General features: G+C 73.3%; 58 protein-coding genes, 1 tRNA gene and 1 pseudogene (2 of these 60 cut by a window edge). 28 read left to right on the top strand and 32 right to left on the bottom strand.

Features of this window, described 5'->3' with window-relative positions:
• From AFB00_RS13305 to AFB00_RS13290, 5 genes and pseudogenes are all read left to right on the top strand, one after another.
• Window positions 1–1407, top strand: partial view of a choline/carnitine O-acyltransferase gene (locus AFB00_RS13305; RefSeq protein ID WP_068797494.1) — the 3' portion only. The gene continues 408 nt to the left of window position 1, outside the view; 1407 of the gene's 1815 nt are visible here — the last part of the coding sequence; its start codon lies beyond the left edge, outside the window; the stop codon is at window positions 1405–1407.
• A gap of 5 nt (window positions 1408–1412) precedes the next feature.
• A pseudogene (locus AFB00_RS34840) lies at window positions 1413–1820 on the top strand (NAD-dependent epimerase/dehydratase family protein); the annotation flags it as partial.
• 79 nt (window positions 1821–1899) lie between these two features.
• Window positions 1900–2142 (top strand): hypothetical protein, encoded by a 243-nt coding sequence (locus AFB00_RS34835; protein ID WP_231974529.1) that lies wholly within the window; start codon window positions 1900–1902, stop codon window positions 2140–2142.
• A 132-nt stretch (window positions 2143–2274) separates the two neighbouring features.
• Window positions 2275–3423, top strand: a complete 1149-nt coding sequence (locus AFB00_RS13295) for a hypothetical protein (RefSeq protein WP_068797493.1) — start codon at window positions 2275–2277, stop codon at window positions 3421–3423.
• A 127-nt stretch (window positions 3424–3550) separates the two neighbouring features.
• A complete protein-coding gene (locus AFB00_RS13290) occupies window positions 3551–4135 on the top strand; it encodes a hypothetical protein (RefSeq protein WP_068797492.1) in 585 nt (194 codons plus the stop codon).
• Here the strand turns inward: AFB00_RS13290 and AFB00_RS13285 are convergent.
• Window positions 4132–4638, bottom strand: a complete 507-nt coding sequence (locus tag AFB00_RS13285) for a VOC family protein (protein WP_068797491.1) — start codon at window positions 4636–4638, stop codon at window positions 4132–4134. The two genes, AFB00_RS13290 and AFB00_RS13285, sit on opposite strands and share 4 nt — an antisense overlap.
• 158 nt (window positions 4639–4796) lie before the next feature.
• Window positions 4797–5885, bottom strand: a complete 1089-nt coding sequence (locus tag AFB00_RS13280) for an LLM class flavin-dependent oxidoreductase (RefSeq protein WP_068797490.1) — start codon at window positions 5883–5885, stop codon at window positions 4797–4799.
• An 83-nt stretch (window positions 5886–5968) separates the two neighbouring features.
• Between AFB00_RS13280 and AFB00_RS13275 the strand changes: the two genes are divergently transcribed.
• Window positions 5969–6469, top strand: coding sequence for a MarR family winged helix-turn-helix transcriptional regulator (locus AFB00_RS13275; protein ID WP_068797489.1), 501 nt, complete (start codon window positions 5969–5971; stop codon window positions 6467–6469).
• A gap of 73 nt (window positions 6470–6542) precedes the next feature.
• On the opposite strand, the gene AFB00_RS13270 is transcribed toward AFB00_RS13275, so the two are convergent.
• From AFB00_RS13270 to AFB00_RS13260, 3 genes are read right to left on the bottom strand one after another with little or no spacing between them, the layout of a single operon-like run.
• Complete coding sequence (locus AFB00_RS13270) at window positions 6543–7568, bottom strand: NAD(P)-dependent alcohol dehydrogenase (protein ID WP_068797488.1); 1026 nt, start codon at window positions 7566–7568, stop codon at window positions 6543–6545.
• Window positions 7565–8293, bottom strand: a complete 729-nt coding sequence (locus tag AFB00_RS13265; protein ID WP_068797487.1) for an iron-sulfur cluster assembly protein — start codon at window positions 8291–8293, stop codon at window positions 7565–7567. The genes AFB00_RS13270 and AFB00_RS13265 overlap by 4 nt, the downstream gene beginning before the upstream one ends.
• Window positions 8293–9306, bottom strand: coding sequence for an amidohydrolase family protein (locus tag AFB00_RS13260; protein WP_068797486.1), 1014 nt, complete (start codon window positions 9304–9306; stop codon window positions 8293–8295). The genes AFB00_RS13265 and AFB00_RS13260 overlap by 1 nt, the downstream gene beginning before the upstream one ends.
• A 174-nt stretch (window positions 9307–9480) precedes the next feature.
• On the opposite strand from AFB00_RS13260, the gene AFB00_RS13255 reads away from it, so the two are divergent.
• Entirely contained in the window at window positions 9481–10875 is a 1395-nt protein-coding gene (locus AFB00_RS13255) for a helix-turn-helix domain-containing protein (RefSeq protein ID WP_068797485.1), read from the top strand.
• A 19-nt stretch (window positions 10876–10894) separates the two neighbouring features.
• Here the strand turns inward: AFB00_RS13255 and AFB00_RS33205 are convergent, their stop codons facing one another.
• Window positions 10895–11047: a hypothetical protein gene (locus tag AFB00_RS33205; RefSeq protein WP_156819518.1), complete on the bottom strand. Its 153-nt coding sequence runs from the start codon at window positions 11045–11047 to the stop codon at window positions 10895–10897.
• A gap of 193 nt (window positions 11048–11240) precedes the next feature.
• Here AFB00_RS33205 and AFB00_RS13250 point away from each other — a divergent pair, with 193 nt between their 5' ends.
• Together AFB00_RS13250 and AFB00_RS13245 are read left to right on the top strand one after the other, a co-directional pair.
• On the top strand, window positions 11241–11861 hold the full coding sequence (locus tag AFB00_RS13250; RefSeq protein ID WP_068797484.1) for a DedA family protein: 621 nt from the start codon (window positions 11241–11243) through the stop codon (window positions 11859–11861).
• Between the two features lie 20 nt (window positions 11862–11881).
• The gene (locus AFB00_RS13245) at window positions 11882–13282 is read left to right on the top strand and encodes an amidase (protein ID WP_068800277.1); all 1401 of its coding nucleotides are present in this window, start codon (window positions 11882–11884) and stop codon (window positions 13280–13282) included.
• A gap of 15 nt (window positions 13283–13297) precedes the next feature.
• Here AFB00_RS13245 and hppD read toward each other — a convergent pair whose 3' ends face one another.
• Both hppD and AFB00_RS13235 read right to left on the bottom strand, forming a co-directional pair.
• The gene (gene hppD / locus AFB00_RS13240) at window positions 13298–14485 is read right to left on the bottom strand and encodes a 4-hydroxyphenylpyruvate dioxygenase (RefSeq protein WP_068797483.1); all 1188 of its coding nucleotides are present in this window, start codon (window positions 14483–14485) and stop codon (window positions 13298–13300) included.
• Window positions 14482–15534, bottom strand: a complete 1053-nt coding sequence (locus AFB00_RS13235; RefSeq protein WP_068797482.1) for a Glu/Leu/Phe/Val dehydrogenase dimerization domain-containing protein — start codon at window positions 15532–15534, stop codon at window positions 14482–14484. Before AFB00_RS13235 ends, hppD begins: the two co-directional genes overlap by 4 nt.
• Window positions 15535–15768: 234 nt before the next feature.
• Here AFB00_RS13235 and AFB00_RS13230 point away from each other — a divergent pair, with 234 nt between their 5' ends.
• On the top strand, window positions 15769–16209 hold the full coding sequence (locus AFB00_RS13230) for a CBS domain-containing protein (protein ID WP_068797481.1): 441 nt from the start codon (window positions 15769–15771) through the stop codon (window positions 16207–16209).
• A gap of 21 nt (window positions 16210–16230) precedes the next feature.
• Here AFB00_RS13230 and AFB00_RS13225 read toward each other — a convergent pair whose 3' ends face one another.
• The 3 genes from AFB00_RS13225 to AFB00_RS13215 form a co-directional block, all read right to left on the bottom strand.
• A complete protein-coding gene (locus AFB00_RS13225; protein WP_068797480.1) occupies window positions 16231–16890 on the bottom strand; it encodes a GOLPH3/VPS74 family protein in 660 nt (219 codons plus the stop codon).
• Window positions 16887–17630, bottom strand: coding sequence for a MerR family transcriptional regulator (locus AFB00_RS13220; protein WP_068797479.1), 744 nt, complete (start codon window positions 17628–17630; stop codon window positions 16887–16889). Before AFB00_RS13220 ends, AFB00_RS13225 begins: the two co-directional genes overlap by 4 nt.
• An 88-nt stretch (window positions 17631–17718) precedes the next feature.
• Entirely contained in the window at window positions 17719–18237 is a 519-nt protein-coding gene (locus tag AFB00_RS13215; protein ID WP_231974367.1) for a nitroreductase family protein, read from the bottom strand.
• A 1159-nt stretch (window positions 18238–19396) separates the two neighbouring features.
• On the opposite strand from AFB00_RS13215, the gene AFB00_RS13210 reads away from it, so the two are divergent.
• Complete coding sequence (locus AFB00_RS13210; protein ID WP_068797478.1) at window positions 19397–20860, top strand: amino acid permease; 1464 nt, start codon at window positions 19397–19399, stop codon at window positions 20858–20860.
• Window positions 20861–20877: 17 nt separating this feature from the next.
• Here AFB00_RS13210 and AFB00_RS13205 read toward each other — a convergent pair.
• Window positions 20878–20952, bottom strand: a tRNA-Thr gene (locus AFB00_RS13205).
• A 166-nt stretch (window positions 20953–21118) separates the two neighbouring features.
• Here AFB00_RS13205 and AFB00_RS13200 point away from each other — a divergent pair.
• The 3 genes from AFB00_RS13200 to otsB are packed head-to-tail and all read left to right on the top strand — an operon-like array spanning window position 21119 to window position 24912.
• Entirely contained in the window at window positions 21119–22624 is a 1506-nt protein-coding gene (locus AFB00_RS13200; RefSeq protein WP_083276029.1) for a threonine/serine ThrE exporter family protein, read from the top strand.
• A gap of 51 nt (window positions 22625–22675) precedes the next feature.
• The gene (locus AFB00_RS13195) at window positions 22676–24094 is read left to right on the top strand and encodes an alpha,alpha-trehalose-phosphate synthase (UDP-forming) (protein WP_068797477.1); all 1419 of its coding nucleotides are present in this window, start codon (window positions 22676–22678) and stop codon (window positions 24092–24094) included.
• Window positions 24091–24912 (top strand): trehalose-phosphatase, encoded by an 822-nt coding sequence (otsB, locus tag AFB00_RS13190; RefSeq protein WP_231974365.1) that lies wholly within the window; start codon window positions 24091–24093, stop codon window positions 24910–24912. The genes AFB00_RS13195 and otsB overlap by 4 nt, the downstream gene beginning before the upstream one ends.
• 7 nt (window positions 24913–24919) lie before the next feature.
• On the opposite strand, the gene AFB00_RS13185 is transcribed toward otsB, so the two are convergent.
• Window positions 24920–25771, bottom strand: a complete 852-nt coding sequence (locus AFB00_RS13185; protein ID WP_068797476.1) for an MOSC domain-containing protein — start codon at window positions 25769–25771, stop codon at window positions 24920–24922.
• A 7-nt stretch (window positions 25772–25778) separates the two neighbouring features.
• Window positions 25779–26879, bottom strand: coding sequence for a LacI family DNA-binding transcriptional regulator (locus tag AFB00_RS13180; RefSeq protein WP_068797475.1), 1101 nt, complete (start codon window positions 26877–26879; stop codon window positions 25779–25781).
• Between the two features lie 162 nt (window positions 26880–27041).
• On the opposite strand from AFB00_RS13180, the gene AFB00_RS13175 reads away from it, so the two are divergent.
• Genes AFB00_RS13175 through AFB00_RS13165 form a run of 3 tightly spaced genes read left to right on the top strand, consistent with a single transcriptional unit; the run spans window position 27042 to window position 29773 of the window.
• Complete coding sequence (locus tag AFB00_RS13175; protein WP_197519841.1) at window positions 27042–28109, top strand: metal ABC transporter solute-binding protein, Zn/Mn family; 1068 nt, start codon at window positions 27042–27044, stop codon at window positions 28107–28109.
• A gap of 27 nt (window positions 28110–28136) precedes the next feature.
• Window positions 28137–28928, top strand: a complete 792-nt coding sequence (locus AFB00_RS13170) for a metal ABC transporter ATP-binding protein (protein ID WP_068797474.1) — start codon at window positions 28137–28139, stop codon at window positions 28926–28928.
• Entirely contained in the window at window positions 28928–29773 is an 846-nt protein-coding gene (locus AFB00_RS13165; protein WP_068797473.1) for a metal ABC transporter permease, read from the top strand. The genes AFB00_RS13170 and AFB00_RS13165 overlap by 1 nt, the downstream gene beginning before the upstream one ends.
• Window positions 29774–29913: 140 nt before the next feature.
• Here the strand turns inward: AFB00_RS13165 and AFB00_RS13160 are convergent, their stop codons facing one another.
• The 3 genes from AFB00_RS13160 to AFB00_RS13150 form a co-directional block, all read right to left on the bottom strand.
• Window positions 29914–30177 carry a DUF2283 domain-containing protein gene (locus tag AFB00_RS13160; RefSeq protein ID WP_068800273.1) on the bottom strand — a complete coding sequence of 88 codons (264 nt, stop codon included), beginning with the start codon at window positions 30175–30177 and terminating at the stop codon, window positions 29914–29916.
• Window positions 30178–30179: 2 nt separating this feature from the next.
• Complete coding sequence (locus tag AFB00_RS13155; RefSeq protein WP_068797472.1) at window positions 30180–30668, bottom strand: DUF4258 domain-containing protein; 489 nt, start codon at window positions 30666–30668, stop codon at window positions 30180–30182.
• 157 nt (window positions 30669–30825) lie between these two features.
• Window positions 30826–31623 carry a transposase family protein gene (locus AFB00_RS13150; RefSeq protein ID WP_068796246.1) on the bottom strand — a complete coding sequence of 266 codons (798 nt, stop codon included), beginning with the start codon at window positions 31621–31623 and terminating at the stop codon, window positions 30826–30828.
• 252 nt (window positions 31624–31875) lie between these two features.
• Between AFB00_RS13150 and AFB00_RS13145 the strand changes: the two genes are divergently transcribed.
• Window positions 31876–32670, top strand: a complete 795-nt coding sequence (locus AFB00_RS13145; protein ID WP_068797471.1) for a transposase family protein — start codon at window positions 31876–31878, stop codon at window positions 32668–32670.
• A gap of 100 nt (window positions 32671–32770) precedes the next feature.
• Here the strand turns inward: AFB00_RS13145 and AFB00_RS13140 are convergent, their stop codons facing one another.
• The 4 genes from AFB00_RS13140 to AFB00_RS13125 form a co-directional block, all read right to left on the bottom strand.
• A complete protein-coding gene (locus AFB00_RS13140; RefSeq protein ID WP_068797470.1) occupies window positions 32771–33922 on the bottom strand; it encodes a DUF418 domain-containing protein in 1152 nt (383 codons plus the stop codon).
• Window positions 33923–33993: 71 nt separating this feature from the next.
• On the bottom strand, window positions 33994–35253 hold the full coding sequence (locus tag AFB00_RS13135; protein ID WP_231974363.1) for a S1C family serine protease: 1260 nt from the start codon (window positions 35251–35253) through the stop codon (window positions 33994–33996).
• 343 nt (window positions 35254–35596) lie between these two features.
• The gene (locus AFB00_RS13130) at window positions 35597–35776 is read right to left on the bottom strand and encodes a hypothetical protein (RefSeq protein ID WP_083275492.1); all 180 of its coding nucleotides are present in this window, start codon (window positions 35774–35776) and stop codon (window positions 35597–35599) included.
• Between the two features lie 36 nt (window positions 35777–35812).
• A complete protein-coding gene (locus tag AFB00_RS13125) occupies window positions 35813–36043 on the bottom strand; it encodes a DDE transposase family protein (RefSeq protein WP_068797468.1) in 231 nt (76 codons plus the stop codon).
• Between the two features lie 478 nt (window positions 36044–36521).
• On the opposite strand from AFB00_RS13125, the gene AFB00_RS13120 reads away from it, so the two are divergent.
• Complete coding sequence (locus AFB00_RS13120; RefSeq protein ID WP_068800130.1) at window positions 36522–37295, top strand: HARBI1 family protein; 774 nt, start codon at window positions 36522–36524, stop codon at window positions 37293–37295.
• A 507-nt stretch (window positions 37296–37802) separates the two neighbouring features.
• On the opposite strand, the gene rlmB is transcribed toward AFB00_RS13120, so the two are convergent.
• Together rlmB and cysS are read right to left on the bottom strand one after the other, a co-directional pair.
• Window positions 37803–38780 (bottom strand): 23S rRNA (guanosine(2251)-2'-O)-methyltransferase RlmB, encoded by a 978-nt coding sequence (gene rlmB / locus AFB00_RS13115; protein WP_068797467.1) that lies wholly within the window; start codon window positions 38778–38780, stop codon window positions 37803–37805.
• Window positions 38781–38785: 5 nt separating this feature from the next.
• A complete protein-coding gene (cysS, locus tag AFB00_RS13110) occupies window positions 38786–40177 on the bottom strand; it encodes a cysteine--tRNA ligase (RefSeq protein WP_068797466.1) in 1392 nt (463 codons plus the stop codon).
• Window positions 40178–40244: 67 nt separating this feature from the next.
• Here cysS and AFB00_RS13105 point away from each other — a divergent pair, with 67 nt between their 5' ends.
• Complete coding sequence (locus tag AFB00_RS13105; RefSeq protein WP_068800271.1) at window positions 40245–40670, top strand: VOC family protein; 426 nt, start codon at window positions 40245–40247, stop codon at window positions 40668–40670.
• Here AFB00_RS13105 and ispF read toward each other — a convergent pair.
• The 3 genes from ispF to AFB00_RS13090 are packed head-to-tail and all read right to left on the bottom strand — an operon-like array spanning window position 40661 to window position 42338.
• Window positions 40661–41131 carry a 2-C-methyl-D-erythritol 2,4-cyclodiphosphate synthase gene (ispF, locus tag AFB00_RS13100; RefSeq protein WP_068797465.1) on the bottom strand — a complete coding sequence of 157 codons (471 nt, stop codon included), beginning with the start codon at window positions 41129–41131 and terminating at the stop codon, window positions 40661–40663. The genes AFB00_RS13105 and ispF overlap by 10 nt on opposite strands.
• Window positions 41128–41808 (bottom strand): 2-C-methyl-D-erythritol 4-phosphate cytidylyltransferase, encoded by a 681-nt coding sequence (gene ispD, locus AFB00_RS13095; RefSeq protein ID WP_197519930.1) that lies wholly within the window; start codon window positions 41806–41808, stop codon window positions 41128–41130. Before ispD ends, ispF begins: the two co-directional genes overlap by 4 nt.
• A 38-nt stretch (window positions 41809–41846) precedes the next feature.
• Window positions 41847–42338, bottom strand: coding sequence for a CarD family transcriptional regulator (locus AFB00_RS13090; protein ID WP_068797463.1), 492 nt, complete (start codon window positions 42336–42338; stop codon window positions 41847–41849).
• A gap of 382 nt (window positions 42339–42720) precedes the next feature.
• Here AFB00_RS13090 and AFB00_RS13085 point away from each other — a divergent pair, with 382 nt between their 5' ends.
• Window positions 42721–43458 (top strand): copper chaperone PCu(A)C, encoded by a 738-nt coding sequence (locus AFB00_RS13085; RefSeq protein ID WP_156819516.1) that lies wholly within the window; start codon window positions 42721–42723, stop codon window positions 43456–43458.
• Entirely contained in the window at window positions 43455–44831 is a 1377-nt protein-coding gene (radA, locus tag AFB00_RS13080) for a DNA repair protein RadA (protein ID WP_068797461.1), read from the top strand. Before AFB00_RS13085 ends, radA begins: the two co-directional genes overlap by 4 nt.
• Before the next feature lie 9 nt (window positions 44832–44840).
• Here the strand turns inward: radA and AFB00_RS13075 are convergent, their stop codons facing one another.
• On the bottom strand, window positions 44841–45698 hold the full coding sequence (locus tag AFB00_RS13075; protein ID WP_156819515.1) for a hypothetical protein: 858 nt from the start codon (window positions 45696–45698) through the stop codon (window positions 44841–44843).
• Window positions 45699–46080: 382 nt separating this feature from the next.
• On the opposite strand from AFB00_RS13075, the gene AFB00_RS13070 reads away from it, so the two are divergent.
• Both AFB00_RS13070 and AFB00_RS13065 read left to right on the top strand, forming a co-directional pair.
• Complete coding sequence (locus AFB00_RS13070) at window positions 46081–46944, top strand: A/G-specific adenine glycosylase (RefSeq protein WP_068800270.1); 864 nt, start codon at window positions 46081–46083, stop codon at window positions 46942–46944.
• Between the two features lie 7 nt (window positions 46945–46951).
• Window positions 46952–47446: a 2'-5' RNA ligase family protein gene (locus AFB00_RS13065; RefSeq protein WP_068797459.1), complete on the top strand. Its 495-nt coding sequence runs from the start codon at window positions 46952–46954 to the stop codon at window positions 47444–47446.
• A gap of 1 nt (window position 47447) precedes the next feature.
• Here AFB00_RS13065 and AFB00_RS13060 read toward each other — a convergent pair whose 3' ends face one another.
• Window positions 47448–48278, bottom strand: a complete 831-nt coding sequence (locus AFB00_RS13060; RefSeq protein ID WP_083275490.1) for an alpha/beta fold hydrolase — start codon at window positions 48276–48278, stop codon at window positions 47448–47450.
• Window positions 48279–48302: 24 nt separating this feature from the next.
• Between AFB00_RS13060 and AFB00_RS13055 the strand changes: the two genes are divergently transcribed.
• Entirely contained in the window at window positions 48303–48647 is a 345-nt protein-coding gene (locus AFB00_RS13055; protein ID WP_068797458.1) for a hypothetical protein, read from the top strand.
• The gene (locus tag AFB00_RS13050) at window positions 48644–49489 is read left to right on the top strand and encodes an SIR2 family NAD-dependent protein deacylase (RefSeq protein ID WP_068797457.1); all 846 of its coding nucleotides are present in this window, start codon (window positions 48644–48646) and stop codon (window positions 49487–49489) included. Before AFB00_RS13055 ends, AFB00_RS13050 begins: the two co-directional genes overlap by 4 nt.
• A gap of 10 nt (window positions 49490–49499) precedes the next feature.
• Here AFB00_RS13050 and AFB00_RS13045 read toward each other — a convergent pair whose 3' ends face one another.
• From AFB00_RS13045 to exaC, 3 genes are all read right to left on the bottom strand, one after another.
• A complete protein-coding gene (locus AFB00_RS13045) occupies window positions 49500–50084 on the bottom strand; it encodes a cysteine hydrolase family protein (RefSeq protein ID WP_068797456.1) in 585 nt (194 codons plus the stop codon).
• Between the two features lie 70 nt (window positions 50085–50154).
• Window positions 50155–50553 (bottom strand): DUF779 domain-containing protein, encoded by a 399-nt coding sequence (locus AFB00_RS13040; protein WP_068797455.1) that lies wholly within the window; start codon window positions 50551–50553, stop codon window positions 50155–50157.
• Window positions 50553–52076, bottom strand: coding sequence for an acetaldehyde dehydrogenase ExaC (exaC, locus tag AFB00_RS13035; protein WP_068797454.1), 1524 nt, complete (start codon window positions 52074–52076; stop codon window positions 50553–50555). The genes AFB00_RS13040 and exaC overlap by 1 nt, the downstream gene beginning before the upstream one ends.
• Window positions 52077–52239: 163 nt before the next feature.
• On the opposite strand from exaC, the gene AFB00_RS13030 reads away from it, so the two are divergent.
• Together AFB00_RS13030 and AFB00_RS13025 are read left to right on the top strand one after the other, a co-directional pair.
• A complete protein-coding gene (locus AFB00_RS13030; protein ID WP_068797453.1) occupies window positions 52240–53649 on the top strand; it encodes a helix-turn-helix domain-containing protein in 1410 nt (469 codons plus the stop codon).
• Between the two features lie 90 nt (window positions 53650–53739).
• Window positions 53740–54429 (top strand): nucleoside/nucleotide kinase family protein, encoded by a 690-nt coding sequence (locus AFB00_RS13025; RefSeq protein ID WP_068797452.1) that lies wholly within the window; start codon window positions 53740–53742, stop codon window positions 54427–54429.
• Window positions 54430–54518: 89 nt separating this feature from the next.
• Here AFB00_RS13025 and AFB00_RS13020 read toward each other — a convergent pair whose 3' ends face one another.
• Window positions 54519–54737: the 3' end of an ATP-dependent Clp protease ATP-binding subunit gene (locus tag AFB00_RS13020; protein ID WP_068797451.1), read on the bottom strand. 2325 nt of this gene lie beyond the right edge of the window; the window shows 219 of its 2544 coding nt (coding positions 2326–2544); the start codon falls outside the window, past its right edge; it ends in the stop codon at window positions 54519–54521.

Below are 54737 nucleotides of genomic sequence, written 5' to 3'. Positions count from 1 at the left end.
CGCGGCGGGGCGCAGTCGATGGACCAGAGCAGGCACGTCTTCTCGACCACCCGGATCCCGGGCGCGGAGCAGGACACCGTCCGGACCCCGTACAGCGACGCCTGGCCGGGCCCGTCCGCCGAGCGGCACGTCGTCGTGCTGTCCCGCGGCCGGATCCACCGGCTCGACGTCGTCGGCCCCGACGGCGCGCTGCACACCGTCGACGAGATCGCGCAGGCGCTGCGGGAGATCCGCGACGCGCACCGCGACCGGACCCCGCTCACGGAGTCGGTCGGCTCGCTCACCACGATGGCCCGCGCCGGGTGGGCCGCTACCCGGGACCGGCTGACCGGGCTCGACCCGGCCAACGCCGCGGGCGTCGACGTCGTCGAACGGGCGTTGTTCGCGATCTGCCTGGACGACGAGCCGCCGGCCGGGCCCGGCGGCCCGGACGTCACCGACGCCGAGACCCGGGCGGCCCGCACCCTGCTGGCCGGTGACTCCGGCAACCGCTGGTTCGACAAGGCGCTGTCGATCGTCGTGCTCCCCGACGGCACCGCCGGGGTCAACATCGAGCACTGCGAGCTGGACGGCACGACCGTGCTGACCCTGGTGGACGCCATGTTCGCCGAGCCGGTCACCGTGCACGCCGGGCGGGCGAACGCACGGGCGCAGGGCACCCCCGGGCACGCCGAGCTGGCCTGGGTGCTCGACGACGACCTGCGCGCCACCGTCCACCGGGCGCACGACGAGTTCGCCGCGTTCCTCGGTGCGACGGCCACCGCGCTGGTCGGGTTCGACGACTTCGGCGCCTCCGACGCGAAGGCGCTCGGGTGCTCCCCGGACGCGTTCGTGCAGGCCTGCTACCAGGTCGCGCACCGCAGGGCGAAGGGCGTCACCGGCGCGACGTACGAGTCGATCGCCACCCGCCAGTTCCGCCGGGGCCGCACCGAGGCGATGCGGGTGATCACGCCGGAGATGGTCGCCTTCGTCGACACGATGCAGGACCCGCAGGCGTCCGACGACGACCGGGTCGCCACGTTCCGGGCCGCCGCCGATGCGCACGTGGCCAGGGCCCGGCAGTGCCAGCAGGGCGACGCCCCGGAGCAGCACCTGTGGGAGCTGGAGTGGGTCCAGCGCCGCCGCGGGGCCGGGCTGGGGGCGACCGAGCCGCTGGCGGTCTTCGACTCCCCCGGCTGGACGATCATGCGCGACGACCGGCTGTCCACCAGCTCGGCGCCGTCGGTCAACATCCGGTGGTTCGGGTTCGGCTCCACCGGCTCGCGCTGCATCGGGGTCGCCTACGTGCTGCTGCCCGACCGCCTCGCGGTGCACCTGTCCACCCCGGCCGAGGCGGCCGAGGGGATGCACGCGTTCGCGCGCGAGCTGCGGGCGGCGGTAACGGAGTTGCGCGGTCTGCTGTCCTGAGGGGCGTGGAGCACTTCCTGGTCACCGGCAGCTCGGGGCACCTCGGCGAGGCGCTGGTGCGCACCCTGCGGGAGCAGCGGGTCCCGGTCACCGGGCTGGACCTGGTGGCGTCGCCGTGGACCGACGTCACCGGGTCGCTGACCGACCGGGCCGCCCTGCGACGGGCGCTGGCCGGCGTCACGCACGTCCTGCACACCGCGACGCGGCACAAGCCGCACGTCGGCTCGCACGGCAGGCAGGACTTCGTGGACACCAACGTGTCCGGGACGCTCGCCGTGCTCGAGGAGTCCGCGGCCGCGGGGGTGCACGGCGTGGTGTTCACGTCCTCGACCAGCGCGTTCGGCCGGGCACTCACCCCGAGCCCCGGTGGCCCGGCGACCTGGATCGACGAGACGGTCCTGCCACGGGTACGCAACGTCTACGGCGCCACCAAGATCGCGGCCGAGGAGCTGTGCGAGCGACCTGCCCGGGCTGGGCCACGACCCGGCCGGGGTGCTGGCCCGTCGCGTGCCGGAGCTGCACGACCTGCTGCGCGCGCGTGGCTGGGCCGTCCCCGCCGTGGACCGGGTGTACTCCGCCGCGCGGGCGGTCACGGAGCTGGGCTGGGCCCCCGTGTGGGACGCCGCCGCGATGACCGATCGGGTCCGCGGCGGCGGTCCGCCGCGCAGCCCGCTGGCCGTGACGGTCGGCGCGAAGGGCTACCACGCGCGCCCCACCGGCGTGTACACCCGGTGATTTCACCTCACCGGACCAGGTGACGTCGGGTCGTCAGGTCTAACGCAGTGGGTACGTACGGCGGTAAGGGTGGCGACAGCACGTGGGAGCCACCTCCCGCCGAACGCCGTACGTCGAGCCCGGAGGTCCGCCATGACCGGCCCGCAGCAGCCCCGGCCCACACCCGCACCCCGCGGCGACGACCCCGGCGTGCCGCGACCGTCGCCGCGGCCGCGGCACGGGCTCGGCGAGGACGCCCCGGAGCCCGCCCCGGACACCGGGCAGCAGGGCGGCTATCCCGACCTGCGGTCGTCCCGGCCGCTGGAGCGCGCGGAGCGCACCGATCCGGGTGGCTACCCGGACCTGTTCGGCGACAGCGGCCCGCTGCCGGTCGTCGACGGCTCGGCGCCCGATCACGACGCCGGCGAGTACGCCTCCCCCGTGACGTCCCACGGCCACGACGCGAACGGGTACGCGGATCCCCCCGGCACCACCACCCCGGCGGAACCGCGCCGGGCGTACGGGGAGTACGGCGATCCCGTCTCCCGCGGCGGCACCGCGATCGACGGCGGCCCGCCCTACGTCGGCCAGGCCCCGGACGGGACCGGTGGCCCGTACGGCGGCACCCCGGCCCCCGGAACCGCGGCCGCCGGACACGGCGACCGGGTCACCGGAGCACAGGGGTACGGCAACGGGCCCACCGGACCCTCCGGATACGACGACCGGCCCGTCGGAACCGCCGGGTACGACGACCGGCCCGGCGGCGCAGTCGGATACGGCGACCGGCCCGTCGGCGCGACCGGATACGGCGAGGGGTTCGCCGGGGAGACCGGACAGGGCGCCGGCCCCACCGGAGCAGCCGGGCACCGTGCCGGAGCTGCCGGTGCGGCCGGAGTCGCCGGTGCGGCCGTGGTCGATCGGTCCGAGGAGCCGACCGGCCCCACCGTCACCGTGCCGCCGCAGCGGGTGCCCACTGACCCCGGCCGCCGTCCGGCGACCGTCGCGGAGGCGGCGGCCGAGCGCTTCGGCTCCACGCCCGGATCCGGCGCCGCCGCTGCGGACCCGGCACGGCCGGAGGGCCCGTCGTCCGGCCCGGCGCGGGTGCGGGGCTCCTCCACGGTGCGCGTCGCGAAGGACTCGGCGGCGCTGACCGCCCTGCGGGTCGTCACCTACCTGCTGGTGTCGCTGTCCTGCCTGGTCTTCCTGGCCGCCGTGGTCTACGGCGTGGTCGTCTACCTGCAGCTGCGCGAGCTGCCCGGCATCGCGCCGCTGTTCGGCGGCGGACCGTTCTCCGGCGGCTGACCCGGCTGTCCCCGGCCGGTCGGCCCGGCGACCGCGGGGCCACACGGGGCACGGGGCGGACGGCGGCGCGGGTGCGGTGCGCCGCCGTACGCTGGGGATCGACCCCGACGGAAGAGACGAATCACCCGTGAAGACCCGCGCCGTCCCCGTGCTGGGTGTGTTCCTCGTGCTCGCGCTGCTCGGCGGGGCCCTGGTGTGGTTCGCGGCCGGACGCGGCCTCACCACCGACGACGTGTGGGAGATGCTCGACCCGCCCCCGCCGGAGCAGTGCGTCGCCGACGACCCGACGACCACCGGCTGCCTCACCCCGAGCGCCCTGCGCGTGCACGACGCCGTCGTCGACCGGTTCGGCGAGCCCGGCGGGGACGGCCCGGTGCGCTCGGCCACCTGCTGGTCCGAGCACGCCTGGAACCCCACCAGCGACCATCCGGCCGGCCGGGCCTGCGACTTCTTCCCCGCCGGGTACGGCGAGTTCCCCGCCGGGCAGGATCTCGACGACGGCTGGGCCGTCGCGGACTGGCTCCGGGAGAACGCCTCCGAGCTGCGGGTGCGCTACGTGATCTGGCAGGGCCGGATCTGGTACCGCGGCACCGGCGACTCCGGGGAGGGCCGGGCGAACTGGGGCCGGCCCTACGACGGTGGCGGCGTCTACGACCCGGACGACGCCACCGGCGGGCACTACGACCACATCCACGTCAGCGTGCGCCGTTAGAGCACGTGCTGGCCGTACATCTCGCCCAGCGGGTCGGCGATGAGCTCGACCCGCGCGCCGTCGGGATCGCGGAAGTAGACCGACACCCCGGAGTGCACCTCGTGCTCCACGCCGGCCGCGGCCAGCCGGGCGACGATCGTGTCCCAGGTCCCCTGCTCCACGCTGATCGCGATGTGGTGCAGCCCGCCCAGCACCTCGGCGTACGGACCGACGTCGAGGCCGGGGAAGTCGAAGAACGCGAGCAGGTTCCCGTTGCCGATGTCGAAGAAGAAGTGCGACGAGCCGGGGTAGTCCCGGTTCTCGATCAGCTCGGTGAGCGGGAACCCGAGTACGTCCTGGTAGAAGCGCACGGTCCGCTCCACGTCGCTCGCCAGGAGCGCGGTGTGGTGCAGGCCGCGGGCGGTGGACGCCGGACGCTGCCCGGCCGGGACGAGATGGCGGTCCCGGATGCGGTCGCGGGCGGCGTCGAGTGCGGTGGTGTCGGTCGCGGGGGTGTCGGTCATCGGGCGGGTCCTTTCGACAGGGCGTGGGCCGCGGTGCGGCCGCCGGCGGCGGAGGTAGGGGTGGTGACCGGGCGGGCCGGACGGACGGCGCCGGGCTGACCGGCACCGGCTCTCCGGCACCGGCTCTCCGGCACCGCCCGGCACGGGCCTGCGGTGTATCAGGCGGCTGGCACCGCGGCGCGTGCCGCGACCCGGGCCGTGTGGGTCGGTGCGTCCGGCACCCCGGCCGGGCGCAGTGCGGCGAACTCCTTGCGCAGCACCGGCACGATCTCCTCGCCGAGCAGGTCCAGCTGCTCCAGCACGGTCTTCAGCGGCAGCCCGGCGTGGTCGACGAGGAACAGCTGGCGCTGGTAGTCGCCCACGTACTCGCGGAAGCCCAGGGTCCGCTCGATGACCTGCTGCGGGCTGCCGACGGTCAGCGGCGTCGCCCGGCTGAAGTCCTCCAGCGACGGGCTGTGCCCGTAGGCCGGGGCGTTGTCGAAGTAGGGCCGGAACTCCCGCACCGCGTCCTGCGAGTTGTGCCGCACGAACACCTGGCCGCCGAGGCCGACGATCGCCCGCTCCCCCGGCCCGTGGCCGTGGTGCTCCCAGCGCCTGCGGTAGAGCTCGACCATCCGCCGGGTGTGCGACGCCGGCCAGAAGATGTGGTTGTGGAAGAAGCCGTCGCCGTAGTAGGCGGCCTGCTCCGCGATCTCCGGGCTGCGGATCGACCCGTGCCAGACGAACGGCGCGACGCCGTCGAGCGGGCGCGGGGTCGAGGTGAAGCCCTGCAGCGGGGCCCGGAAGCGCCCCTCCCAGTCGACGACGTCCTCGTCCCACAACCTGCGCAGCAGCGCGTAGTTCTCCACCGCGAGGTTCAGGCCGTGGCGGATGTCCTGGCCGAACCACGGGTAGACCGGGCCGGTGTTGCCCCGGCCCAGCATGAGGTCCACCCGGCCACCGGCCAGGTGCTGCAGCATCGCGAAGTCCTCGGCGATCTTCACCGGGTCGTTCGTGGTGATCAGCGTGGTGGCGGTGGACAGCTGCAGGGTGTCGGTGACGCCCGCGAGGTAGCCCAGCGTGGTCGTCGGCGACGAGGAGAAGAACGGCGGGTTGTGGTGCTCGCCGAGCGCGAAGACGTCGAGTCCGACCGCCTCCGCGTGCCGGGCGATGGTCAGGACGTCGGTGATGCGGCGGGCCTCGGTCGGCGTGCGGCCGGTCGTCGGGTCCGGCGTGATGTCACTGACCGAGAAGACTCCGAACTGCACGGCTGCCTCCGATTGGTTGATCCGTCATCTACATCCTGCGCCAACATAGATGATGCGTCAACTATTCCGGTAGGCTGGGTGCCGTGACCCGCTGGCTGGACGACCACGAGCAGGCCGCATGGCGCAGCTTCCTGCGCATGCGGTCCCGGCTGCACGCCGAGCTGCACCGGCGGCTGCAGGCCGAGTCGGGCCTGTCCATCTCGGACTTCGACGTGCTCGTCGCGCTCACCGACCGTCCGGACGGCCGGGTCCGTGTCCTGGAGCTGGCGGCGGCGCTGGACTGGGAGAAGAGCAGGCTGTCCCACCATCTCGCCCGGATGCGCACGCGGGGCCTCCTCACCCGCGAGGAGTGCGGCGACGACGGCCGCGGCCACGTCGTGGTGCTCACGGCCGAGGGCCGGGCCGCGATCGAGCGGGCGGCCCCCGGGCACGTCGAGACGGTGCGCGAGCTGGTGTTCGACGCGCTGCCTGCCGGCGACGTCGAGGCGCTCGCCCGGATCTCGGCCGCCGTGCTGGACCGTCTCGACGACCCTGTCGACCCCGGCGACCCTGTTGACCGTGGTGGCCCCGGCGGCGCCCGGTGATCGGATCCCGGGCTGCGTCCGGTGCCACGAACGGCACCGGACGCAGCCACGAAGACGATCACCCGGTTCGGGCTCACGGCACGAGGATCGCCCGGCCCCGCACCCGTCCCGCGTCGAGGTCGTCGATCGCCGACTGGAAGTCGTCGAGGGCGTAGCGCGTGGTGTGCAGCGCGACGCGGCCACGGGCGGCCAGCGCCATCAGGTCCTGCAGGTCGTTGTAGGACCCGACCAGGTTCCCGATCACGTTCACCTCGGCCGAGACCAGGTCGATCGTCGGGACGTCGACGTTCTCGCCGTACCCGACGACGTGGTAGTCCCCGGCCCGCCTGGTCATCCGCAGTCCCTCGGCGGTCGAGCCGCCCTCACCCACGAAGTCGATCACCGACTCGGCTCCGGCGCCGCCGGTCAGCGCCAGTACCTCGTCGACGTGCGAGCCGTCGGCGACGATCCCGTCGTCCGCCCCGAGCGAGAGGGCGAGCTTCACCGCGTCCGGGTTGCGGTCGAGCACGACCAGCCGGGCCGGGGTGAGCGCGGTGAGCACCTGGATCCCGATGTGCCCGAGCCCGCCCGCCCCGATCACGACGCAGGTGTCGCGCGGGCCGAGCCGCCGCGACGCCTTGGCCGCCGCGTGGTAGGCCGTGAGCCCGGCGTCGGCCAGCGCGGCGACGTCGGCCGGCTGCAGCGACGGGTCCAGCTTCACCACCGAGCGGGCCGAGGTCCGCAGGTACTCGGCGTACCCGCCGTGGGTGTCGATGCCCGGGAAGTCCGAGGCCGTGCAGTGCACGTCGTCGCCGGAGCGGCAGGCCCGGCACAGCCCGCAGGTGGCGAGCGGGTGCACGATCACCGGGTCGCCCTCGGCCACGTTCGTCACCGCCGGGCCGACCGCCGACACCCAGCCCGCGTTCTCGTGGCCGATCGTGTACGGCAGCGTGACCTGCGACTTCTCCGCCCACTGCCCCTCGAGGACGTGCAGGTCGGTGCGGCAGACCCCGGCGCCGCCGATCCTGACGATCACGTCGTGCGGCCCGGCGACCTCCGGTGCCGGGACCTCCGTCATCTCCAGCGGCCGGTGGTACCCGACGACCTGGACCGCCTTCACGTCTCGTTCTCCTTCGGTGCGGTGGACTCCGGGTAGCGAGTGCGCAGCAGGCCCCGGCAGAAGTGCGCGTTGCCCTCGATCGAGATGCGCTGCGAGCGGGCCATCCGCAGCCTCAGCGGTACCTGCTCGGCGGGGTACACGGCGCCGTCGTGCCCGACGAGCACCGGCAGCGCCGGGTCCGTCCCCAGCCCGAGGACGGCCCGCCGCCGCAGCAACGCCTCGGTGACGGGGCCGTCCGGCAGGTCGCCGATCCGCACGCCGGACAGCGACTCGGGCGTACGGTCCGGGTCCGCGCGCAGCAGCCCGGTCAGCGACCGTTCCATCGCGGCGGCGTGCGCCTTGCGCCGGAACGTGGCCCGCAGCTCGTCGAGGTCGGAGTCCGCCTCGTGCCGGAACGTGCCGCGGTACCCGGCGTCGGCGGCGAGCCCGGCGTTGATCAGGTCGGAGTCGTGGTGGTCGTCGAGCTCGACGGTCACCGCACCGGTCCAGTCCAGATCCGTGAGCACGTCCTTGGCGTCCGAGCACATCAGGTAGGCGAAGTTCGGCGCACAGAACGCGGTCGGCAGCCGCAGGTGCACCACGACCCGGTCGCCGTCGACCTCCAGCGACCGGACGAACTCCAGGTCGGTGATCGGCTCGTCCAGCTCCGGGTCGACGACGGCGCCGAGCGCGTCCCAGGCCGCGTCGCGGCGGGTCCCGGGCCGGGTGGGGGCGGGTGCGCTCATCAGGCCACCGCCACGGCCTGCGGCTCGTCGATCGGGAGCTGCAGCTCGGCCGGGACCTCGATGTCGTACATCGCGGCCGCGTTCAGCCCGAGGATCTTCTTCTTCTGCCCGGTGGTCAGCGGCGCGTACTCACCGAGCTCCTCGGGGATCTGGAAGTCGACGAAGCGCTCGATCAGCCAGCGCGGCGTCCAGATCGCGTAGTCGCTGGAGAACTGGATGCGGTTCTCGTCCAGCCAGTACAGCAGCTCGCCGATGATCTGCCCGAAGTACTTGGGCCGGGTGTGGATGAACGGGAGCGCGACGGCCAGGCCGGCGTGCACGTTCGGCTCCTGGGTGGCGATCCAGCAGAAGTCCTCGAGCCGCGGCAGGCCGCAGTGCTCGATCACGAAGTTCATCTCGGTGAAGTCGGTGGCGACCTTGTCCACGTCGGCGACGTCGAACGCGTCGCGGTCCAGCGGGCGGATCGTCGGGCCCTTGTGGATGTGGATGTTGCGGACGCCCAGCTCCTGGGCGGCCTCGAGGTACCTGTAGGACCAGTAGTCGTCGAGCTTCCAGCCGCGGGACTCGCCGCGCCACTCCGCGGTGTAGAGCTTCGCGCCCTTGAGGCCGAAGCGCTTCGCGTCCTCGCGCAGCTGCCGCAGGCCCTGCTCGCCGCCCCGCGGGTCCCAGTGGTGGTTGTAGGTGAGCTTGTCCGGGTGCGCCTGCGCGAGTGCGAAGGCCTCCTCGGTCTGGCCGAACCCGTTGGCGTAGAACTCGCCGAGGTGGGCGGGCTGGAAGATCGCGTGGTCGACGTGGCCCTCGTCGAACAGGTCGCGCATCAGCCGCTCGCCGCCCTGGTAGAGGAACTCCTCGTAGGTCCAGGTCTCGGACTCCGGTCCGAGGTTGCGGTGGTAGTCGTAGAAGCAGTCGATGAACTGCCTGCCGTGGACGTTGCGCTGGTTCTCCGGCCGCGCGTCCCACAGGGCCACGTGGGCGTCCACGATGAAGTAGGACTCACCGTTCTTCGAGTACATCGTCGTCCTCCCGGGTCGCGGCGAGGTGGTGGGCACCCCGCGACGACGCCGACGGTAGGAACGACGACCGCCCGTCCGGCGTGATCACCGTCTCAACCTGAGACGAGACGGTGCCCCGCCGGGGAGCGGATCGTGACACCGTGACCGGCAGCAGGTCGTACGAGGAGGTACGCGATGGCGCAGGCACCGGCCCCCGCACGCATCTCGGCGTCCTGGGCGCGCAGCGAGACCTACGGCGCCCCGACCGAGGCCGTGCGTCCCGCCTTCACCGGCGGGACCGACGACGACTCGCTGTTCGCCCGGTGCGGCAGCGAGGTCCTCGCCGGGCTGCACGAGGGGCTGCCCGGAGAGCCGATCAGCCTGATGCTGACCGACGCCGACGGCATCGTCGTCTCCCGGCGGTGCGACGAGCAGGCGCTCGTCCACGCACTCGACCGGACCTACTTGGCCCCCGGCTTCGCGTTCGGCGAGCGGGAGGCCGGGACCACCGGGCTCGGGCTCGCGCTGGCCGACCGGGTGCCGTCGCTGGTGCGCGGGGACGAGCACTACTGCACCGGGCTGTGGGGCTACACCTGCGCCGCGGCCCCCGTCCTCGACCCGGTCGACGGCGACCTGCTCGGCAGCATCAACCTCACCACCTGGTCCCGGCGCTCGGACCGGCTGCTGCTGGCACTGGCCCGTTCCGCGGCCGGGCAGACGCAGGCGCTGATGCTGGCCCACGGCCGCGGCGCCAGCGCGCGGCCCGCCCCGCGCGGCGAGGTGTTCCGGATCGCCCCGCAGGCGTCGGCGGGGCTGGCCGACGGCCTGTCGGAGAGCTGGCGGTGCGCGCTGGCCGAGGCCACGGCCGCCCTGCGCGACGGAGCCCGGGTCGGCGTCGTCGGCGAGCCCGGCACCGGGAAGGCCGCGCTGCTGGCGACCGCGCTGCGCTCGGTGCGGCCGCGCAGCCGGGTGCTGCACGCCCGCCCGCCGGCCGCTGCGGACGCCGTCTCGTGGCTGTCGCTGTGGTCCCCCGAGCTGGGGAAACCGGACACCGCGGTGATCGCGGGCCGGGTGCACGAGCTGCCGGCACCGGTCGCCACCCGGCTCGCGGCGCTCGTCCGGTCGCTGCCGCACGCGGCGCTGAGCCTCACCGCGGGCACCGTCGACGGCGTACCCGAACCGCTGGCCCGGATGCTCGACGTCGTCGTCGAGGTCCCGCCGTTGCGGCACCGCGCCCAGGACGTCGTGCCGCTCGCCCACCATCTCGTCCGCGACGGCGTGACGTTCACCGACGCGGCCGCCCGGGCCCTGCGCACCTACCCCTGGCCGGGCAACGTCGAGCAGCTGCGGCGCACGGTCCGCGACGCCGCGGCGCGCAGCAGCCTCGTCGACGTCCGGAACCTGCCGCCGGAGCTGCTGGCCACCCGGTCCGGGTCGCTCACCCGGATCGAGGCCCTGGAACGCGACGAGCTGGTCCGCTGCCTGAGCGAGCACGGCATGAGCGTCACCCAGGCCGCGGGATCGCTCGGGATCAGCCGGGCGACGGCGTACCGGCGGGTGCAGCGGTACGGGATCACCCTGCCCGGCTGAGCGGTCTCCGCGGGCGGGGCTACAGCCGGCGCACGCAGAACACCACCCAGACCACACCGGCGAGCGCGACGACGCCGCCCGACACCAGTGCCCCGACCGTCAGCAGGGCCACCCCGCCGGCGAGGACGAGCGCGGCGAGCAGCAGCTGGACCCAGACCACGCCCCCCAGCATGCCCGGATCCGGGCCGTCGGCGGCGGGGCCGGATCCGGGGGTGACGAGATCGGCACGGCGCGCCGGGAACCCCGACGGCGGCCGCGCGTAACACGGTGTGACGGCTGTGCTGCGCCGGCAACCCGATCCCGGCGCGCGGACATCCGGCCGGACAGGGCACCATGGACGCAGCGCACCTGATCGGAGGTACCCCGTGAACGGGCTGTCGGACGCCGTGGCCGCACTGCTGGCCGCTGTCCCGACGGCCCCGATCCGGTCACTCCTCGTGATCGGGATCGGTGCGTTCCTCGAGGGACCGATCGTCACCGTCGCCGCCGCGGCGCTCGCCGGGGCCGGGCAGTTGCCCTGGTGGGGGGTGTGGTTCGCGGCGCTGGTCGCGGACGTGCTGGGTGACAGCCTGCTCTACGCGGTCGGCCGCAACGGTGACCGTCCGGCCGTCGCCCGGTTGCTGACCCGGCTCGGGCTGACCGACGCCCGGCGCACGGTGCTGGTCCGCGAGGTGCACACCCACCTGCCGCGGATCGTGATCGGAGCCAAGCTCGTCGACATCGGGGCGATCCCCGCGTACCTCTCGGCCGGGCTGGCCGACGTCGGGTACCGGCGGTTCCTCGCCTGGATCGTGCCGACCTCGGCGGTCCGGACCGCGGTGCTCGTCGGCATCGGGTACGCCGCGGGCGACCGGCTCGCCGACGACCTGCAGGCCCATCCCTGGATGCTGCTCGTCGGCGGCATCGTGGTGGGGATCGTGCTCGTCGGCGGGCGGACGGTGATCACTCGGGCGACGTCGGCGCGGCGCCGCGTGCACACCCGCTGACGCCGGGAGGATCCGTGGACATGAGCCGACGGGTGCACGCGTTCACCGACGACGCACTGGGCGACGACGACGCGGTCGGGCTGGCCGCGCGGATGCGGCGCGGCGAGGTCTCCGCGGCCGAGCTGCGGGCCGCGGTGGCCGAGCGCGCCGCCCGGGTGGACCCGCAGCTGCGCGGGCTCGTGCTGGACCGGACCGCCGAGCCGGTGACGGGTTCGGCCGGCGGGCCGCTGGCCGGCGTCCCGACGCTGGTGAAGGACAACACCGAGGTCCGCGGCTGGGCGAACACCAACGGCACCACCGCCTACACCCCGGTTCCGGCCAAGGAGCACTCCGAGGTCGCCCGGCAGCTGCTCGCGACCGGCCTCGACCTCGTCGGGTCGAGCCGGATGCCGGAGTACGGCTTCAACGCCTCCACCGAGTTCGCCGAGGCCGAGCCGACGCGCAACCCGTGGGACCCGCGGTACTCGGCGGGGGCGTCCTCCGGCGGGGCGGCCGCACTCGTCGCGGCCGGGGTGCTGCCGCTCGCGCACGCCAACGACGGCGGCGGCTCCATCCGGATCCCGGCGGCGGCCTGCGGGCTGGTCGGGCTGAAACCGACCCGCGGACGGCTCGTCCCGAACGCCACCGGCAGCCGGATGCCGATCGACCTGGTCGCCGACGGCGTGCTGTCCCGCTCGGTGCGCGACACCGCCGTCTTCCTCGCCGCCGCCGACCGGTACCGCCGCAACCCGGCGCTGCCGCCGGTCGGCCTGGTCGAGGGCCCGGCGCGGCGCCGGCTGCGGATCGGGCTGGTGCTCGAGTCACCCACCGGGGCGACCGTGGACGACGACACCCGCACCCGGCTCGCGGAGGTCGCCGAGCTGCTGGGCAAGCAGGGCCACGAGGTGTCCGGGACCGCGACCGGGGTCGGGCAGCACTTCGTGGACGACTTCCTCGACTACTGGGGCATGCTCGCGTTCTCCGTGGTGACCGGCGGCCGGTGGCTGCACGGCCGGACGTTCGACCCCGAGCGCCTGGACGGCCTCACCACCGGCCTCGCCGACCACTACCGGCGGGTCGTGGCCCGGACCCCGATGGTGCTGCACCGGCTGCGCCGGGTCGAGCGGACCTACGCCGAGCTGTTCACCCGGCACGACGTCCTGCTCTCCCCGGTGCTGGCGCACACCCCGCCGGAGATCGGCTGGCTCAGCCCGCGGGTGCCGTTCACCGACCTGCAGGCGCGGCTGCTCGACTACGTCGCGTTCACCCCGCTGTGCAACGTCTCCGGCGCCCCGGCGGTCTCGCTGCCCGCCGGGGCCGCCGGCAACGGGCTGCCGGTCGGGGTGCACCTGTCCGCCCCGGCGGGCGACGAGCGGACCCTGCTGGAGCTGGCCTACGCGCTGGAGGCGGACCGGCCGTGGCGCCGGATCGACGACGAGTGACCCCGGCCGGGCCGCTCAGACGTTGCCGCGCCGCTCCTGCTCGCGCTCGATTGCCTCGAACAACGCCTTGAAGTTGCCCTTGCCGAACCCGAGCGACCCGTGCCGCTCGATGAGCTCGAAGAACACCGTCGGCCGGTCACCGACCGGCTTGGTGAAGATCTGCAGCAGGTAGCCGTCCTCGTCGCGGTCGACGAGGATCCCGCGCGACTGCAGCTCCGAGATCGGCACCCGGACCTCCCCGATCCGGGCCCGCAGCTCCGGGTCGGAGTAGTACGCGTCCGGGGTGTCGAGGAACTCCACACCCCGGGCCCGCAGCACGTCGACGGTGCCGAGGATGTCGTTCGTGGCCAGCGCGAGGTGCTGGGCGCCGGGGCCGCCGTAGAACTCCAGGTACTCGTCGATCTGCGACTTGCGCCGGCCGGGGGACGGCTCGTTGAGCGGGAACTTCACCCGGTGGTTCCCGCTGGCCACGACCTTGCTCATCAGCGCCGAGTACTCGGTCGCGATGTCGTCGCCGATGAACTCCGCCATGTTGGTGAAGCCCATGATCCGCCGGTAGAAGTCGACCCAGTCGTCCATCCGGCCCAGCTCGACGTTCCCGACGACGTGGTCGAGGGCCTGGAACAGCCGCGCCGGGGCCCCGTCCGGGCGCACCACGGTGGAACTGCGGGCGACGTAGCCGGGCAGGTACGGGCCGCGGTAGCCCGACCGGTCGACCAGGGTGTGCCGGGTCTCGCCGTAGGTGGCGATCGCCGCGGTCCGGACGGTGCCGTGCTCGTCGGTGCGGTCGTGCGGCTCGAGGAGCACCGTGGCCCCCTCGGCGCGCGCGTGCGCGATGCACCGGTCGACGTCGGGGACCTCGAGCGCGATGTCGACGATCCCGTCACCGTGCCGGCGGTGGTGGTCGGCGATCGGGCTCGCCGGGTCGACCGCGCCGCGCAGCTCGAACCGGATCGCGCCGGAGCGCAGCACGTAGGCGTGGTGGTCCCGGTTGCCGGTCTCCGGACCGGAGTAGGCGACCAGCTCCATCCCGTAGACGGCCTGGTAGACCAGCGCGGCCTGGGCGGCGTTGCCGACCGCCCAGACGACGGCGTCCCACCCGGTGACCGGGAACGGGTCGCGCGAGTCGTCGTGCTCCACCAGGCCGACCAGGCGCTGCAGCTGCTCGGCGGCGAGCTTCTCGGAGTCGGTGAGGACGTTCATCGCGGTGCTCCTCCGGTGAGTGTGCGGACGGCGACCCGTTCGGCCGCCTCGACCGTCGTCGTCGCGTGCTCGCGGGCGTCGGCGAAGACCGCGGCGAGGGTGTCGCCGATCGCCAGGGTGCGCTCGGTGACCCGGCCGGCGTCCCAGCCGAGCACCTCCCGCCCGACCAGGTGGATCGCGCCGCCGGCGTTCGCGACGAAGTCCGGGGCGTAGGTGATGCCGCGGCGGCGCAGCACGTCCGCGGCGACCGGGTCGGCGAGCAGGTTGTTCGCCGCGCCGGCGATCACCGCGCAGGGCACCTCCCGCGCCGTCGCGCCGTCGAGCAGGCCCCCGGTGGCACACGGGACGAGGACGTCGCACTCCCGGGTCAGGACGTCCGCCGGACCGACGACCTCGGCTCCGAACGTCTCGGCCGCGGTGGCGCAGCGGGCCGGGTCGACGTCGGTCACGATCAGCTTCGCGCCGGCCTCCGCGGCGTGCCGGGCGACGCCGGAGCCGACGGCGCCCAGCCCCTGGACCAGCACCCGCAGGCCGTCGACGCCGTCCAGGCCCGCCTCGGCGGCACCCGCGCGGATCGCGGCGAAGACGCCGAGCGCGGTCGCCGGGGCGCTGGTCCCGGGGCCGCCGGCCGCCGTGGACCGGCCGAACGCGTGCGGGGTCAGGGTGCGCAGCGTGTCCATGTCGGCGGAGTTCGTCCCGACGTCCGGCCCGGTGGTGTAGTTCCCGCCGAGCAGGTTCAGGTTCGCGGCGTGCAGGGCGAGGATCCGCTGCCAGGTGGCGTCGTCCAGGGCCGCCCGGGGCGCGGGCAGCGCGATCACCGACTTCCCGCCGCCCATCGGCAGCCCGGCGACCGCCATCTTCAGCGTCATCGCCCCGGCGAGGCGGCGGGCGTCGGCGACGGCGTCCGCCGGGTCCGGGTAGACCATGGCGCGGGTCCCGCCGGAGGCCGGGCCGAGCCGGGTGGAGTGCACGCCGATCACGAACCACGCCCCGGTGTCCGGGTCGTGCCGGACCGAGGTCAGTTCGCCGTCCCACTCGGGTAGTGCCATGCCGCGCCTCCGTTGCCGCCCGCCGGTGTGCAACGAGGACACTCCGGCCGCCCGGAGCTGCGCAAGTGGTCCATCTGCAGCTGGCCGGATCCGCCAGATCGACCCGGCACGTCCGGGCACCGGCTGTGCTCCGGGGACAGCAGGACGGTCCCGGCGAACGTGAGCAGACCGATGGTGCGTCGATCCCGCACGGCGGGTACACCTGGGACCTGCACGTACGGAAGGAGGCCGCCGATGGACACGCTCACCGGCGCCGTCGGCAACGCCTGCGTGAGCACGGCGATGCACACCTTCCCAAAGACCTGCGGCCCGGCCACCACCGTCGCGCAGGCTCACGGCTTCTTCGCCAACCCCAAGGTGCACGCCCTGCTGGTCGTCGACGACGGCGAGCTGGTCGCGGTGGTCGAGCGCGCCGACCTGGCGGACGACGACCGCCCCGGTGCACCGGTGGCCCCGGCCGGGACGCTGGCCGGCCGGGTCGTCGCGCCGGGCGACGACCTGCAGCGGGCCCGGGACGCGATGTCGGTCACCGGCCGCAGGCGGCTCGCGGTGGTCGCGGACGGGCTGCTGGTGGGCCTGCTCTGCCTCAAGCGCTCCGGGCGCGGGTTCTGCTCCGACGCGGGTGTGCAGGCCCGGATCGACGAGCGCGCGGCGCTCGCCGCGCGCGGGGGCTGAGCGGCCCGGTCCCCCGGTGGATCAGGTGCTGGCCGGCGTCCGGCGGGCGGCGATCGAGTAGGACAGCGCCTTGCGCAGGCCGGGCAGCTCGGCGTCGACCCGCTCGGTCAGCGCGCGGGCGGCCTGCTTGTGGGCCCGCAGCTCCCGGCGCCAGAACACCGTGCTCACGTGACCCTCGATCGCGATGACGGCGAGCGCCGCGTCCCCCAGGTCGGCGGTCGCCGGATCGCGGTCCTCCAGCACCGGCGCCCGGACCCGGTCGCGCAGTGACCGCAGCGCGCCGGGGTCGGCGATCCCGATCCGATGGGTCGGGAACACCAGCAGCATCCGGCGGCGCTCGGCCGTGATCACCCCGTCGGCGGCCAGCTGCTCGCGCAGCCCGCCCTCGGCCCGGTGCCAGTTCCGGTCCACGACACCGAACCAGCGACGCGGACGGTCGGCGGGGACGGCGTCGAGGACGTCGGCCAGGAACGGGTCGAGCGACCCGGCCGACGACGTCGCGGCGGCCGCCGTCCGGACGGCCTTCCCGTCCCGGTCCTCGACCAGGCCGGCGATCCGCAGCTCGGCGACGGCGGCGGCACGCAGCAGCGGGCCGCGCACCAGCGCGCTGTTGGTGTCGAGCTTCGCCTTGCCGGCGTCGTGGCTGAGCAGGAACAGGCGGTGCGGCAGCGGCAGGGTCACGTCGGGTCCTCCTCGGTCGTCTCCGGTCCGATGATCTTCGCGGCCCGGACGAGCGCATCGAGCTGGGCGGAGTTGTAGACGTCCTTCATCGCCCGCAGCGCCGTCGTCGTCGCGAAGCGCTCCCCGCGCGGTGCGTCGGAGTGCAGGTCACGCAGCCCCGGGTGCGCCTTCAGGACCGCCTGCAGCTGCGGCGCCATCTCCTCGGCGACGGACTGACGCTCGTCGTCCGGCGCGTCCTCGGTCAGCCGGTCGAACCGGTCGTCGACGGGGTTGCGCGGGGAGTCCTGAAGCATGTCGAGGTAGACCTGCAGGCTCTGCTCCCCGAGCACCCGGGTCATCACGACCGCCATCGACCGGTCGGCCTCCGACATCCCCTGCGGGTCGAGCGATCCCAGCTCCGCGGGCAGGTCGGTCGACACCGACTGGCGCAGGATGAGCCCGAGTTCCACCCGGGCCCGCTGGAGCCGGTCGATGGTCTCGGCCAGCTCGGCGTCGAGGGTCCGCAGCGCCTCCTCGGGATGCTGGTCCTCGTCACCCATGGCCTCGATCTGGGCCAGCGAGAATCCCAGGTCGGTGAGCCGCTTGATGCGCAGCAGCCGGACCAGGTGCGACACCCCGTACTGCTTGTAGCCGTTCGTGCGCCGCTCCGGCTCGGGGAGCAGCCCCACCTCGTGATAGTGCCGCACCGCCCGCAGGCTCGTCCCGGCGAGCTCGGCGACCTCCCTGGTGCTCCAGGCCACGACTGTCCTCCCCCTGTCTCGGTACGGACAGTCGACACCGTGCCGCTACGGCATGGTCAAGACGGGACCCGGACGTGTCGGACCGGTCTCAGATCAGCAGCTCGTCGACCCCGAGCCGGCCGGTCGGTACCGCGGACCGGCCGGTGCCCCGGCGCCCCGGGAAACCGAGCGCGAAACACCAGCGGACGTGCCACCCCGGCCCGATCCCCAGCAGCCGCCCGGCCCGCTCGACGTTCCGTTCCGGGTAGACGGTGGCCGGGCAGCACCCGAGCCCGGCCGCCGCCGCGGCGAGGACGACGCTCTGCGCCACCCGTCCGAGGTCGAAGTCGGTGTCGCGGCCGCTGTCGTCGGGCGCGAGGAGGACGAGCACGCAGGGGGCCGCCGCCAGGTGCGCGGCGAACGCCCCGAGCCGCGCCAGCCCGGACCGCGTCGGCCCGTCGGCGACGATCCGGAACCGCCACGGCTGGCGGTTGCGGGCCGACCCGGTCCGGCGCGCGACGTCGACGAGCCCGCGCACTGTCTCCTCGGGCACCGGCCGGTCGGTGAACGTACGCACCGCCGGCGCCGCCACCAGACGACACAGGTCCGCGGGATCGATGCCGGGCACGGCCGGACGCTACCGCGCCGCAGCCACACCACCGCCACACCACCGCCACACCACGGCCACGCCGCCGCGCCTCAGCCGCAGCCCAGCACACTCGATCGCCGGACGACAGCCGCGCCGTCGCATCATCACAGCCACGCCGCCACGCCACCGGCACATCGCCACCGGCACATCACAGCCACTCAATGCCCACGCCACGCCACGCCACGCCACAGCCGCCACACCCCGACCCCGATGCCACTGACGGGCCGGAGCCGGACGCAGCCACGTCGGGGCCGGATGCGCACCCGGCACCCGCCGGCGCCCCGCAGCGCGGTCCGGCCCCTTCCCGGCCCGGCCCGGCCCGCGCCAGGCCACCGTCGCCACATCGACGTCGCGTTCCGCGGAACGCGACGGCTGCCCGTGGGTGGACGGCCCCGACGCGGATCCGCACGACCCGCGCCACCGCGGTAGGACACGGCCCGGCGACACGGCCCGGCGCGGTTCGACGGCCGGGCCGACGCGCCCAGGACCGACCGGTGTCCCGGTGGACGACCCCGTGAGCGTTCCGCGGAACGCTCACGAACCGCACGTTCCGCCGCGCCGTCCCCGGCGACCGCGTTCCACCGCGGCCTGCGTTCCGCGTTCCGCGGAACGCACCGCGCCGTCCCGGCGGACACACCCGCGACCTACGCGTCCCGCCGAACGCACCGCGGCCATCGCGTTCCGCCGGACACACCGCGAGTCACGGTTCCGCGGAACGCGCCACGCCCGTCACCTCCCACCCGCCGGACGGACACACCCGCGCCCACCGCGTTCCGCGGAACGCACCGCGGCCATCGCGTTCCGCCGGACACACCGCGAGTCACGGTTCCGCGGAACGCGCCACACGCGTCACGTCCCACCCCGCCGGACACACCGCGGCCCGCGAGTTCCGCGGAACCGTGCGTTCCGCGGAACGCGCCCGGCGTCGTTCCGGCGTCGTTCCGGCTCCCGGAAGCGGTGGCGGTGGGCACCGCCCGGGCGGCTCGGGCCAGGGGCCGTCCGGAGCGGTCCGTCGCCACCTCGGGCAGCAGATCGGGCCGTTCCGGCACCAACGTTTCCACCCGAAATCCCGTGATCTAGCGTTGCGCCCCACGGCTCGTGCGAGGTGGGACGAGCCGGTGGCGGAGCAGGGGAGCGCATGACCACGACGAACCAGCAGCCCGACTTCTCGCACGAGGAGGAGGGCTACCACAAGTCGCTCGGCAAACGGCAGCTACAGATGATCGCCATCGGCGGCGCGATCGGGACCGGGCTGTTCCTCGGTGCCGGCGGCCGGCTGGCGTCGGCGGGACCGGCCCTCGTCCTCGTCTACGCGGTGTGCGGGTTCATGGTCTTCCTGATCCTGCGGGCGCTGGGCGAGCTGGTGCTGCACCGCCCGTCGTCCGGGTCGTTCGTCTCCTACGCCCGCGAGTTCTACGGCGAGAAGGCCGCCTACGTGGCGGGCTGGCTGTACTTCGTGAACTGGGCGTTCACCTCGATCGTCGACACGACCGCGGTGGCGCTCTACATGAAGTACTGGGCGAGCTTCTCCGCGGTGCCGCAGTGGCTGATCGCGCTGGTGGCGCTCGTCGTGGTGCTCGGCGCGAACCTCGTGTCGGTGAAGCTGTTCGGCGAGATGGAGTTCTGGTTCGCCATGGTGAAGGTGATCGCGCTGATCGCCTTCCTCGTCATCGGCACCGTGTTCCTGGCCGGCCGGTTCCCGATCCAGGGCCAGGAGACCGGCTTCTCGGTGATCACCGACAACGGCGGGCTGATCCCGAACAGGGTGCTGGCCGCGGTCGTGCTCACCCAGGGAGTCGTGTTCGCCTACGCGGCGACCGAGCTCGTCGGCACCGCGGCCGGGGAGACCGCCGAGCCGGCCAAGGTGATGCCCCGCGCGGTGAACTCGGTGATCCTGCGGATCGCGGTGTTCTACGTCGGGTCCCTGGTGCTGCTGTCGCTGCTGCTGCCCTACACCGCCTACAAGTCGGGTGAGAGCCCGTTCGTGACGTTCTTCGCCTCGATCGGCATCCCCGGCGCGGGCACCCTGATGAACCTGGTCGTGCTCACCGCGGCCCTGTCGAGCCTCAACGCCGGGCTGTACTCCACCGGCCGCATCCTGCGGTCGATGTCGATGAACGGGTCCGCACCCGAGTTCACCGGCCGGATGAACCGGCAGGGCGTGCCCTACGGCGGCATCGCGCTCACCGCGGTGATCACCCTGCTCGGCGTGGTGCTGAACGGCATCGTGCCCGAGCAGGCGTTCGAGATCGTCCTGAACATCGCCTCGATCGGCATCCTCGCCAGCTGGGCGACGATCGTGCTCTGCCACGTCCGGTTCGTGCGCTGGACCCGGGAGGGCTTCCTGGAACGCCCCTCGTTCCAGCTCCCGTTCTCGCCGTGGAGCGGCTACGTGGTGCTGGTGTTCCTGGCCGCGGTGGTCGTCCTCATGGCGTTCGACTACCCGGTCGGCACGTTCACCGTCGCCTCCATCCCGGTGCTGGCGATCCTGCTCGTCATCGGCTGGTTCGCGGTGCGCGGACGGGTGCTGGCCGCGGCCCGGGAACGGTCCGGGAACACCGGCCACTTCCCGGTGCGGGCGGACCGGCGGCGCCGGGACTGAGCCGATCGACGCAGGAGTGGAGCCGGTGGTCGGGATCGAACCGACGACCTACTGTTTACAAGACAGTTGCTCTACCACTGAGCTACACCGGCAGGTGATCCCAGCCTAACGCCGTCCCTCCGGCGCAACCCCCCGGCCCGCCCGTCCGTCGAACGGTGTGAGCTCCACCGAGCCCCCGGCGCCCCGTCCCGGGGCGCCCCTAGCCTGGTGGGGCACGCACGGTACTGACAGGGCTGCTTCACGGAGGTGACGGGGACCGTGGCCGAGGACAGGCCGACGGCCGACCGGTTCGCACGCCGGTTGCGCGGTGCGCTGCGCCGCGACGCCAAACGGCTGCTCACCCCGGGGCCGTCGACGGTGCCGATGCTGATGCTCGGCCCGCAGGTCCCCGACGACGCGCAGGTCCAGCAGGTGCTCGACCTGTGCATGCGGATCGGCGAGATCGAGCTGTCCTCGGGCGAGTCGGTGGACGAGGTCACCGCGACCATGCTGCGGCTGGCGAACGCGGCCGGGTTGCCCGCCGTCGACGTCGACATCACGTTCACCTCGATCACGATGTGCTGCCACCGCGGCAACGCGGCGCACCCGGTCACCACGATGCGCCTGGTGCGCTACCGCACCCTGGACCTCTCCCGGCTCGCCGAGACCGAGCAGGTGGTGCGCGAGCTGGAGGCCGGGAAGCTCGACGTCCGGGCGGCGTCGGCCCGGGTGTCGGAGGTCGTGCGCACCCCGCACCCGTACCCCCGCTGGATCGCGACGGCGGGCTGGGCCGGCCTGGCCGCCTCGATCGCCCTGCTGCTCGGTGGCGGCCCGATCACCGCGGTCGCCGCGTTCGTCACCACGGCGATCATCGACCGGGTCGGGCGGCTGCTGTCGCGGTGGGGCATCGCCGCGTTCTTCCAGCAGGTGCTCGGCGGCTTCCTGGCGACGGGGTCAACGATCCTGCTGATCTCGGTGGGCCTGTTCCCGGCCGGGACCCGGCCGTCGTTCATCGTGGCCGCGGGGATCACCGTGCTGCTGTCCGGGCTGAGCGTGGTCAGCACCGTGCAGGACGCGCTGACCGGCTACTACCTCACCGCGGCGGCCCGGATCGTGGAGATCTCGCTGCTGTCCGCCGGGTTGCTTACCGGCGTCGTCCTCGGCCTGCAGCTGGGGTTCCAGTTCGACGTGCGGCTGGAGGTTTCCGGGGACCTCCCGTCCAGTGTCGGCCAGTTCGGGCTGTCGGTCCTCTCCGGTGCACTGGCCGCGGCGTTCTACGCGCTCGCCGGGTACGCGCCGCTGAAGTCGCTGCCGATCGCGGGCGTGGTCGGCGGGGCGAGCTGGACCGTCTACGGCCTGCTGACCCAGGTGTTCGCGGTCGGGCCGGTGCCGGCGACCGGGGCCGCGGCGCTCGTCGTCGGTCTCGCGGCCGGCCTGCTGCGCCGGGGCACGGACACCCCGCCGATGGTCGTCACGCTCGCCGGTGTCACCCCGCTGCTGCCCGGCCTGGCCGCCTACCGGGGCTTCTACCAGCTCGCCGTCGTCCAGGGCGTGTCCGAGGGGCTGGTGACGATCACGGTCGCGCTCGCCACCGGGCTCGCGCTGGCCGCGGGGGTGGCGCTCGGCCAGTTCGTCACCCGGCCGCAGCGGCGGCCGGAGGAGCTGCCGTCCAGCGAGAGCGTCCCGCCCGGCGCGACCCTCGTGCCGGCAGCGCCCAGCACCCCGTCCGTCACCCAGCCCACCGAGCTGCCCGACGACACGGCCCCGGCCGCCGATCCGAAGTAGGGTCGGGCGCGGGCCCGGGACGAGCCCTGGCCCGGGTGTCGAGGAGGGCATGTGACCAGCGGCGAACCGGTGACCGGGGCGGATCTCGTGGTGGTGGCCAACCGGCTGCCGGTGGACTACGAGGAGCGTCCCGACGGCAGCAGCGGCTGGAAGCGCAGCCCCGGCGGCCTGGTCACGGCGCTGGAACCGACGCTGCGGGCCCGGGAGGGCGCCTGGGTCGGCTGGCCCGGCGTGCCCGACGTCGACGTCGACCCCCTGGTCGAGGACGGGCTGTCCCTGCACCCGGTCCGGCTGTCGGCCAAGGAGGTCGAGGACTACTACGAGGGCTTCTCCAACGGGACGCTGTGGCCGCTCTACCACGACGTCGTCGCCCAGCCGCAGTTCCACCGGCACTGGTGGCGCGCCTACACCGACGTCAACCAGCGCTTCGCCGAGGAGGTCGCGAAGGTCGCCGCGCACGGCGCGACGGTCTGGGTGCAGGACTACCAGCTCCAGCTGGTGCCGGGGCGGCTCCGGGAGCTGCGGCCGGACCTGCGGATCGGCTTCTTCCTGCACATCCCGTTCCCGCCGGTCGAGCTGTTCCGCCAGCTCCCGTGGCGGACCAGGATCATGGAGGGCCTGCTCGGCGCGGACCTGGTCGGGTTCCACACCGACGGCGGCGTGCGCAACTTCCACTGGCTCGCCCAGGAGCTGGCCGGTGCGGTGCCGGACCGCGATCCCGAGGTGGTCCGGGTCGGTGACCGCCGGGTGCGCCTGGGCGCGTTCCCGATCTCGATCGACTCGCAGCGGCTCGACGAGCTGTCCCGGGAACCGGAGGTCGTCGAGCGGGCCGCCGGGATCCGCGCGGAACTGGGCAACCCGGCGCGGATCGTGCTCGGCGTGGACCGGCTGGACTACACCAAGGGCATCGACGTCCGGCTGCGGGCGCTGCACGAGCTGCTCCAGGAGGAGCGGGTCACCGTGGACGACGTCGTCATGATCCAGCTGGCCACGCCGTCACGGGAGCGGGTCGAGCACTACCGGCAGATGCGCGACGAGATCGAGCTGTCGGTCGGCCGGATCAACGGCGAGTACTCCCGGGTCGGTCACCCCGCGGTGCACTACATGCACCGCTCGCTGCCCCGCGAGGAGCTGTCGGCGTTCTTCCTCGCCGCCGACGTCATGCTCGTGACCCCGCTGCGGGACGGGATGAACCTGGTCGCGAAGGAGTACGTGGCGAGCCGGCACGACGAGGGCGGCGTGCTCGTCCTGTCCGAGTTCACCGGCGCCGCGATCGAGCTGACCAGCGCGTTGCTGGTGAACCCGCACGACACCGACGGGGTGAAGGAGGCGCTCTACGCGGCGCTGACGATGAACCCCGAGGAGGGCGCCAAGCGGATGCGGACGCTGCGCCGCCAGGTCCTCGACCACGACGTCGACCGCTGGGCCCGCTCGTTCCTGGAGGCACTGGGCGTGAAGGTCGCGCAGTGAGCACCGGGGACCTGCACGCCCAGCTGGACCGGCTCGGCCCGGCGGGCTCGCTGCTCGTCGCCCTCGACTACGACGGCGTGCTCGCGCCGCTGGTGGACGACCCGTCGGCGGCCCGGCCGCTGCCCGCGGCGGCCGACGCGGTGCGCCGGCTCGCCGGGGCGGACCGGACCCGGGTCGTCATGGTGTCCGGCCGCGGCCGGGACGACCTCGCCGCCGTCTCCGGCTTCGGGCCGCCGGTCGGCCTCGTCGGCAGCCACGGCGCCGAGTTCGACGACGATCTCGCCGCGCTGCTCGGCCGGACCGGGCTGCTGACCGAGGCCCAGCAGCGTCGTCGCTCGGCGTTGCTCGACGGCCTGCGCGAGCTGGTCGACGCGGCGCCCGGTGCCCGGCTGGAGACGAAACCGGCCGGTGCCGCCGTGCACGTGCGCGGGATGGACCCGGCCGCCGGGACCGCGCTGCTGGACCGGGTCCGCGCCGAGTGGGTGCGCGACGGCGCCGGGGGCGCTGCGGACACCGAGGCGATCGCCGGCAAGGACGTGCTGGACATCGCCGTGCTGACCACGACCAAGGGTTCCGCCGTCGCGGCGCTCCGGGAGGCGCTCGGGGCCGATCTCGTGCTCTTCGCCGGTGACGACGTCACCGACGAGACCGTCTTCGGCACCCTGCACGACGGCGACGTCGGCATCAAGGTGGGCGACGGCGACACCGCGGCCGGCTTCCGGGTCGGCGAGCCGGCCGATCTCGCCGCGTTCCTCACCCGGCTCGCCGACGCCAGGGACCCCGCGGGCGCCGGGCACCCCGACGGCGCAGGGGACTGAGACCCGGTCAGCGCGGCGGGCCCGGGGCCGGGTCCGCCGCCTCCAGCACCTCGACCGGGTCGCCGGTCCGGATCTCGGCACCGGGGTTGTCCGGGATGAGGTTCATCCCGAACCAGACACCCTTGTCGAACCGCCGGTGCCGGGCGAGCGTCACCATCGGCTCGCGCCCCTTCACCGCGGACACCGGGTCGACGGTGGTGAACACGCAGCGGGCGCAGCCCTTGACCGCCCGGAACTCGGCGTCGCCGATCCGGATCCGCCGCCAGCCGTCCTCGGCCCACGCCGGGGCCCCGGAGACGACGACGTTCGGGCGGAACCGGCTCATCGACAGCGGGCCCTCGCCGGCGTTCGGGCCGGTCGCCACCAGCGCGTCCAGCGCTTCGAGGCTATCGGTGGCGGTGAGCAGCAGCGGGTAGCCGTCGGCGAAGGAGACCCGGTCACCGGGCCGGGAGAACTCCGGGTCCGACGGCCTGCGGTCCGGGTCGTCGAGGTGCACCAGCCGGGCCGGGGCCCCGAGCAGCTCGCCGAACCAGGCGTCGGCCCCGGCTCCGGCCGGCACGCCGGCGGTGTCCCACCGGTGCACCCGCACCGGCACCGGCCCGACCACCGCGGGGTCGGGCTCGGCGACCCGCAGCGTGGGCAGGCCCGGCCCGTCGATCTCCAGGCCGCCGTCGACCGGGCGCGGCACGGCCAGCACCAGCCGCGGGTGGGTGCGACCGGTGAGCATCCGCCCGTCGCCGGCGGAGACGACCATCCACCGCCGGTCCCCCGCGAGCCCGGCCCGTTCCACGACCGCGTGCTGCAGGTCGTCCCCCCGGCACGACTTGACCGGGTACCGGTGCAGCCCGGTCAGCTCCACCGCACCGTCACCATCCGGAGAAGAACTCCCCGGACTGCCGCAGTGCCCGGGTGGTGTGCCCCACGACCAGCTCGGTGGGCAGCACGACCCGCTCCGGGGAGTTCCGCTCACCCCGCTCCAGCAGCAGCCTCCCGGCCTCCAGACCCTTGGCCCGGAACGGCTGGCGGACCGTGGTGAGCCCGGCCCGCGCGGCGTCCGGGACGCCGTCGAACCCGGCCACCGAGAGGTCTTCGGGCACCCGCAGTCCCCGCCCGCGGGCCGCGTCCAGCGCGCCGAGCGCGAGGATGTCGGAGGTGCACACCACCGCGGTGGTCCGGGGGTGGGCGTCGAGCAGCGCCCGCGCGCCGTCCGCACCGGCCTCCAGGGTGTGCTCGTACCGTTCGATGACGGGGACGTCGGCCCAGTCGACACCGGCCTCGGCGAACGCCTCGCGCAGTCCGGCGAGCCGCTCGCGCTGCACGCTGTAGGAGCTGGCCTCCTGCCGGGCGGGATCGGCCGGCCCGTCGTGCCGGGTGCCCAGGCGCATGCACAGCACGCCGACCCGGCGGTGCCCCAGCTCCACCAGGTGCCTGCCCAGCGCGAGGGTGCCGGCGCGGTCGTCCACACAGACCCGGTCGACGCCCTCGACGTCGGCCGGCTGGTCGCACACCACGGTCGGCACCGGCCGCTGCAGCACGGCCTTGAAGTGCGGGTCGTCCTCGCTGACCGAGTAGACGACGAAGCCGTCCACCCCTGCCTGGTAGACGGCGTCGACGTCGGAGTTCTCGGGGCTCACCGGGATCAGCAGCAGGCCGGTCCCCGCCTTCTCGCACGCCAGCGCGAGACCCTCCAGGAAACCGGTGGCCCCCGGGTCGCGGAAGGCGTAGCTCAGCGCCTCGGTGAGCAGCAGCCCGACGGCTCCGGCGCGCCGGGTGCGCAGCGAGCGGGCGACCGGGTCCGGGCCCGGGTACCCCAGCCGGCGGGCGGCCTCCAGGACCCGCTCGCGCAGCGGCGCGGAGAGCTGGTCGGGCCGGTTGTACGCGTTCGACACGGTCGTCCGGGACACGCCGAGCTCCGCCGCCAGCGACGCCAGCGTCGCCGGACGACGCTGGTGCAGGGGACCGGTCATCCTCCGAACCGTAGCCAAGTGGTCACCGGGGTGAAAGACCGCCCTGGCCGGCGGTGGACACGTCACATCCCGCGACCGTGCCGGGCACGCGCGTACGACTGTAGAGTGAATTGAGAACGATTTTCGATAAAGTTATGCCGATACGTTGATAGGAGTGCCCGCGTGTCCCGATCCCCGCTCCGGCCGACCGCACTGGTGGCCGGCCTGGCCGCACTGGGGCTGGGCCTGACCGCCTGTGGTTCCGGCCAGATCGACGCCCCCACCAGCCCGGACACCCCGCAGGTCCGGATCGTCACCTCCACCGACGCCTGGGGCGCGGTGGCCGAGGCGGTCGGCGGGAACTACGCCCAGGTCGAGTCGATCATCAACTCGGCCAACCAGGACCCGCACGGCTACGAGGCCACCCCCCGGGACGCGGCCACCGTCGGCGGCGCCCAGCTCGTCGTCACCAACGGCGGCGGGTACGACGCGTTCATGACCGGTCTCGTCGACGCCTCGGGCACCGCGGTCCCGGTCGTCGACGCCGTCGCCGCCTCCGGGCTGGAGGGCTCCGCGGAGGCCGCGGAGGGCGGCGAGCACGCCCACGAGCACGCCCCCGGCGAGGAGCACGCCCACGAGGGCGAGAGCCCCGAGGAGCACGCCGCGCACGCCGACGAGGGAGCCGGCCAGGAGGCGGGCCACGAGGGGCACGACCACGGCGCGTTCAACGAGCACGTCTGGTACAGCCCCGCGACCGTCGCCAAGGTCGCGCAGCAGATCGCCGACCGGCTCGCCGAGATCGACCCGTCCGCCGCGGAGTACTTCCGCAGCAACGCCCAGACCGTCAGCGGCGGTGCCGCCCAGCTGACGTCGAAGGCCACCGAGGTCGGTAAGGCCCACCCCGGGGCCAGGGTCGCGGTCACCGAGCCGGTGCCGGACTACCTGCTGCAGGCCGCCGGTGTGCAGGACGCGACGCCGCCGGAGTTCTCCGGCGCCGTCGAGGAGGGCACCGACCCGCCGGCCGCCGTCGTCGCGACGATGCTCGACCTGTTCCGCACCCAGCCGCCGGTCGACGCGCTGATCGTCAACAGCCAGACCCAGTCGGCGAGCACCGACCAGGTCCGGGCCGCCGCCGAGCAGGCCGGGGTGCCGGTCATCGAGATGTCCGAGACGCTGCCCGACGGCACCGAGGACTACCTGCAGTGGATGAACGCCAACCTGGACCAGCTGGCCGGTGCCCTCGGTCGCTGACCCGGCGGGTGGGAGGAGACTGCCCCCATGAACGACCCGTCAGCCCGCCCCGCGCTCTCGCTGCGCGGGGCGGGCCTGCGTTTCGGCGACCGCACGCTGTGGTCCGGGCTCGACCTGGACGTCGCGCCCGGTGAGTTCGTCGCGGTCCTCGGCCCGAACGGCTCCGGCAAGACGACGCTGATGCGCGTCCTGCTCGGCCTGCTGCCGCTGTCGCAGGGCAGCGTCACCGTCGCCGGGGCGGAGCCCCGCCGGGGCAGCCCGGAGATCGGGTACGTGCCCCAGCAGCAGCCGCTCGACCCGGACCTGCCGCTGCGCGGGCGCGACCTCGTCGCCCTCGGGCTGGACGGGCACCGGTTCGGGCCGGTCCTGCGCGGTCGCCGCGAGCGCCGGGAGAAGGTGCAGCGTGCGCTCGCCGAGGTCGGCGGGTCCGGGTACGCCGACGCCCCGGTCGGCCGGCTCTCCGGCGGCGAGCAGCAACGGCTGCGGGTCGCCCAGGCGCTGGTCGGGGATCCGGCGGTGCTGCTGTGCGACGAACCGCTGCTGTCCCTGGACCTGTCCCACCAGCGCACCGTCACCCGGCTGATCGACGGGCGCCGGCGCTCCGCCGGCACCGCGGTCCTGTTCGTGACGCACGAGATCAACCCGGTGCTGCCGCTGGTCGACCGGGTCCTCTACCTGGTCGACGGCCGGTTCTCGGTCGGCCGGACCGACGAGGTCATGACCTCCGACGTGCTCTCCCGGCTCTACCGCACCGAGGTGGACGTCCTGCGGGTGCGCGACCGGCTGGTCGTCGTCGGGGCCGAGGAGGCCGCCGCCTGATGGACGGCTTCTTCTCCGTCGAGGACACCCTCGCCCTGCTCGACGAGGCGTTCGTGCAGAACGCGTTGATCGCCTGCGCCGTCCTTGGACTGGTCGCCGGGCTGCTCACCCCGCTGGTCGTCAGCCGGGGCATGGCGTTCGCCGTGCACGGCACCGCCGAGCTCGCGTTCACCGGCGGCGCCGCGGCGCTGCTCGTCGGGCTGGAGGTGGGGCTCGGCTCGGTGGCCGGCGCCGTGATCGCGGCGCTGATCTTCGGGATCCTCGGCCTGCGCCGGCGCGAGCGGGACTCGGTGATCGGGGTCGTGATGGCCTTCGGGCTCGGCCTGGGCGTGCTGTTCCTGTCGCTCTACGACGGCCGGTCCGCGAACCGGTTCGGCCTGCTCACCGGCTCGATCGTCTCGGTCGACGGGACCAACCTGGGCGTGCTCGCCGTGGTGGCGGTGCTCGTGCTCGCCGCCCTGCTCGTGGTCTACCGGCCGCTGCTGTTCGCCAGCACCGACCCGGACGTCGCGCTGGCCCGCGGCGTCCCGGTGCGCGCGCTGTCGCTGGTGTTCGCGGTGCTGATCGGGCTGGTCACCGCGCTGGCGGTGCCGATCGTCGGCGCGATCCTGGTGCTGGCGGTGATGATCGTCCCGGGTGCCGCGGCGAACCGGGTCACCGCGAACCCGGTGCTGGCCACCGTCATCGCGGTCGTGATCGCCGAGGTGTCGCTGGTCGGCGGCACGATCCTCTCGCTGGCCCCCGGGCTGCCGGTCTCGGCGTTCGTGGCGACGATCGGGTTCGCCGCCTACGTCCTGTGCCGGGTGGTCGCCCGGCTCCGCGGCCGCGCGCCGGCCCGGGCCTGAGTTCGTCGGCCTCAGCCGGCGCCCAGCCGGGCGGTCCGGACGCTGTTCCGGCTACCGGGACGCCCGTCGAGGTGCCGCCGTGCCGCATACATCCCAGTACGTGCCGTCCGGCCTCGTCGAACGTCGCACTCGGGGCGTATTCAGGCTTCCTCGCGTCCGCCCCGTTGATCGCCGACGATCTCGGCTGAGGCGAGGGCTTCTGCGGGGAGCAGGCGCTTCGCCCCTACAACTTCGACTCCGAGTAGACGGCCGGACCGGTCGAAATCGAGGTTGATCTCACCGATCTGATCATGGCCCGGCGGAACGAGCCCCGTGATACCGGGTGCGTCGCACCCGCCCGGCCCTATGTGACCCGCGAGGGATATATAGGCGACATCCACGTCGGCCTCGTATCTGATCAGCATTCTCACCCCTTCGTAGCTGTGATGATGGTCCCGTCCCGGTCGTTCACGACGACCCGAATCTGATTCTTACCCTTGCCTTGAGAGAAGACCGAGGTATTGGGCTGGTTGCCACGACTACGCTTCCCGTTCTGGACAACTTGCTGCATCAGCTGCTGACTGATTCCCCGCTGGGCGAGGCGGCCGGCAACATGGCCACTGAGGCGCGCCATCAGCGCGAGCGCTGGAATCCAAAATGGGTCGGCTACCACCGGGAACTGCGTGGTGGAGTTGCTATGGATTGTCTGGACCAGCGCCTGCCCGGACACCGTGAAGCTTGTGGGGACCGCTCTCCCGGCCGCGTCGGTCGCCCATGGCGGGGCGAAGCTTCCTTCCACGAAACCCTCGCTGTCGATGACAGCTACAGAACCGTCGGCCAGCTTCTGCAGATGTACGTCTGGATTGAGAACATCAAATCGATAGCTACGCGGCGCATCGACGTTCGGCACGTGCACGACAGCCTGGAAAGATCCTCCTTCCTGCCCGGTGACAGCAGTCCGAGAACCACCCTCCGATGTCGACCACCTCGGCTCGGCATCCACCTGGTCGCCGGAGAGTCGACTGGACGGGTCTGGGGCTCCTGGCAGTCTCAGTGAGCCTTTGCCAACCTGGTCAGGTGTTGACGATCATGAGGGTCTGAACTGCGGCGATGAGCTGTCCGGCCCGGTTCGGGCTGGAGCGGATCTTGCGCAGGATCTTCCAGTTCTTCAGCTCGGCGTTGACCCGCTCACCGGGTCCGCGGCGGCGTGAGTGAGCGGCGTTGACCTCGCGCTGGTTGTGCGACAGCGGGCGGAACCGGCCGGTGTCGGGGTCCTTGCGTCGCCGCCGGTGCGGGACCGCGACCGTCGGGCCGGCGCCCTGATATGCGGTGTCGGCAGCCGCCCGGATCCGGTGCTCGGTCAGGGCGTCGATGATGCCGTGCTCGCGGGCGGCGCCTATGTCGTGGCGGGCTCCGGGAAGCGGCGGGGAGATCCACACCAGCCGGCCGGCGGGGTCGGCGATGACCTGGACGTTGAGTCCGTGGCACTTGTGCTTGCCGGAGTAGAACCCGCGGTCATAGCCCGAGGCCATCCCGACGCGGTCGATGCGCAGCAGGGTGCCGTCGAGGATGACGAACGCTTTCCCGATGGCGACGTCGATCGCCTGCTCCAGGGTCGGGGCCATCGCCGCGAGCAGCTCGATCGCCTCGCGCAGGTAGCGGTAGACCGTCGAGGTCCCGACCCGGAAACCGCAGGCGAGGTCGGTGTAGGTCTCGCCCTTGCGCAGGTGGGCGACCACGAGCAGGGCCTGGCGGCCGCACGTCAGCTTCCGCCACCGGGTCGCCCGCTGGTTGCGGTGCGCGCGCAGCGCGTCAGAGAGTACGTGCAGGGCACGGCTGGACACGGTCATCCCGGACGGGTAGGACAGCACCTTGAAGCTCCTGGTTGGACGGTTTCGATCTCAGCAATCGCCCGTCTACCAGGAGCTTCACCCATTCGAGGGCACGCCACGCCGCACAGGCTCTGACCAGCCCCAACACCAGGTTGGCAAAGGCTCACTGAACCCTTTCCAACCTGACAGTCACGAGGTCGGCGGGGTCGCGGCGTGGCGGCCCGGAAACTAGAAGAGCTCCTGGTAGACGAGTGATTGTCTAGATCAACTCGTTGTCCACCAGGAGCTCCGGTGCTTTCCTACCCGTCCGCGCTGTCGGTGTCCACTCGCGCGCTGATCACCTTGACCAACGCCCTTCAGCGCAGCCGCAACCAGCGCGGTACTCGCTGGCGGCGCCTCCCGATCGGTCGTCACGCCCTGCTCGCCCTGGCGCACCTGCGCAAGGGCGAGACCTACCCCGACCTCGCCGCTGGTTTCGGGGTCGGCACCACCACGGCGTTCCGCTACATCCGCGAAGCGATCGACGTCCTCGCCGCCGCGGCACCGAACCTGACCGAGGCGATCGCGGTCGCGCGGCGGAAGGCGTTCGTGATCCTCGACGGCACCTTGCTGCGGATCGACCGGGTCGCCATGGCCTCGGGGCGCGACCGCCCGTACTACTCGGGGAAGTGGAAGTGCCACGGCATGAACGTGCAGGTCATCAGCAACCCGGCCGGTCGTCTGGTCTGGGCGTCGCCGGCGTTGCCCGGTGCGCGGCATGACATGGGTGCCGCCCGCGAACACGGGATCATCGACGCCCTCACCGTCGCCGGGGTGCAGGTGGTCGCCGACAGCGGATACCGCGGTGCCGGTGCGATGTTCCACCTCCCACAGCGACGCCGACCCGCCGATCGCGACACCGGCGAGCGCCGACGGCTCTCACCGAGTCAGCGGGAGGTCAACGCCGCCCACGCAGCGCAACGCGGCCCCGGTGAACGCGCGAACGCGATGTTCAAGAGCTGGAAGATTCTGCGGAAGATCCGGTGCTGCCCGCAGCGGACCACCGCGCTGGTCAACGCGATCCAGACCCTCATCCTCGCTGGCTGACGCCAAGTGGAAAGAGTTCACTGACCAGTTGTCCCGAGTCAGGCCTGGCTTTGCCAACCCTCTGCTCTGGACAGCACCCGTGACCTGCTGACCTGGATGGTTACGAATCTGCCCGACGCTCACGCACGAGTAATTTGAACGAGGCCACCCAGAGGTACTCGATCGGGCCGCGACGACGCCAGCGAAGCCACAGCGCGGCGAACGCCAGTAGAATTCCCGAGATTGCCGCGAACACGGCATAGGTACCGAGTACCGGGTCCACAGTACGCACTACATTGCTCTGGAAAATGGTTCGTTCGAGCACGACGCCGAGGACGTTCTGGAGTAGGTAACAGCTGAGTGCCATCGTCCCGACTCGGCCGAGTGCGTGGGCGAATCGGCCGGGAGCTCGGTGCTGATAGAATTGGGCGACCGCCGCCAGGATACCGAGAGCGACCAGCGGGGCGGTACCGTAGCGGGAGTAGCTACTAAGGGTGCCGCCGTCATAAGTGCCGAGTACGAAGTCCACCGGCAGTGCGACCACCAGTCCGATGACGATGAGCCATCGGCGCAGCTGAACGCCCTCCGTCCTGAAGATCCCGGCCCGGTAGAGCTTCCCGCCGAGCAGGAACAGCGGAATCCCCATCAGCAGGATCGTGGAGAACTCAGAGTATATTGTGAAAGCGTTGCCGATATTGCGGATGTTTGAGTTGACCAGCGACCAGTAGCCGCCGTCTTCGGTGGGGACGCGGGCGGCCCGGGACAGCTCCGGGAGCGATAGCGCCTCGCCCCTGGGGGGCACCGTGAGCGAGGATGTGAGGACGAGCACGGTCAGGTGCAGTGCGAAGAACACACTGATCAGCCACCATTGCACTCGATCGCTAGTCAGGAGCAGGAACGCGACGAGTAGGCCAGTGACCGCGTAGGCCCGTAGGACATCGAATTGGACCACAAAGACGTAGTTGATGAGTCCGTCGAGGAAGAGCAGCCCGGCGCGGACTGGGTAGGTCCCTGGCCAGGTCCGTCCGCCCCGGAGAGCGGACTGGCGCTGGATCTCCAGCCCGATCCCGAACATGATCGTCAGCAGGCCGAGGAACTTGCCGTTTGGCAGCCACTGGGAAACCTCGCCGATCCAGTCTGGGAGGAGAGGGGTGGCTGCAGAGCCGACGTTGATCGTAAAGATCCAGATATTGCTGGCAAGGGTACCGACAATCGCGATCCCACGCAGCACATCCAGGGTCTCGATCCGGTCGTCACTAGACACGTTGGGCATACCGAATCACTGGCGCGGTAGTCGGGCAATATGGGGTCCCCGCGGCTCAAGGGCCACGGGAGTCGGACTCCTCACAGGTAGCTCCTCGTGCGGAAGGGGTCGACACCGAACAGGCCGGGCCCTCTCGGGTGGTCTGGGATGCCCCAACCGGGGTTTTCAGGTGTGGTCCTGGGTCCTGTCTGCACATTCGCGGTCTCGGTGTCCTGGACGTTGCCGAGCTTTACCGGGACCTGGCGGGCGTTGCTACCGATGGTCAGTGTGACTTGCTGGCCAGGGGTGAAGTTCCCGACCCGCGCGATCAAATCCTCAAAGTCGGCGACCGGATAGTTGTCGATCTTGGTGATAACGTCGCCGGTCTTCACGCCCGCGGTCGCAGCCGGGGTCCCGGACTGGACCGTGTCGACTCGTGCGCCGCCAGCTTCACTGCTCGTTTCAGCTTTGTTGCTGGTGCTGTTCTCGGCGTGGCGGGCGGGCGACGCTGTGCCTTGAACTCCCAGTTGAGGCTTGGTCGCGACCCCGCTAGACATGAGTTCCTGAGCGACCCGCTTGGCGGTGTTCACCGGCACCGCGAAGCCGAGCCCGATCGAGCCGGGGCTACGCCCTGTTGTGGCTATCGCGGAGTTGATCCCGATGACTTGGCCGGCAAGGTTCACCAGCGGGCCGCCCGAGTTACCCCGGTTGATTGGGGCATCGGTCTGCAGCCCATTATAGACGACCCGAGTACCGCCGCCATCACCTGCGGTGACAGTCCGGTTCAAGGCCGACACGATGCCCGCGGTGACGGTACCGGACAGACCCTGCGGCGAGCCGGTGGCAACAACCTGCTGGCCGACCTGGACACTGCTGGCCTCACCGAACGTGGCGGCCTTCAGGTTCGACGCTCCTAAAAGACGGATAACAGCCAGGTCGTAGCTCGGGGAGGTACCGACGACCTTTGCACGGTAGCGGGTGCCGTCGGCGGTCGACACGCTGATCTCGCTGCCGGCGCGGGTAAGGAGGTGGTTGTTGGTGAGGACCGCGCCGTCACTGGTGAGGACCACCCCCGATCCCTCGATCGTGCCCTGAGCCGCGCGGACTCTGATGTCGACGGTGCTGGGAGCGATCGCGGCGGCTGCGCCAGCGATTGTGCCATTCCCAACCTGGGCTGAAGCGCCGGAGTTGGCGACGCTCGACAGCGGTGCCGACCCTGTCGTACCGAGGGCGGCATAGGCACCACCGAAACCGGCACCCCCACCGATCAGACCGGCAGCCACCATCACTGCGACCAGCCCGGCGCCGAAACGGCGGGGCAGCTTGAAGGCCGGTACTGGCGTCGGGGAAAGCGGATACACCGAGTTCGGCGGGCTGCCCAAGTTCTGTGTCGAGCCCGCAGGACTCGCAGAAACTTCGCGCCGCGGTGGCTGATCTGAAAACGTCTCGCAGCCGGTATCGACTCCAGATGTCACCCCCAGCTCGCCACCATCGCCATGCACAGAACAATCCCCGGGCACCCTCGGACCAGACCGATCAGAAGCCACAGCTTCATCCCTGGTAGAGGTCCGTCCGTCAGCTCGTCTCCAGAGCCCAGCCCATACTCGGTTCATAGTCTGACTGTGCGACATGACCCTGAAACAAACCTGTGACCACACCAGAAATCTCCCGAGGACCCGCCGGACACCCAGGGTCCCGGCAAAGTCACGTGATCCTGTAACTGGTCAGGGTACGGAGGGCGTCGCGGGCGTGCTGGCGTAGCGCGGCGGCGACGTTGGTGACCCCGGCCAGCCGTAGCGCGGTGATGGCCGGGTTCCGCAGCGCGGCCATGATCTGCGGCCCGGCCGCTGTTCGCACTGCCGAGCGGTCCTCGTCGAAGGACACGTCGCGGACCCAGTGCAGTCCAGGGGGTCGGCAAAGTCAGATGATCTTGAGTAGTCGGAGGGGGCGCAGCGCGTCGCGGCTGTGATGTCGTACTGCGGCGGCGATGTTGGTGGCTCCGGCGAGGCGGTGCAGGCTGATCACCAGGTTCCGGAGCGAGGCCATGACCTGGGGTCCGGCAACGGTTCGGATGGTGGAGTGGTCCTCGGCGAAGGTGACGTCGCGGACCCAGTGCAGCGCGTTCTCGATCTGCCAGTGAGCCTTTTTCAACCTGCCGTTCCGGCAGCTCAGGGGCCTGGTTGTGTGGGTGCAGACGCCGAGCTGGCGAGCCGGTGACCTGTGCAGCTGTGGTCAGAGCAGTTGCGCTGCAACCTTCGCGATCTCCTGACGCAGAAGCTCGCTGGTCAGGTTGAAAAAGGCTCAGTGTCAAGCGATCATCTTCGGACGCCATCACAGACGAGACCGTGCCGGAAGATGTCGCCACGGCACGGACGATAGAGCTGCCTGATAAGGGAGTCGCCTGCTCCGACTGTAAATCGATCGCTTGAGCTACTTCACGCAATGAGCCTTTCCCAGTAGTGGGGAGCGGCTGGCGGCGACACGCCGTGACGTGGAGGTGCTCAACGAGGGGGCGGGACCCCAGTAGAAGAGGTCGGTCCGCTCAAAGATCGACTCACCACCGAGGTCCCGCGTGCCCGATCCTGTCACCTACACCGCCGTGCTCCCGATCGGGGAGCCCACCGCGTCCATGTTGTCGCGACTGTTGGCCGAGGAACGCCTCCGGCGCGGGACCCGGCGCGGGCGCCGCGCGCTGGACTGTGACCGCCACGCGGTGCTGGTGCTGCGCTGGTTCCTCGACGCCACCCGGGTCGCCCAGCTCGCCGCCGACAACCAGCTGAGCCTGTCGAGTACCTACCGCTACCTGCACGAAGGCATCGACGTCCTGGCCGCCGCCGCGCCTGGACTGCCCGGCGCGCTGCTCGCGGCCCGCACCGCCGGGCACACCCACGTTCACCTCGACGGCACCGTGATCCACACTGACCGCTCCCGCACTCCCGGACCGACCCCGGGAGTGGATCTGTGGTGGTCGGGCAAGCACCACGTCCACGGCGGGAACGTTCAGGTCCTCACCGCGCCTGACGGGTGGCCGTTGTGGACATCCCCGGTGCGCCCGGGCCGCGAGCACGACACCACCTGCGCCCGCGGCCACCCCGGCCTGCTCGACGCGATCGAGGACTGGACCGACGACACCCACGTCGTGCTCGCCGACCTCGGCTACGACGGTGAGAACACCCGCCTGACCTGCCCGTTCAAGACCCCCACCGGCAGTGGGCTGTCGGAGGACAAGCGCACCGTCAACACGCTGCACTCCGCCGTCAGGGCTGTGGCCGAACGCGGGAACTCCCTGCTCAAGACCACCTTCAAGGCGCTGCGTCGGGTCAGCTTCTGCCCCTGGCGGATCGGCGCGATCACCGCCGCCGCGCTCGTTCTCCTCCACGTCGAGCACGACCGAACCACATGATCAACCAGCACCTACTGGGAAAGGCTCAATGCATTATCGGGCTGCGCCGGACTCTGCGTGAACACTACTGCAGTCATGGCAAGAGCAAACGTGACAGTCAGGGCGACAGGGGGACGAGACCCAATCATGGCTCCTCCAGAGCACGAGCGAAAGTAGAACTCTAGAGAGCGAGCGATGGGAATGCAATACGGTCGGGCATTGTCGGAGGTGCGCCCGGCTGCCGGGGACAACTGCACAACGGTGCCGTACGCCCGGCCCCTTACCGGCGGTCCGCCTGAAGCGGCCGGGCAAAGACCATCGGTCGAGGTGGGAAGGTCCTGACGTCTCCGCCCGGGACGACTGGCGCCTGGGAACCTACGAGTTCGTCCCGGCTGCGCGAGGACAGCCGAACAGCACGACCAGCTCACCACGCGGAAGAGATGGTTCACGTCGACGGTACGGGCCGGGAACCGGTCTCAGCCGTACACGCGAAGTACGACTGATTCTCCCGTTCCCGGCGCCTCGCCGTCAGCGCGCGGCGCGCCGCCGGCGGGCCACCTCGGCCAGCACCACGCCGGTGGCGACCGAGGCGTTCAGCGACTCGACCGCCCCGGCCAGCGGGATCGACACCGTGACGTCGCAGGTCTCACGGACCAGCCGGGACAGGCCCTTGCCCTCGGACCCGGTCACGACGACCAGCGGCCCGGTGGCCAGGTCGAACTCGTCCAGCGAGACGTCGCCGTCGGCGGCCAGCCCGGCGACCATCAGCCCGGCCGAGGCGTACTCGCGCAGCGTGCGGGTCAGGTTCGTCACCCGGGCCACCGGGACGCGCGCGGCGGTCCCGGCCGAGGTCCGCCAGGCGACCGCGGTCATGCCGGCGGCCCGCCGCTGCGGGACGACCACGCCGTGCCCGCCGAACGCCCCCACCGACCGGACGACCGCCCCCAGGTTGCGCGGGTCGGTCACCCCGTCGAGCGCGACGGCCAGGGCCGGGCGGTTCGTGTGGGCCGCGGCCTCGAGCAGGTCGTCCGGGTGCGCGTAGGAGTACGGCGGCACCTGCAGCGCGAGCCCCTGGTGCAGCGCGCCCCCGCTGATCCGGTCGAGGTCGTTGCGCGGCACCTCGAGGATCGAGATGCCCTGCTCGGCGGCCAGCGCGACGGCCTCGGTCACCCGCTCGTCGGCCGACACCCCGGTCGCCACGTACAGCGCGGTCGACGGGACACCGGCCCGCAGGCACTCGACCACCGGGTTGCGCCCCAGCACGGTCTCCGGGCCGTCGCCGTCGCCCCGCCGCCCGGCGACCGGACGGCGGCGCTGCTGCTGGTCGGTCTGGGCGGCCCGGCGGGCCGCGGCCTTCTGCTTCGGGTGTCCCGGCCGCAGCTCGCCGGGCGGGGTCGGGCCCTTGCCACGCAGGGCACGCCGGGGCTGGCCACCGGATCCGATGACCATGCCCTTCTTCGTGCCGTCCTTGCGGATCGCGCCGCGCCGCTTGGAATTTCCTGCCATCAGTCCTACGCGTCCTTCAACGTCCAGGTGGAGCCACCGGCGCCGTCCTCGACGGCGACCCCGGCAGCGAGGAGTTCGTCGCGGAGCCGGTCCGCGGTGGCGAAGTCACGGTCGGCCCGTGCGGCCTGCCTGCGCTCCAGCATCGACTCGACGAGGGCGCCGAGCGCCTGCCGGGCCGCGTCGCCGGCGCCGTCGGCCGCGTCGCCGTGGGCCAGCGGGTCCAGGCCGAGCACACCGGTCATCGCCCGCACGCAGGACGCGGCCCGCGACGCCGTCGCGCCGTCGCCGGCGTCCAGCGCGGAGTTGCCCTCCCGCACCAGCTTGTGCACGGCACCGAGGGCCAGCGGGGTGCCCAGGTCGTCGTCCAGCGCCGCCGCGAACTCGGCGGGCACCTTCGGCGACGGCTCCGGCAGCCCGTACCGCTCCCGCACCCGGTTCACGAACGACTCGATCCGCCGGTACGCGGCGACAGCCTCGTCCAGCGCAGCGTCGGAGTACTCGATCGCCGACCGGTAGTGCGGGCCGACCAGGTAGTACCGCAGCTCGGCCGGGCGGACCCGCTCCAGCAGTGCCTCGATCGCGAGCGTGTTGCCCAGCGACTTCGACATCTTCTCGCCGCCCATGGTGACCCACGCGTTGTGCAGCCAGAACCGGGCGAACGGGTCCCCCGCGGCGTGCGACTGGGCACGCTCGTTCTCGTGGTGCGGGAAGACCAGGTCCAGGCCGCCGCCGTGGATGTCGAACTCCGGCCCGAGGTAGGCGGTGGCCATCGCCGAGCACTCCAGGTGCCAGCCGGGACGCCCGGCGCCCCACGGGGTGGGCCAGCTCGGCTCGCCGGGCTTCGCGGCCTTCCAGAGCGTGAAGTCCAGCGGGTCCCGCTTGGCGCCCGGCTCGCCCTCGCCCTGGTGGACGTCGTCCACCTTCTGCCCGGAGAGCGCGCCGTAGTCGCCGAGGGTGCGGACGGCGAAGTAGACGTCCCCACCAGCCGGGTAGGCGTGCCCACGGTCGATCAGGCGCTCGACCAGCTCGGTCATCTGGGTGATGTGCCCGGTGGCGCGCGGCTCGACCGACGGCGGCAGGCAGCCCAGCGCGTCGTACGCGGCGGTGAAGGCCCGCTCGTGCGTGGTGGCCCACTCCCACCACGGCCGGCCCGCCGCCTCGGACTTGCGCAGGATCTTGTCGTCGATGTCGGTGATGTTGCGGACGAGCGTGACGTCGTAGCCGGCGTGGGAGAGCCAGCGGCGCAGCACGTCGTAGTTCAGGCTGGACCGGACGTGACCTATGTGCGGCAGGCCCTGCGGGGTGGCGCCACAGACGTAGATCGACACGGCTCCGGCCCGCAGCGGCGTGAAGGCACGCTGCTCCCTGGTCGCGCTGTCGAGAAGTCTGAGGCTCACGTCACCAGGGTACGGCTCTCCGATTCGTCCACTACACGGGCGGTGCCCGGGCGGCAAGGTGTCCGCCATGAGTGTTCAGCAGCTCCTGCCCCGGCTCGTCGTGTCCGACGCCGACGCGGCGATCGCCTTCTACTCCGCGGCGTTCGGCGCTGAACTCGTCGAGCGCTACACCGACGGCTCCGGGAACGTGGTGCACGCCCTGCTGCGGGCGGGCGCGGCGACCTGGGCGGTCAAGGACGCCGACGCCGTCGACCCGGCCCCCACCGGTCCGGAGGCGGTGATCATGGCCCTCTACGTGGACGATCCCGACGCCGTCGCGGCGGCGATGGTCGCGGGCGGCGGACGGGTAGTCTTCGAGGTCGACGACCACCCCTACGGCGAACGCGGCGGCCGGCTGGCCGACCCGTTCGGCCACGCGTGGATGCTCTCCCGCCGGACCGGGGACCTGACGGCGGAGCAGATCCAGCAGCGGACCGCGGAGGCCTATCCCTGAGCGGGCAGCAGCAACGCCGTGGCGACGGCGGCGCGGCCCTCGCCGCGCCCGGTGAGCCCCAGCCCGTCGGTGGTCGTCCCGGACACCGCGACCGGACCGCCGACCGCCTCGGTCAGCACCCGCTCGGCCTCGGCCCGGCGGGTACCGATCCGGGGCGCGTTGCCGATGACCTGTACGGCCGCGTTGCCGACCGTCCAGCCCGCCTCACCGAGGAGCCTGCGGACCTCGGTGAGCAGGGCGACACCGGACGCCCCGGACCACTCCGGTCGCCCGGTGCCGAACACCGCGCCCAGGTCGCCGAGCCCGGCGGCGGAGAGCAGCGCGTCGCACACCGCGTGCGCGGCCACGTCGCCGTCGGAGTGCCCGGCGCAGCCGTCGGTCCCCTCCCACAGCAGCCCGGCCACCCAGCAGTCCCGGCCCACCTCGACGGGGTGCACGTCGGTCCCGATCCCGACCCTCATCCGATCCTCTCCCCGGCCCCGGTGAGCAGCAGCTCCGCGATCCGGAGGTCCCACGCCGTGGTCACCTTGAACGCCAGCGGGTCGCCGTCGACGGTCCGCACCGGATCGCCGATCGCCTCGACCAGCCCGGCGTCGTCGGTCCGCGGGTCCGGGGTGCCGGCGTAGGCACGGCGCAGGTCCCCGGCGCGGAAGCCCTGCGGGGTCTGCACCGCACGCAGTGCAGACCGGTCCACCGTGGACACGACGACGCCCGCCCCGTCCACCGTCTTCACGGTGTCCGGAACGGGCAGCACGGGGATGACGGCCGGAGCCCCGGCACGGACCGCGGCCACCACCCGCCGGACCACGTCCGGTGGCGTCAGCGGGCGGGCCGCGTCGTGCACCAGCACGACCTCGGTGCCGGGTCCGAGCACCGCCAGCCCGGCCGCGACCGAGGCGGTGCGGTCCGCACCACCCGGGACGACCGTGACCGGGCGGTCCCCGAACATCGGCCCGGCGGCGGCGACCTGGTCCCCCGGCACGACGACCACGACGTGATCGACCACACCGGGAGCGAGCAGGCCGTCGACCGCACGGACCAGCATCGGGACACCCGACAGCTCGACGAACGCCTTGGGCATCCCGGCGCCCAGGCGGACGCCGGACCCCGCGGCGGGCACCACGGCGACGACGGACACGGCGTTCATCCGACGCCCCGTGTGTGCACCGGCCGGGGTCAGGCGATCGCGGTGGCGAGCACCTCGTCGAGCAGGACCTCGGCCCGCTCCTCGTCGGTGCCCTCGGCCAACGCGAGCTCACTGACGAGGATCTGCCGGGCCTTGCCCAGCATGCGCTTCTCGCCCGCGGACAGTCCGCGGTCCTTCTCACGGCGCCACAGGTCGCGCACGACCTCGGCCACCTTGTTCACGTCACCGGAGGTCAACTTCTCCCAGTTGGCCTTGTACCGGCGCGACCAGTTCGTCGGCTCCTCGGTGTGCGGCGCACGCAGCACCTCGAAGACCCGATCCAGGCCCTCCTGACCCACGACGTCACGAACGCCGACGACCTCTACGTTGTCAGCGGGGATACGAACCGTCAGGTCACCCTGCTGGACTTTGAGGACGAGGTACTGAACTTCCTCGCCCTTTATCGTCCGAGTCTCGATCGCCTCGATGAGAGCGGCACCGTGGTGCGGGTAGACGACGGTCTCTCCGACCTTGAAAACCATGTGTCCTCTGGCCCCTTTCGCTGGCTCCAGATTATCACGCCGCCGGGACGGGCCGGTCACCGGCGTGCACCGACGTCGCAGGTCAGGGGGTTGACAACGCCGGAAAAACGTGTTGCCCGCGGGCATGTCGACCGTGCGTGGCCGCGCCGGCCGGGTGCCGGGGCGAGGGGGCGCCCGGCGGGGCCGCCGGTGGCCGGGCGCCCGACCGCACACCCGGTGACCGCACGCGACTAGGCTGCGGCGCGGGATCGGCGTGCGCGGACCCGGCCGGGCACCGGCCGGGCACCACCGGGCGCCGGGCCCACCGGATCCAGTGCGGACCACCCGATCCGCAGCACGCAGCCGGGAGCCGTTCCCGGCCGGCAGGAAGGACACGCCGACCGTGAGCCGCCGCACCCGTCGCCCCCTCCGGACCCTCGCCGGGGTCGCCGGAGCCGTCACCCTGTCCGGCCTGCTGCTCAGTGGCTGCGGCGCGGGTCAGGTCTCCCAGACCGCCCAGCAGGTCGCCGCGACCAACGGCCTCAACGCCTCGGTCGGCCAGGTCGACCTGCGCGACGTCCAGATCGGCTACCCGGCCACCCCCGCGAGCCCGGCGGCGCTCTACGCGCGCGGCTCCGCGGCACCGGTGCGGGCGACCCTGGTCAACACCGGCGCCGTCGCCGACCGGCTGGTGTCGGCCAGCAGCCCCGCCGCCACGTCCGTGCGGGTCACCGACGGCGTGCTCCCGAAGGACGTCGCCCTCGTCTCGACCGGCGGCAACGCGCTGCAGCCCACCGCCAGCCGGCCCACCGAGATCGTGCTCGAGGGGCTGACCCAGCCGGTCGCCGCCGGCGCGGTCGTGCCGATGACGTTCACCTTCGAGCGGGCCGGCGCGATCACCGTCGACGTCCCCACCGGCATCCCCGGTGAGAACCACGACCGGGCCGAGCCGGAGCGCGTCGAGGCCGGCGGCGAGGGCGAGGCCGGCACCAACGGTGCCGAGACCGGGTTCGGCGGCCGGACCGGTGGCGAGGCCGAGACCCCGCCGGTGGACCAGGCGAACCCGGTCCCCGCCGAGGGCGACGCCGGGTCCGCGCCGGGCAACGAGGGCACCGGCGCCGGCGGCGCCGGCGACAGCTGACCACCCGGACCCGCGCGGCCCGCTCCGGCGGGTACCGCTGCACCGAGTGCGACCAGCGCACCGCGCAGTGGGTCGGCCGGTGTCCCGGCTGCCAGGCGTGGGGATCGCTGGAACAGGTCGAGGTGCCGCGGGCGGGCAGCTCGCGGACGGTCGTCGCGGGTGCCCCGAGCACCCCGGCCCGCCGCATCGCGGACGTCGAGCTGGACTCCTCACGGGCCCGGCGCACCGGGGTCGACGAGCTCGACCGGGTACTCGGCGGCGGGCTCGTCCCGGGCGCGGTGGTGCTGCTCGCCGGTGAGCCGGGCGTCGGGAAGTCCACGCTCCTGCTCGAGGTCGCCGCGCGGGCCGCGGAGACCGCGCGGGTGCTCTACGTCTCCGGCGAGGAGTCGGCCGGCCAGGTGCGGCTGCGTGCTGAGCGGACCGGCGGCGTGCACGACGAGCTGTACCTCGCCGCCGAGTCCAGTCTCGAGTCGGTGCTCGGCCACGTCGAGCAGCTGCGGCCGTCGTTGCTGGTCATCGACTCGGTCCAGACCATGTCCACCTCCAGTGTGGACGGCAGTCCGGGCGGGGTCACCCAGACCAGGGCGGTGACCGTCGGGCTCACCGCGCTCGCCAAGGAGACCGGCCTGGCCGTGCTGCTGGTGGGGCACGTCACCAAGGACGGCGGCATCGCGGGCCCGCGGGTGCTGGAGCACGTCGTCGACGTGGTGCTGCACTTCGAGGGCGACAAGCACTCCGCGCTGCGGATGGTGCGGGGGGTCAAGAACCGCTTCGGCCCGGCCGACGAGGTCGGCTGCTTCGAGCTGCGCGACTCCGGGATCGTCGGGCTGCCGGACCCGTCCGGGCTGTTCGTCGGCCGGTTCGGCCAGGGCGCCGACGGGGTGCAGCCGGGGACCGCCGTCACCGTCGTGATGGACGGGCGCCGGCCGCTGCTCGCCGAGGTGCAGGCCCTGGTCGCGGGCGCGAACATCCCCAGCCCCCGGCGGGCGGTGACCGGCCTGGACGCGTCCCGGGTGCCGATGCTGCTCGCCGTCGTCGAGCGCCGCGGCGGGCTGAAGCTGCACGACGCCGAGGTCTACACCGCGACCGTCGGCGGCATGAAGATCACCGAACCGGCCGCGGACCTGGCGATCGCGCTGGCCGTCGTCTCCGCGCGCCGGGACGTCACGCTGCCCGCCGACCTGGTCGTGCTCGGCGAGCTCGGGCTGGCCGGCGAGCTGCGCCGGGTGCACGGCGTCGGCCGGCGGCTGGCCGAGGCCGCCCGGCTCGGCTTCACCAACGCGATCGTCCCGGCCGGGGCCGAGGTCGGATCGACCGGGATGCGGATCACCGAGGCGTCGTCGCTGAAGGAGATCATGCAGCGGATGCGCTGAGCCCGTCGCTCAGCCCATGAGCAGCGGTGCGGGCTCGCTGACGACCCCGCCGAGCCGGGCCAGCACCCGGTAGCCGCCCGGTGCCACCCGCTCCCGGGCCGCGCCGCAGCCCGGGGCCGAGGTCAGCCCGCTCCAGGTCACCGCGAACGCGACCGGCTGCCCGGGGACCAGCGTGCGCAGGTCGTCGGTCGACGGGTTCGTGCAGTCGTTGGACGACCACAGCGCCGTCGCGCCGTCCCCGCTGCGGACGGCGATCTCCTGCTCGGCGCCGTCGAGGTCGCGCACGCACGGCTGTCCCGAGGTGTTCGTGACGACCAGGCGCAGCTCCGGCCGCGCGCCCGCCGGGTAGGTGGGGCTGCCGGTCTCGGCCGCGACGGCGATCATGCCGTCGGTGCACGGCACCGGGCCGGTCGGCGGTGACGGCTCGGCCGGGGGGACCAGCACCGACGGCCGGGGGGTGTCGTCCGGCCGGACCCGCTCGTCGGAGTCCCCCGGGCCCGCGTTCGGGGTCGCGGGCCCGGGGGACACATCCGCCGTGGCCCCGGGGGGAGCACCGGGGCCGGCGGGGGTGGGGAGCGGCGTCTGCGGTGCGCCCGGGGCCGGGGGTTCCGGGGCCGCGGAGTCGGGGACCGCCGCTCGGGGGTCGGGGTCGGGGTCGGACGGGTCGGGGTCGGACGGATCGGCCGGTGTGGACGGGTCCGCGGCGGCGTCCGGGACGGACAGCGCCGCGGTGCCGGTGGGGGTGTCGGACCCGCCGGGGGTGACCAGCCACGTCGCCAGCCACAGCAGGGCGACCAGGGCCAGCAGTGCGACGCCGACCGCGACAGCGCGCCGACGCCAGTACACCGACGCCGGCAGGGGTCCCACCGGGTCCATCATGTCACCGAGAGTAGATCTGCGATTACCTCAAGTCGTCGTCGCCGCGCCGCGCCCGGCGAAGCGGCACCAGGTGTACCCGGCTCAGCGACACGCGGGATACGAGTGGGTGAGCCCGGCACGTGCACCCCGCCCGCCGGTCGACGGCACGTGCGCGCGTCCGCCGGACGTGCGGGCGGGCCGACCTCCCGTCCGGGTGCCCGGAGGACCGCCGGTGACGGGCGGCGTCCACCGTCGGGTGCCCGCGCGTCCCGTACTCGACCCGGTCGTGACCGGCGCCGCGCCCGCGGACACGGTATGGACCGGTGCGGTGGGTGGCGCGGGGTCCGGGGTCCCGTCCCGGGCGGCCGGGCGATCGCGCGACACTGGTCGGGTGCTGGCCGACCTGATCTCGCCGTGGTTCCGTGCGCAGGCCCGCGACCTGCCGTGGCGGCGCCGGGAGACCACGCCGTGGGGCGTGCTGGTCAGCGAGTTCATGCTGCAGCAGACCCCGGTCGCGCGGGTCGAGCCGGTCTGGACCGACTGGATGCGGCGCTGGCCGACGCCCTCGGCCCTCGCCGCCGCGCCGCGCGCCGACGTGCTGCGGGCCTGGGGCAAGCTCGGCTACCCGCGCCGGGCGATCCGCCTGCACGACGCCGCGGCCGCGATCGCGCAGCAGCACGGCGACACCGTCCCGGACGACGTCGAGGCGCTGGAGGCGCTGCCGGGCATCGGGACCTACACCGCACGGGCGGTCGCGGTGTTCGCGCACGGGCGGCGGGCCCCGGTCGTCGACACCAACGTGCGCCGGGTGGTGGCCAGGGCGGTGCACGGCCAGGGCGACGCCGGTCCGGCGCGGCCCCGGGTCGATCTCGCCGACGTCGAGGCGCTGCTGCCCGCCGCCGAGGACGAGGCCGCGGTCGTCTCGGCCGGGCTGATGGAGCTGGGCGCGGTCGTCTGCACCGCCCGGTCGCCGCGGTGCACCGGCTGCCCGGTCGCCGCGCGGTGCGCCTGGGTGGCCGCCGGCCGTCCCGCCTACGACGGTCCCCGCAAGCCCGTCCAGGGGTTCGCCGGGACCGACCGGCAGGTCCGCGGCAAGCTCATGGACGTGCTGCGCGGCGCGCCCGGCCCGGTCGAACGGACCGCGCTGGACGCCGTCTGGTCCGACGCCGGGCAGCGCGACCGCTGCCTGCACTCGCTGCTGGTGGACGGGCTCGCCGAGCAGACCGACGACGGCCGCTTCGCGCTGCCCGTCTGAGCCGGTCGTGCCCACCACCCTCCGGTTCCGGCTCGACGACGCCGCCGTCGCGGACCTGACGGCGCTGCGCGGGCGGCTGTCCGAGGCGGGGCTCCCGGCGGCGACCGGGACCCCGCACGTCACGGTCGCCGCGATGGGCACCCCGGGCCGGGCGGCGGTGCCGGCGGTCGAGGCCGAGCTGCGCCTGGTCGCGCTGCCCGTGCTGTGGCTGGCGACCCTCGGCGCGGTCACCGGTGCCGACGACGCGCTGGTGCTGGCCGCCGTCACCGACCCGGAGGTCCTCGCCGTGCACACCGCCGTGCACGACGCGCTCGCCGGCCGGGTCCGCGGGGTGCACGCCGCGCACCTGCCGGGCTCCTGGCTGCCGCACGTCGTACTGGGCACCGCACGACCGGCGGAGGCGTTCGCCCTGCTGCACCCGGTGCCGCCGGTCCGGGCCCGGATCACCGCGGTCGAGCTGCACGACTCCCGCACCGGGGAGACGCGGGTGCTCGGCGGCTGAGTCAGCCGGACCGGTCCAGGAGCGCGGCCACCTCGGCGGTCCACTCGGCGGGGGCGGCGTCGTGCACCAGGTGCCCGGTGCCCGGGAGCCGGACGTGCCGGGCACCGGGGACCCGGGCGGCGAGCAGCTCCAGCCGGCCGGGCGGCGCCACCGACTCCGCCGCCTCGACGACGAGCAGCGGCAGCCGGACCGCGGACGCCGTCTCCAGCAGCGGCTCCCGCGTCCAGTGCTCCGCGATGCGCACCGCGTCGTCGACCTCGCAGGCCAGCCACCAGCCGTCCGGCCGCCGCACGGTGCACCGCCCCAGGTGTGTACCGACCTCGGGGTGCGGGTGGCCGAACACCGCCTCCAGCTCGGCCCGGGTCGGGTGCGGCCCGGCCAGCGCGGTGAACCAGGCCCGCATGTCCTCGAGCAGGCCGGGCGGGGGCGCCGTCACCCCCAGCGGCGGGTCCTCGACGACGACGGCCGTCACCAGGTCGGGCCGCCGGGCGGCGGCGAGCAGCGCGGAGATCCCGCCCATCGAGTGCCCCACCAGGGCCGCCGGGCCGGTACCGGCCAGCAGCGCGAGCACGTCGTCGGCGAGGCGCCGCGGTGACCAGGCCGCGGGGTCGAGGGGATCGGCCGGGCGCCCGGACCGGCCGTGACCGCGGGCGTCGGGGGCCAGCACCCGTCCGTGCCGGGTCAGCTCCGCCGCCCGCGGCTCCCAGGACGCGGCGCAGCTCATCAGGCCGTGCAGCAGGACGACCGGGCGGCCGGAGCCGCCGTAGCCGGTCGTCACGAGCCGGACGCCGTCGGCGGACCGGATCGGATCGGTCGTCGGTTCGGTCGGCACGGGCCCGACCGTAGGCTCTCGGGTATGGCCGACTCCGACGACGTCCGCCGGATCGCCCTGCGCCTCGACGGCGTCCGGGAGAACCCGAGCGACGGGTTCGACTTCCGCGTACTGGGCAAGGGGATCGTGTGGTCCTACCCGGAGCGGGTCCCCGGGCGGCCACGGGTGCTGCGGCTCGACATCGCCGTGCTCTACGTCGGCGACGAGGCCGAGAAGCAGGCGTTGCTGCACGGCGAGCCGGAGCTGTTCGGCGATCCCGGCTACGGCGGGCTCCCGCTGGTCCTGCTGTACCTCGACCGGGTCGGCACGGACCGGCTGGCCGAGCTGATCGGTGACGCCCGGCAGATGCGCATCGAGCAGGTGGGATGAGCGGCGTCGACCGCGACCGGATCACCGCGGCGGCCCGGCTCGTCGGCGGCGCCGGGGCCCTGCTCGTCACCGCCGGGGCCGGCATGGGCGTCGACTCCGGCCTGCCGGACTTCCGCGGCGACACCGGGTTCTGGGCGGCCTACCCGCCCTACGCCCGGCTCGGGCTGCGGTTCGCCGAGCTGGCCGACCCGGAGCACTTCGCCGACGATCCGGCGCTGGCGTGGGGCTTCTACGGCCACCGGCTGCACCTGTACCGGGCGACCGTCCCGCACCCCGGGTTCGCCGTGCTCCGCCGGTGGGCGCAGCGGGTGCCGACGAGCGTGTTCACCTCCAACGTCGACGGCCAGTTCCAGCGCGCCGGGTTCCCGGCCGGTGACGTCGCCGAGGTGCACGGGTCCATCCACCACCTGCAGTGCCTGGACCTGTGCGGGTACGGCGTGTGGCCGGCCGACGGGACGGACGTGCCGGTGGACCCGGACACGATGCGCGCGACCGGGCCGCTGCCCCGCTGCCCCGGGTGCGGCGGTCTCGCCCGCCCGGCGATCCTCATGTTCGGCGACACCGGCTGGGACGGCTCGCACGCCGCGCCCGCGCTGCGCCGCCACGACGACTGGCTGGCCACCCACCGCTCGCGGGTGGTCGTCGTCGAGATCGGGGCCGGGACGGCGCTGCCCACCGTCCGGCGGCGCTCCGAGCTGGCCGCCGCGGCGACCGGGGCACTGGTGCGGATCAACGTCCGGGAGCCGGAGGTCCGGCACGGCCGGGGCGTCGCCGTCGGCGGTCCGGCCGCGGCGAGCCTCGCCGCGATCGACGCCGCGATCGACGCCGCCCCGGGGTCCTGAGACGCCGGGCTCAGTCCGGGACCGACGCCTGGTCCGGGACGACGATCGACGGCAGGTCCGCCAGTCCCGCCAGCGCCGCGGCGTGCACCTCGGCCGCGGGCACGTCGCCGTCGATCCCGGGCAGCGCCCGGGTCGCGGTCGCGGCGGCGACGACCGTGGGGACGTAGCCGCCGGAGAACGCGCTGCGGGCCGTGGAGTTGACGCACATGTGCGTCATGAACCCGGCGAGCACCAGGTTCTGCTGCCCCTGCAGCAGGTCGGCGAGTCCGGTCTGCACGAACGCGCTGGGGAAGTTCTTGGTGACGACGGCCTCGCCGGCACGCGGTGCGACCGAGGAGTGGATGGCGCCGATCGGGGCGTCCACGTCGTACGGGCTGCCGGCCCCGGCGTCGTGCCGGATGTGGATCACCCGGGTCCCGGCCGAGCGGGCCCGGTCGAGCAGGACGGCGGCCTCGTCGAGGGCCGGTTCGACGTTCTCCAGCCGCATCACGCCCTCGGTGTAGGTGTTCTGCAGGTCGATCATGATCAGCGTGGACTCCGACAGCGGGGCCGGCTCGGCCGGCAGGCCCATCAGGCCGCGCAGGGTGTGCGTCATCGGTGCTCCTCACCCGTCTCGTACGGGCGGCCGCGGCCCGGGAACGGGTCCCGGGCCGCGGCCGTCCTGCTCAGTCCTGCGTCGCCCGCCACTCGTCGTCGGTGAACAACCGCGAGCGGATCAGGAACCGGACGCCCTCCGGCGCCTCGACCGAGAACCCGCTGCCGCGTCCCTCGACGACGTCGACGGTCAGATGCGTGTGTTTCCAGTAGCCGTACTGCGACTCCGACATGTGGAACCCGATCGGCTTCTCCAGGCCGTCCACCGTGAGGTCACCCAGGTGGACGTCGGAGCCGCCGAGCTTGAAGTCGCCGTCCGGGTAGCACATCGGGGCGCTGCCGTCGCAGCACCCGCCGGACTGGTGGAACATCAGCGGCCCGTGGATCTCGGTGAGCCGGACCAGCAGTTCGGCGGCCGCCGGGGTCAGCGCCACCCGCTCGATCGGGGTGGCGCCGTCCGGCAGGCCCATCAGAAGAAGCCCAGCGCGTTCGGCGAGTAGCTCTGCAGGATGTTCTTCGTCTGCTGGTAGTGGTCGAGCATCATCTTGTGGTTCTCGCGGCCGATGCCGGACTGCTTGTAGCCGCCGAACGCCGCGTGCGCCGGGTAGGCGTGGTAGTTGTTCACCCAGACCCGGCCGGCCTGGATGTCACGGCCCGCCCGGTAGGCGGTACCGGCGTCGCGGCTCCACACCCCGGCGCCGAGGCCGTACAGCGTGTCGTTGGCGATCTTCATGGCGTCGTCGTAGTCGTTGAACCGGGCGACCGAGACCACCGGGCCGAAGATCTCCTCCTGGAAGATCCGCATCTGGTTGTTGCCCTCGAACACGGTCGGGGTGATGTAGTACCCGCCGGACAGGTCCCCGCCGAGGTCGGCCTTCTCGCCACCGGTGAGGACCTTGGCGCCCTCCTGCCGGCCGATGTCGATGTAGGAGAGGATCTTCTCGAACTGGTCGTTCGAGGCCTGCGCACCGACCGTGGTGTCGGTGTCGAGCGGGTTGCCCTGCTTGATCTGCTCGACCCGCTTGACGCCCTGCTCCAGGAAGTCGGCGTAGATGCCGCCCTGGATCAGCGCCCGGGACGGGCAGGTGCAGACCTCGCCCTGGTTCAGCGCGAACATCGCGAAGCCCTCGAGGGCCTTGTCGTAGAACGCGTCCTGCTGCGCGGCGACGTCGTCGAAGAAGACGTTCGGGCTCTTGCCGCCCAGCTCCAGGGTGACCGGGATCAGGTTCTCCGACGCGTACTGCATGATCAGCCGACCGGTGGTGGTCTCGCCGGTGAAGGCGATCTTCGAGATGCGCTTGTTGGACGCCAGCGGCTTGCCCGCCTCGACACCGAACCCGTTGACGACGTTCACGACGCCGGCCGGCAGCAGGTCCGCGACCAGCTCCAGTAGCACGTGGATGGACGCCGGGGTCTGCTCGGCGGGCTTGAGGACGACTGCGTTGCCCGCGGCCAGCGCCGGGGCGAGCTTCCAGATCGCCATCAGGATCGGGAAGTTCCACGGGATGATCTGCCCGACGACGCCGAGCGGCTCGTGGAAGTGGTAGGCGATCGTGTCCTCGTCGATCTGGGACAGCGAGCCCTCCTGCGCCCGGATCGCCCCGGCGAAGTAGCGCAGGTGGTCGACGGCCAGCGGGATGTCGGCGGCGAGCGTCTCCCGGCACGCCTTGCCGTTCTCCCACGCCTCGGCGATGGCGATCATCTCGAGGTTGGCCTCGATCCGGTCCGCCATCTTGTTCAGGATGTTCGCCCGCTCGCCGACCGAGGTCTTCCCCCAGGCCTTGGCGGCGCCGTGCGCGGCGTCGAGCGCCTTCTCGACGTCGTCGGCGGTGCCCCTGGCGATCTCGGTGAAGTTCTGCCCGGTGATCGGGGTCGGGTTCTCGAAGTACTGGCCCTTCGCCGGCGCGACGTACTCGCCACCGATGAAGTGGTCGTAGCGGGGCTTGAACGTCACGACGCTGTCCGGCTGACCCGGATTGGCGTAGATGGCCATCGTCGGTCCTTCCCGTAGGAGTACTCGTTGCGCGTGACGCCGGACACTAGGAAGGTGGGGGTTGCAGGTGCGTTGCACGCAGATGCGGAACCTGACCCTCCGGTGAGTGCCGAACACGCGGATCCGACCCAGGGCAGGCTGTGCTGACCCGGAGGCGGGTGCCATGACCCAGGAACGTGCCGGTCTGGAGCGGGCGCGCGACGCCGCGCTCACCGGGACAGCGGGGGCCGGCGTGCGCCCGGAGGTGCGCGCGTCCTGGGCCCGGTCGCTCGCCGCGGCCGTCGATCCCGAACGCTCCCGGCCGCGGCACGCCTACGGCCCCGGCGAGGTCGCGGAGCTGCGCGCCGGGCATCCGCTGGCGATCGCGCTCCCGGTGCTGCGCGAGACCCTGACCACGGCCGCCGAGCAGGCCCGGCACCTCATGATCGTGACCGACGAGCGCGGCCACATCCTGTGGCGGGAGGGCGCCAGGGACGTGCTGCGGCGCGCGGAACGGGTCGAGCTCGTCGAGGGCACCCGGTGGAGCGAGGACGCGGTCGGCACCAACGCCATGGGCACCGCCCTGTCCGACGACCGTCCGGTGCGGATCCACTCCGCCGAGCACCTCGTCAGCGCCTACCACCCGTGGACCTGCGCCGCAGCACCCGTGCACGACCCGGAGACCGGGCGCCAGATCGGCACCGTGGACGTCACCGGGCCGGAGGACACCTTCCACCCGATGACGTTGTCGCTGGTCACCGCGGCGGCCCGGCTGGCCGAGCACCGGCTCGCCGCGCTGACCGAGCGGCGCGACCGGCGGTTGCGGGAGGAGAACCTGCCGCACCTCGCGCGCCTCGGGGGCGGTCGCGGAGCGCTGCTGTCACCGCGCGGCCGGGTGCTGGCCGCCACCCCGGCGGGGCGCTTCGCGGAGCGGATCGTGCTGCCCGACCGGGGCGACCGGGTACTGCTCGACGACGGCGCCGAGGCCCTGCTGGAACCGCTCGGCGAGGGCTGGTTGCTGCACGTCCCGGCGCAGGCCGGGCCGCCGGTGCGCGACCTGACGCTGCCGTTCCTCGGGGCCAGGACCCCGGTCGTGCGCTCCGACGGGCGCCCGGTGCGGCTCGGCCTGCGGCACGCGGAGCTGCTGACCCTGCTCGCGCTGCACCCGGAGGGCATGACCGCCGAGCAGCTGGCCGGGGCGCTCTACGGCGACGCGGGGCGCCCGATCACCGTCCGGGCCGAGCTGCACCGGCTCCGCTGTCACCTGGGCGAGGACGTCGTCCGGACCCAGCCCTACCGGCTCGCCGCCCGGGTCGACGCCGACTTCCTGCGCCTGAGCGAGGCCCTGCGCGAGGGCCGGATCCCCGACGCCGCCGCCGAGGCGGCCCGCGGCCCGCTGCTGCCGGTCTCGGAGGCCCCCGCGGTGCGCTCGGAGCGGGAGCACCTCATCGCGGCGACCCGGTCGGCGGTGCTGCGCTCCGGCGATCCGGACGCGCTGTGGTCCCTGGTCCGCTCCGCCGAGGCCGACGACGAGCTGCGGGCCCGGCTGCGGGCGGTGCTCCCCGCCGCCGACCGGCCCCGCGCCGGGTTCTGACCGCACGCCCGGCCGGGACGATCGGCCCGGCCCGGCCCGCCCGGGACGAGCGGCTGCGAGGATGCCGGGGGATCGGCGGACGGGGCAGGCATGACGGAGCAGCCGGAACAGCCGGAGCGGGCGGTACGGATCGAGCGGTTCGCCGATCTCGTCGAGCGCGCCCGGTGGCTCGCGCACCGGCCCGGCCGGGCGGTCCTCGGCATCGCCGGGGCACCCGGGGCCGGGAAGACGACGCTCGCCCGCGCCGTCGTCCGGGCGGTGCTGGCCGGCGACCCCGGTGCCGCCGCGCACGTCCCGATGGACGGGTTCCACCTCGCCGACGTCGAGCTCGACCGGCTGGGCCTGCGGGACCGCAAGGGCGCACCGGAGACGTTCGACCCGGCCGGCTACGCCGCGCTCCTGCAGCGGCTGCGGGCCGCGCCCGGGCACGCGGACGGCCCGGTCTACGCGCCCGCGTTCGACCGGGAGATCGAGCAGCCGATCGCCGGTGCGGTCCCGGTGCACCCGGAGTGCCGGCTGGTCGTCAGCGAGGGCAACTACCTGCTCCTCGACACCCCGTCGTGGCGGACGGTGCGACCGGCGTTCGACGAGATCTGGTTCCACGAGACCGACGACGCGCTCCGGCAGGAACGCCTGGTGGCCCGGCACGTCCGCTTCGGCAAGACGCCCGGCGCGGCCCGCGAGTGGGTCCAGCGCACCGACGAGCCGAACGCCCGGCTCGTCGAGCGGACCCGGCGGAGCGCGGACCTCGTCGTCGCCTGCACGGACTTCCCGGCCTGAACCGGGTCGGAGCCCCCGGACACACCGAACGCCCGGCCGGGGATCCGGCCGGGCGTTCGGGCTGTCGGGCTACCGGGGTGACCCTGCGGTCACTCCTCGCCGCTCGCCATGGCGGGCGGGGCGTCCGGCACCGGCTCGGACGGCTTGCGCTCACCCCGGAAGGTGAAGTGCGCCTTGTCGTCCCAGGCCTTGGAGTCCTCCTCGGCCTCGTGGTCGATGCCCTCGACGTCGACGATCACGATCTGACCGGCCTCGATCTCGCCGAACAGGATCTTCTCCGAGAGCTGGTCCTCGATGTCGCGCTGGAT

Source organism: Pseudonocardia sp. HH130630-07, assembly GCF_001698125.1.
Lineage (GTDB): Bacteria > Actinomycetota > Actinomycetes > Mycobacteriales > Pseudonocardiaceae > Pseudonocardia.
This window is presented reverse-complemented; position numbering and strand designations above follow the sequence as displayed.

What these genes read in the sequence shown, in the direction of transcription:
- AFB00_RS13120 (WP_068800130.1), top strand. Translation starts at nt 36,522, where the DNA reads ATGTTGTCGCGACTGTTGGCCGAGGAACGCCTCCGGCGCGGGACCCGG.
- AFB00_RS13230 (WP_068797481.1), top strand. Translation starts at nt 15,769, where the DNA reads ATGGACACGCTCACCGGCGCCGTCGGCAACGCCTGCGTGAGCACGGCG.
- hppD (WP_068797483.1), bottom strand. Translation starts at nt 14,485, where the DNA reads ATGAACGTCCTCACCGACTCCGAGAAGCTCGCCGCCGAGCAGCTGCAG.
- AFB00_RS13160 (WP_068800273.1), bottom strand. Translation starts at nt 30,177, where the DNA reads ATGCTGATCAGATACGAGGCCGACGTGGATGTCGCCTATATATCCCTC.
- AFB00_RS13140 (WP_068797470.1), bottom strand. Translation starts at nt 33,922, where the DNA reads ATGCCCAACGTGTCTAGTGACGACCGGATCGAGACCCTGGATGTGCTG.
- AFB00_RS13050 (WP_068797457.1), top strand. Translation starts at nt 48,644, where the DNA reads ATGAGCGGCGTCGACCGCGACCGGATCACCGCGGCGGCCCGGCTCGTC.
- AFB00_RS13265 (WP_068797487.1), bottom strand. Translation starts at nt 8,293, where the DNA reads ATGAGCGCACCCGCCCCCACCCGGCCCGGGACCCGCCGCGACGCGGCC.
- AFB00_RS13105 (WP_068800271.1), top strand. Translation starts at nt 40,245, where the DNA reads ATGAGTGTTCAGCAGCTCCTGCCCCGGCTCGTCGTGTCCGACGCCGAC.
- AFB00_RS13030 (WP_068797453.1), top strand. Translation starts at nt 52,240, where the DNA reads ATGACCCAGGAACGTGCCGGTCTGGAGCGGGCGCGCGACGCCGCGCTC.
- AFB00_RS13170 (WP_068797474.1), top strand. Translation starts at nt 28,137, where the DNA reads ATGAACGACCCGTCAGCCCGCCCCGCGCTCTCGCTGCGCGGGGCGGGC.
- AFB00_RS13260 (WP_068797486.1), bottom strand. Translation starts at nt 9,306, where the DNA reads ATGTACTCGAAGAACGGTGAGTCCTACTTCATCGTGGACGCCCACGTG.
- rlmB (WP_068797467.1), bottom strand. Translation starts at nt 38,780, where the DNA reads ATGGCAGGAAATTCCAAGCGGCGCGGCGCGATCCGCAAGGACGGCACG.
- ispF (WP_068797465.1), bottom strand. Translation starts at nt 41,131, where the DNA reads ATGAGGGTCGGGATCGGGACCGACGTGCACCCCGTCGAGGTGGGCCGG.
- exaC (WP_068797454.1), bottom strand. Translation starts at nt 52,076, where the DNA reads ATGGCCATCTACGCCAATCCGGGTCAGCCGGACAGCGTCGTGACGTTC.
- AFB00_RS13245 (WP_068800277.1), top strand. Translation starts at nt 11,882, where the DNA reads ATGAGCCGACGGGTGCACGCGTTCACCGACGACGCACTGGGCGACGAC.
- AFB00_RS13180 (WP_068797475.1), bottom strand. Translation starts at nt 26,879, where the DNA reads ATGACCGGTCCCCTGCACCAGCGTCGTCCGGCGACGCTGGCGTCGCTG.
- AFB00_RS33205 (WP_156819518.1), bottom strand. Translation starts at nt 11,047, where the DNA reads ATGCTGGGGGGCGTGGTCTGGGTCCAGCTGCTGCTCGCCGCGCTCGTC.
- AFB00_RS13295 (WP_068797493.1), top strand. Translation starts at nt 2,275, where the DNA reads ATGACCGGCCCGCAGCAGCCCCGGCCCACACCCGCACCCCGCGGCGAC.
- AFB00_RS13025 (WP_068797452.1), top strand. Translation starts at nt 53,740, where the DNA reads ATGACGGAGCAGCCGGAACAGCCGGAGCGGGCGGTACGGATCGAGCGG.
- AFB00_RS13045 (WP_068797456.1), bottom strand. Translation starts at nt 50,084, where the DNA reads ATGACGCACACCCTGCGCGGCCTGATGGGCCTGCCGGCCGAGCCGGCC.
- AFB00_RS13055 (WP_068797458.1), top strand. Translation starts at nt 48,303, where the DNA reads ATGGCCGACTCCGACGACGTCCGCCGGATCGCCCTGCGCCTCGACGGC.
- AFB00_RS13235 (WP_068797482.1), bottom strand. Translation starts at nt 15,534, where the DNA reads ATGGCACTACCCGAGTGGGACGGCGAACTGACCTCGGTCCGGCACGAC.
- AFB00_RS13285 (WP_068797491.1), bottom strand. Translation starts at nt 4,638, where the DNA reads ATGACCGACACCCCCGCGACCGACACCACCGCACTCGACGCCGCCCGC.
- AFB00_RS13090 (WP_068797463.1), bottom strand. Translation starts at nt 42,338, where the DNA reads ATGGTTTTCAAGGTCGGAGAGACCGTCGTCTACCCGCACCACGGTGCC.
- AFB00_RS13255 (WP_068797485.1), top strand. Translation starts at nt 9,481, where the DNA reads ATGGCGCAGGCACCGGCCCCCGCACGCATCTCGGCGTCCTGGGCGCGC.
- AFB00_RS13040 (WP_068797455.1), bottom strand. Translation starts at nt 50,553, where the DNA reads ATGGGCCTGCCGGACGGCGCCACCCCGATCGAGCGGGTGGCGCTGACC.
- AFB00_RS13165 (WP_068797473.1), top strand. Translation starts at nt 28,928, where the DNA reads ATGGACGGCTTCTTCTCCGTCGAGGACACCCTCGCCCTGCTCGACGAG.
- AFB00_RS13210 (WP_068797478.1), top strand. Translation starts at nt 19,397, where the DNA reads ATGACCACGACGAACCAGCAGCCCGACTTCTCGCACGAGGAGGAGGGC.